Origin of the sequence: Variovorax sp. OK212 (genome assembly GCF_900112425.1) — a bacterium.
GTDB lineage: Bacteria > Pseudomonadota > Gammaproteobacteria > Burkholderiales > Burkholderiaceae_C > Variovorax.
Genome location: NZ_FOLP01000009.1, coordinates 220,329 through 269,082 on the forward strand (window position 1 = coordinate 220,329; position 48,754 = coordinate 269,082).

45 protein-coding genes and 1 pseudogene (1 of these 46 running past the window's edge) are annotated in these 48,754 nt (G+C 66.7%); 17 read left to right on the forward strand and 29 right to left on the reverse strand.

The window, feature by feature from the left end:
- On the forward strand, positions 1–226 hold the 3' portion of the coding sequence (locus BM004_RS24915) for a DUF2200 domain-containing protein (protein ID WP_093217769.1). Its footprint begins 125 nt before the window's first position; 226 of the gene's 351 nt are visible here — the last part of the coding sequence; its start codon lies off the left edge, out of view; it ends in the stop codon at positions 224–226.
- Between the two features lie 250 nt (positions 227–476).
- On the opposite strand, the gene BM004_RS24920 is transcribed toward BM004_RS24915, so the two are convergent.
- Positions 477–1,394, reverse strand: coding sequence for a LysR family transcriptional regulator (locus tag BM004_RS24920; RefSeq protein WP_093217695.1), 918 nt, complete (start codon positions 1,392–1,394; stop codon positions 477–479).
- Positions 1,395–1,490: 96 nt separating this feature from the next.
- Here BM004_RS24920 and BM004_RS24925 point away from each other — a divergent pair, with 96 nt between their 5' ends.
- The 3 genes from BM004_RS24925 to BM004_RS24935 are packed head-to-tail and all read left to right on the forward strand — an operon-like array spanning position 1,491 to position 4,476.
- Positions 1,491–2,270, forward strand: a complete 780-nt coding sequence (locus BM004_RS24925) for an enoyl-CoA hydratase-related protein (RefSeq protein ID WP_177206595.1) — start codon at positions 1,491–1,493, stop codon at positions 2,268–2,270.
- 26 nt (positions 2,271–2,296) lie between these two features.
- Positions 2,297–3,271: a tripartite tricarboxylate transporter substrate binding protein gene (locus BM004_RS24930; protein ID WP_093217698.1), complete on the forward strand. Its 975-nt coding sequence runs from the start codon at positions 2,297–2,299 to the stop codon at positions 3,269–3,271.
- The gene (locus BM004_RS24935) at positions 3,268–4,476 is read left to right on the forward strand and encodes a CaiB/BaiF CoA transferase family protein (RefSeq protein WP_093217700.1); all 1,209 of its coding nucleotides are present in this window, start codon (positions 3,268–3,270) and stop codon (positions 4,474–4,476) included. The genes BM004_RS24930 and BM004_RS24935 overlap by 4 nt, the downstream gene beginning before the upstream one ends.
- A 42-nt stretch (positions 4,477–4,518) precedes the next feature.
- On the opposite strand, the gene BM004_RS24940 is transcribed toward BM004_RS24935, so the two are convergent.
- The 8 genes from BM004_RS24940 to BM004_RS24980 form a co-directional block, all read right to left on the reverse strand.
- Positions 4,519–5,343: a YihY family inner membrane protein gene (locus tag BM004_RS24940; protein ID WP_093217701.1), complete on the reverse strand. Its 825-nt coding sequence runs from the start codon at positions 5,341–5,343 to the stop codon at positions 4,519–4,521.
- Positions 5,344–6,078: 735 nt separating this feature from the next.
- Complete coding sequence (locus BM004_RS41540) at positions 6,079–6,312, reverse strand: beta-propeller fold lactonase family protein (protein ID WP_177206596.1); 234 nt, start codon at positions 6,310–6,312, stop codon at positions 6,079–6,081.
- A 77-nt stretch (positions 6,313–6,389) separates the two neighbouring features.
- On the reverse strand, positions 6,390–6,995 hold the full coding sequence (gene gstA / locus BM004_RS24955; protein WP_093130653.1) for a glutathione transferase GstA: 606 nt from the start codon (positions 6,993–6,995) through the stop codon (positions 6,390–6,392).
- 92 nt (positions 6,996–7,087) lie between these two features.
- Complete coding sequence (gene yghU, locus BM004_RS24960; protein WP_093217706.1) at positions 7,088–7,960, reverse strand: glutathione-dependent disulfide-bond oxidoreductase; 873 nt, start codon at positions 7,958–7,960, stop codon at positions 7,088–7,090.
- 75 nt (positions 7,961–8,035) lie between these two features.
- On the reverse strand, positions 8,036–9,124 hold the full coding sequence (locus tag BM004_RS24965; RefSeq protein ID WP_093217707.1) for an NADH:flavin oxidoreductase: 1,089 nt from the start codon (positions 9,122–9,124) through the stop codon (positions 8,036–8,038).
- Positions 9,125–9,151: 27 nt separating this feature from the next.
- Positions 9,152–10,678: an efflux transporter outer membrane subunit gene (locus BM004_RS24970; protein WP_093217709.1), complete on the reverse strand. Its 1,527-nt coding sequence runs from the start codon at positions 10,676–10,678 to the stop codon at positions 9,152–9,154.
- Entirely contained in the window at positions 10,675–13,905 is a 3,231-nt protein-coding gene (locus BM004_RS24975; RefSeq protein WP_093217710.1) for an efflux RND transporter permease subunit, read from the reverse strand. Before BM004_RS24975 ends, BM004_RS24970 begins: the two co-directional genes overlap by 4 nt.
- Complete coding sequence (locus tag BM004_RS24980) at positions 13,902–15,080, reverse strand: efflux RND transporter periplasmic adaptor subunit (protein ID WP_093217712.1); 1,179 nt, start codon at positions 15,078–15,080, stop codon at positions 13,902–13,904. The genes BM004_RS24975 and BM004_RS24980 overlap by 4 nt, the downstream gene beginning before the upstream one ends.
- A 180-nt stretch (positions 15,081–15,260) precedes the next feature.
- Here BM004_RS24980 and BM004_RS24985 point away from each other — a divergent pair, with 180 nt between their 5' ends.
- Positions 15,261–16,178, forward strand: a complete 918-nt coding sequence (locus tag BM004_RS24985; protein WP_093130647.1) for a LysR family transcriptional regulator — start codon at positions 15,261–15,263, stop codon at positions 16,176–16,178.
- Positions 16,179–16,326: 148 nt separating this feature from the next.
- Here the strand turns inward: BM004_RS24985 and BM004_RS24990 are convergent, their stop codons facing one another.
- Together BM004_RS24990 and BM004_RS24995 are read right to left on the reverse strand one after the other, a co-directional pair.
- On the reverse strand, positions 16,327–17,283 hold the full coding sequence (locus tag BM004_RS24990) for an alcohol dehydrogenase catalytic domain-containing protein (protein ID WP_093217713.1): 957 nt from the start codon (positions 17,281–17,283) through the stop codon (positions 16,327–16,329).
- A 34-nt stretch (positions 17,284–17,317) separates the two neighbouring features.
- Complete coding sequence (locus BM004_RS24995; protein ID WP_093130645.1) at positions 17,318–18,082, reverse strand: SDR family NAD(P)-dependent oxidoreductase; 765 nt, start codon at positions 18,080–18,082, stop codon at positions 17,318–17,320.
- Between the two features lie 180 nt (positions 18,083–18,262).
- Between BM004_RS24995 and BM004_RS25000 the strand changes: the two genes are divergently transcribed.
- Positions 18,263–19,189 carry a LysR family transcriptional regulator gene (locus tag BM004_RS25000; RefSeq protein ID WP_093217715.1) on the forward strand — a complete coding sequence of 309 codons (927 nt, stop codon included), beginning with the start codon at positions 18,263–18,265 and terminating at the stop codon, positions 19,187–19,189.
- 335 nt (positions 19,190–19,524) lie between these two features.
- On the opposite strand, the gene BM004_RS25005 is transcribed toward BM004_RS25000, so the two are convergent.
- The 11 genes from BM004_RS25005 to BM004_RS25055 all read right to left on the reverse strand — a co-directional run bounded on the left by BM004_RS25005 (position 19,525) and on the right by BM004_RS25055 (position 26,467).
- Complete coding sequence (locus BM004_RS25005) at positions 19,525–19,890, reverse strand: TfoX/Sxy family protein (protein WP_093217716.1); 366 nt, start codon at positions 19,888–19,890, stop codon at positions 19,525–19,527.
- Positions 19,887–20,252, reverse strand: coding sequence for a nuclear transport factor 2 family protein (locus tag BM004_RS25010; protein WP_093217718.1), 366 nt, complete (start codon positions 20,250–20,252; stop codon positions 19,887–19,889). Before BM004_RS25010 ends, BM004_RS25005 begins: the two co-directional genes overlap by 4 nt.
- Positions 20,242–21,063 (reverse strand): TetR/AcrR family transcriptional regulator, encoded by an 822-nt coding sequence (locus BM004_RS25015; protein WP_218152725.1) that lies wholly within the window; start codon positions 21,061–21,063, stop codon positions 20,242–20,244. The genes BM004_RS25010 and BM004_RS25015 overlap by 11 nt, the downstream gene beginning before the upstream one ends.
- Positions 21,064–21,176: 113 nt before the next feature.
- A complete protein-coding gene (locus tag BM004_RS25020) occupies positions 21,177–21,749 on the reverse strand; it encodes a hypothetical protein (RefSeq protein ID WP_093217721.1) in 573 nt (190 codons plus the stop codon).
- Positions 21,746–22,186, reverse strand: coding sequence for a hypothetical protein (locus tag BM004_RS25025; RefSeq protein WP_093217722.1), 441 nt, complete (start codon positions 22,184–22,186; stop codon positions 21,746–21,748). Before BM004_RS25025 ends, BM004_RS25020 begins: the two co-directional genes overlap by 4 nt.
- Positions 22,187–22,195: 9 nt before the next feature.
- On the reverse strand, positions 22,196–22,705 hold the full coding sequence (locus BM004_RS25030) for an OmpA family protein (RefSeq protein ID WP_093130637.1): 510 nt from the start codon (positions 22,703–22,705) through the stop codon (positions 22,196–22,198).
- A gap of 7 nt (positions 22,706–22,712) precedes the next feature.
- Positions 22,713–23,954 (reverse strand): RCC1 domain-containing protein, encoded by a 1,242-nt coding sequence (locus tag BM004_RS25035; protein ID WP_177206597.1) that lies wholly within the window; start codon positions 23,952–23,954, stop codon positions 22,713–22,715.
- Positions 23,955–23,956: 2 nt separating this feature from the next.
- Positions 23,957–24,514 carry a hypothetical protein gene (locus BM004_RS25040; protein ID WP_143072497.1) on the reverse strand — a complete coding sequence of 186 codons (558 nt, stop codon included), beginning with the start codon at positions 24,512–24,514 and terminating at the stop codon, positions 23,957–23,959.
- A 38-nt stretch (positions 24,515–24,552) separates the two neighbouring features.
- Positions 24,553–25,485 (reverse strand): hypothetical protein, encoded by a 933-nt coding sequence (locus BM004_RS25045; RefSeq protein ID WP_143072498.1) that lies wholly within the window; start codon positions 25,483–25,485, stop codon positions 24,553–24,555.
- Positions 25,482–25,853: a hypothetical protein gene (locus tag BM004_RS25050; RefSeq protein WP_143072499.1), complete on the reverse strand. Its 372-nt coding sequence runs from the start codon at positions 25,851–25,853 to the stop codon at positions 25,482–25,484. The genes BM004_RS25045 and BM004_RS25050 overlap by 4 nt, the downstream gene beginning before the upstream one ends.
- Positions 25,832–26,467 (reverse strand): hypothetical protein, encoded by a 636-nt coding sequence (locus tag BM004_RS25055; RefSeq protein ID WP_093217730.1) that lies wholly within the window; start codon positions 26,465–26,467, stop codon positions 25,832–25,834. Before BM004_RS25055 ends, BM004_RS25050 begins: the two co-directional genes overlap by 22 nt.
- On the opposite strand from BM004_RS25055, the gene BM004_RS40800 reads away from it, so the two are divergent.
- The 6 genes and pseudogenes from BM004_RS40800 to cysC all read left to right on the forward strand — a co-directional run.
- Complete coding sequence (locus BM004_RS40800; protein WP_143072500.1) at positions 26,466–26,963, forward strand: hypothetical protein; 498 nt, start codon at positions 26,466–26,468, stop codon at positions 26,961–26,963. The genes BM004_RS25055 and BM004_RS40800 overlap by 2 nt on opposite strands.
- Before the next feature lie 88 nt (positions 26,964–27,051).
- Positions 27,052–28,869, forward strand: a complete 1,818-nt coding sequence (locus BM004_RS25060) for an ATP-binding cassette domain-containing protein (protein ID WP_143072501.1) — start codon at positions 27,052–27,054, stop codon at positions 28,867–28,869.
- Between the two features lies 1 nt (position 28,870).
- Positions 28,871–32,062: a type 2 lanthipeptide synthetase LanM gene (lanM, locus tag BM004_RS25065; RefSeq protein ID WP_093217733.1), complete on the forward strand. Its 3,192-nt coding sequence runs from the start codon at positions 28,871–28,873 to the stop codon at positions 32,060–32,062.
- Positions 32,049–32,699, forward strand: a complete 651-nt coding sequence (locus tag BM004_RS25070; protein ID WP_093217735.1) for a sulfotransferase family 2 domain-containing protein — start codon at positions 32,049–32,051, stop codon at positions 32,697–32,699. The genes lanM and BM004_RS25070 overlap by 14 nt, the downstream gene beginning before the upstream one ends.
- On the forward strand, positions 32,693–33,493 hold the full coding sequence (locus tag BM004_RS25075; RefSeq protein WP_093217736.1) for a phytanoyl-CoA dioxygenase family protein: 801 nt from the start codon (positions 32,693–32,695) through the stop codon (positions 33,491–33,493). The genes BM004_RS25070 and BM004_RS25075 overlap by 7 nt, the downstream gene beginning before the upstream one ends.
- 20 nt (positions 33,494–33,513) lie before the next feature.
- Positions 33,514–34,110, forward strand: a pseudogene (gene cysC, locus BM004_RS25080) (adenylyl-sulfate kinase); the annotation flags it as partial.
- A gap of 7 nt (positions 34,111–34,117) precedes the next feature.
- Here cysC and BM004_RS40805 read toward each other — a convergent pair.
- Positions 34,118–34,429 carry a hypothetical protein gene (locus BM004_RS40805; protein WP_143072502.1) on the reverse strand — a complete coding sequence of 104 codons (312 nt, stop codon included), beginning with the start codon at positions 34,427–34,429 and terminating at the stop codon, positions 34,118–34,120.
- Positions 34,430–34,820: 391 nt separating this feature from the next.
- Between BM004_RS40805 and BM004_RS25085 the strand changes: the two genes are divergently transcribed.
- Positions 34,821–36,524, forward strand: coding sequence for a YadA family autotransporter adhesin (locus BM004_RS25085; protein ID WP_256220036.1), 1,704 nt, complete (start codon positions 34,821–34,823; stop codon positions 36,522–36,524).
- A 75-nt stretch (positions 36,525–36,599) separates the two neighbouring features.
- Here BM004_RS25085 and BM004_RS42075 read toward each other — a convergent pair whose 3' ends face one another.
- Together BM004_RS42075 and BM004_RS25095 are read right to left on the reverse strand one after the other, a co-directional pair.
- The gene (locus BM004_RS42075; RefSeq protein ID WP_371270507.1) at positions 36,600–37,046 is read right to left on the reverse strand and encodes a transposase domain-containing protein; all 447 of its coding nucleotides are present in this window, start codon (positions 37,044–37,046) and stop codon (positions 36,600–36,602) included.
- 12 nt (positions 37,047–37,058) lie between these two features.
- A complete protein-coding gene (locus BM004_RS25095) occupies positions 37,059–37,553 on the reverse strand; it encodes an SgcJ/EcaC family oxidoreductase (protein WP_093217739.1) in 495 nt (164 codons plus the stop codon).
- Between the two features lie 561 nt (positions 37,554–38,114).
- Between BM004_RS25095 and BM004_RS40810 the strand changes: the two genes are divergently transcribed.
- Positions 38,115–38,372, forward strand: coding sequence for a hypothetical protein (locus BM004_RS40810; RefSeq protein ID WP_143072503.1), 258 nt, complete (start codon positions 38,115–38,117; stop codon positions 38,370–38,372).
- A 1,032-nt stretch (positions 38,373–39,404) separates the two neighbouring features.
- On the opposite strand, the gene BM004_RS25100 is transcribed toward BM004_RS40810, so the two are convergent.
- Positions 39,405–40,469 (reverse strand): ATP-binding protein, encoded by a 1,065-nt coding sequence (locus BM004_RS25100; RefSeq protein WP_371270516.1) that lies wholly within the window; start codon positions 40,467–40,469, stop codon positions 39,405–39,407.
- A gap of 2 nt (positions 40,470–40,471) precedes the next feature.
- Complete coding sequence (locus BM004_RS25105) at positions 40,472–41,179, reverse strand: response regulator (protein WP_256220037.1); 708 nt, start codon at positions 41,177–41,179, stop codon at positions 40,472–40,474.
- A 172-nt stretch (positions 41,180–41,351) separates the two neighbouring features.
- Between BM004_RS25105 and BM004_RS25110 the strand changes: the two genes are divergently transcribed.
- Genes BM004_RS25110 through BM004_RS25120 form a run of 3 tightly spaced genes read left to right on the forward strand, consistent with a single transcriptional unit; the run spans position 41,352 to position 47,140 of the window.
- Positions 41,352–42,515, forward strand: coding sequence for an efflux RND transporter periplasmic adaptor subunit (locus tag BM004_RS25110; RefSeq protein WP_093217742.1), 1,164 nt, complete (start codon positions 41,352–41,354; stop codon positions 42,513–42,515).
- Positions 42,516–42,535: 20 nt separating this feature from the next.
- Positions 42,536–45,679 (forward strand): efflux RND transporter permease subunit, encoded by a 3,144-nt coding sequence (locus BM004_RS25115; RefSeq protein ID WP_093217744.1) that lies wholly within the window; start codon positions 42,536–42,538, stop codon positions 45,677–45,679.
- Between the two features lie 3 nt (positions 45,680–45,682).
- The gene (locus BM004_RS25120) at positions 45,683–47,140 is read left to right on the forward strand and encodes an efflux transporter outer membrane subunit (RefSeq protein WP_093217745.1); all 1,458 of its coding nucleotides are present in this window, start codon (positions 45,683–45,685) and stop codon (positions 47,138–47,140) included.
- 65 nt (positions 47,141–47,205) lie between these two features.
- On the opposite strand, the gene BM004_RS25125 is transcribed toward BM004_RS25120, so the two are convergent.
- Positions 47,206–48,060 (reverse strand): hypothetical protein, encoded by an 855-nt coding sequence (locus BM004_RS25125; protein ID WP_093217747.1) that lies wholly within the window; start codon positions 48,058–48,060, stop codon positions 47,206–47,208.
- 18 nt (positions 48,061–48,078) lie between these two features.
- Positions 48,079–48,648, reverse strand: coding sequence for a hypothetical protein (locus BM004_RS25130; RefSeq protein WP_093217748.1), 570 nt, complete (start codon positions 48,646–48,648; stop codon positions 48,079–48,081).
- Between the last annotated feature and the right edge of the window lie 106 nt (positions 48,649–48,754).

Sequence of the window (48,754 nt, forward strand, 5' to 3'; positions counted from 1 at the left end):
CGACCTGGCGGGAATGCAGCGGCAGATCGAACAGGAGAACGACTTCCGGACCTTCTTCGCTCAGGCCCCGGCCCTGCATCCGAACGTCGGCCTGATCAAGGGCGTCGTGTGCGGCGTTCGCGTCGAGGAAGTCGACGACCCGCTGATGCGGAAGATCCGCTACATGGACAAGCTGGTGGACGAGCTTGCCAAGGGAAAGGCGCTCGAGAAGATCCTGCGGAAGTAGCACGCGCGTTGGGCCTGTCGATTCGGTCGTGCGCTGGCGCTTCCAGGCAAGGGGCAGGGGTTGCCTCATCCGTGGCCGCCTGAGCGACGGCTTCGAGAACGAGCGATTCTGCTTCGGCGTGGAAAGCGACCGAAGGACATGCGCTGGGTTGCGGAATCGGGCCTTCTTGCGGCGTCCTTCGTCAAGCAGCAAACGGCAATATCGACATGGGCGCTGAACGCCCGCGCCGCCTGCCGGCGAAGCAGGGTGCCTAAGACTGGCGGTTAGGTTGGGCGAAGTTCATGGCCGATGCCTGCAACTCGTTCAGGAACCGCCGCGCGGCGATGGACAGCGTCGCCTTCTGCCGCCGGATCACGTGGATGCGATGGACCGTGGTGCCGATGTCGGCAATGGCGCACGCCTTGAGCCCCCATTCCTGCGCGATGCGGGCCGCGTAGCCGGGCAACACGACCACGCCCGCGCCTGCACGCACCAGCCCAAGCGCGGCCGTGAGTGTGCCGACCTCGATCGCGCTGGGCAGCGCGATGCCCTGGCGGGCCACGATGTCGTCGATGGTCCGCCGCACCGTGTACACGTTGCGCAGGCTGATGTGCTCGCAGCGGGCGAGCGTTTTCCACGGGACCTTCTTCTTTCCGGCGATCGGGTGGTCGGCGCGAACCACGGCGAACATCGAATCCTCGAACGCGACCTGGGTGTCTGCGCCGGCGATCTGGTGGTCGACCGCGCCAAGGCCGAAGTCGACCCGCCCGGCCAGGACGCTCGCGACGGTCTCGTCGGTCGAGAGTTCATGCAGGTCGAACTGCACGCCGGGGTAGCGCGCGCGGTAGTCGGCAATCAACGGGGCCAGCAGGCCGTAGACCATCATGGGCGATGCTGCAATGCCGACCCGCCCGCGCTGCAGGTCGGCCAGCTCGGCCACGCTGCGCGCCGCCGAGCGCATGGTCGCGATGATCTCCTCCGCGAAGGGATGGAACTCGAAGGCCTCCGCATTGGGCTGCACGCGCCGCGTGGTGCGGTCGAACAGCGCGAACCCCAGCTGCGCCTCGAGTTCGGCGACCACCTTGCTCACGGCCGACTGCGTCATGTGGCGCTGGGTGGCGGCCGCGGTGAAGCTGCGCGTGTCGAACAGTGCCAGGAAAACCTCGAGCTGCCGAATGGTGATATTCATTCCAATAGGGACTTGGTTTATTCGAATAATTCCATTGTTGCATCAATGACCGCTGCCTACCATCGGGCGCAATCTCACAACCGACCTGCCCGTGCCATGGAAATTTCCACCGAATCCCGCCCTCGCTGCCACGTCGATGTCGATGCCGAAGGCGTCGCCAGCGTGCAGTTCGACAACGGCCGCCTCAACCTGCTGACCGCCGAGGCCGCCGCCATCTACACCGAGACGCTGCACGAGCTCCAGTGGCGCGACGACATCCGCCTGCTGATCCTGCGCGGGCGCCCCACGGCCTTCGTGGGCGGAGCAGACATCAAGTTCCTCAAGGACGCGAAGCACCGCGACATCGACGCCTACATCAAGGGCGTCTTCGCGCTGTGCGAGCAACTGCGCGCCTTGCCGTTCCCGACCATGTCCGTGGTCTCGGGCTACTGCCTGGGCGCCGGCATGGAGGTCGCGACCGTGTGCGATATCAAGATCGCGGCGAAAGACGCGCGATTCGGCATGCCCGAGGTCAAGCTCGGCGTGCCTTCGGTCATTCACGGCGCGTTGCTGCCGGGCCTTATCGGCTGGGGCCGCACGCGGGACCTGCTGCTGTCGGGCCGGATGATCGATGCCGAAAAGGCTTGCGACTGGGGCCTCATCACCGCAACCGTGCCCGCCGAATCGCTCGAGGACGAGGTTGGCACGTGGCGGCACGAACTGCTTTCGGGCGCACCGCAGGCCCTGCGCAACCAGAAGGCGCTGATCCGCAGCTGGGAACGCATGCCCACGCAGGACGCCATTGCCGTCGGCGTCGAGGCGCTGGTGCGGGCCTATGACACGAGCGAGCCCAAGGACTACATCGAGGCTTTCCTGCGCGCGAGAAAGCGCGCCTGAAGACACCGGCAAGGAGACATGCACACATGACACCGATCTCTAACTTCGTGCGCGCCGCATCCCTCGGCCTGGCACTGGCCGCGGGGCTTTCCGCAGCCGTCGCGTCCTCGTACCCCGAGCGCGCCGTGACGCTCGTCGTGCCGTTCGCCGCGGGCGGCATGACCGACGTGCTGGCCCGCCAGTTGTCGCGCAGGATGCAGGACGAACTCAGGCAGCCGGCCGTGGTGGACAACCGCGTCGGCGCGGGCGGCATCATCGGCGCCGAGCGTGTCGCCAAGTCGCGCCCCGACGGCCACACGCTGCTCATCACGACGACGGCGCACGTCGTCAATCCGGCCATCACCAAGCAACTGCCCTACGACACCGAGAAGGACTTCGTGCCCGTGGCCATGCTGGCGCGCACGCCGAACGTGCTGGTGGTGCATCCCTCGGTGCCCGCGAAGAATCTGCAGGAGCTGATCGCGTTCGCCAGGAAGAGCGGCGGCGTGTCCTACGGCTCGTCGGGCAGCGGCGGCACGACGCACCTGTCCGGGGAACTGCTGGCAGCCCGCACCGGCGCGCCGTTTCTGCATGTGCCGTACAAGGGCACGGCGCTGGCGGTGAACGACGTGCTGGGCGGCCAGATCCAGGCGGCCTTCGTCGATGCGCTCACGGCGGTGAAGTACGTCGAGAGCCAGAAGCTGCGCGCCATCGGCGTGTCGACCGCGCAGCGCAACCCCTCGCTGTCCGAGGTGCCCACCATCGCCGAGCAGGGCGTGCCCGGCTACGAGACCGAGATCTGGATCGGCCTGTATGCGCCGCGCGGCACGCCGCCCGAGATCGTGCGGCAGCTCAACCGCATCGCCGTCGGCGCGATGAACGAGCCCGCGTTCAAGGACATGCTGGCGCGCCAGGGAACGGCACCCGGAACGATGGACACGGTCGCCTTCGAGGCCTACGTGAAGCGCGAGATCGCCAAGTGGCATGCCATCGTGCGCGACGCGCGCATCGAGCCGCAATGAAGGAGAAGGGCGTGACGGCCGCATTGCCTCTTTCGGGCGTACGCATCCTCGATCTCACGAGCGTCATCATGGGGCCCTACGCCACGCAGATGCTCGCGGAGTACGGCGCCGACGTCATCAAGGTCGAACCGCCCGAAGGCGACATCATGCGCGGCATGGGACCGGTGCGCGAAGAAGGCATGGGGCCGGTGTTTCTCAACCTCAACCGCGGCAAGCGCAGCCTCTGCCTCGACCTGAAGTCACCGGGCGCGGCCGAGACGCTGTTGCGCGCGGTGGCCACGGCCGACGTGTTCATCACCAACATGCGCCAGGGCGCGCTCACGCGCCTCGGGCTGGGCTGGGAAGAACTGAAGCGGCACCACCCGACGCTGATCTACGTCTTTCTGTCGGGTTTCGCACAGGACGGCCCGTACGCGGGCCGCCCCGCATACGACGACCTGATCCAGGGCATGGTGGCGCTGCCCGCGCTCGTGGCCGCCGCAGGCGAGGGGGAGCCGCAGTACCTGCCGCTGAACATCGCCGACAAGACCATGGGCCTCTTCGCTGCGCAGACCGTGCTGGCCGCGCTGCTGCAGCGCAACCGGAACGAAGCGCAAGCGGAGGGACAGTTCATCGAAGTGCCGATGTTCGAGACCATGGCGAACTTCGTGTTGCTCGATCACATGGCCGGCGCGAGCTTCGAGCCGCCGCTCGGGCAGCCGGGCAACCCGAGGCTGCTGTCGCGCTACCGCAAGCCCTATCGCACGCAGGACGGGTGGTTGAGCACGCTGCTCTACACCGACCGGCATTGGGAGAGCTTCCTGCGCTTGGTGGGACAGGATGCGTTGTGGCACAGCGACCCGCGCTTTCGCACCATGGCCAGCCGCACGCAGCACATCGACGCGGTGTATGCGTTCGTGGAGCAGCACATCGCCCAACATCCTACGGCGCACTGGCTGGAGGTCTTGCTGCACGCCGACATTCCGGTGGCGCGCATTCCGGGCGTCGAGGCGCTCATCCGCGAACTGCGGGACAGCGGCAGCGGCCCGGTGCGGGACTATGCCGATGCGCACGGCAACACCTATGTCGGCCTGGAGCCCGCGGCACGCTGGCTGCATGCGCAGCCGGTGGCGGGGAGGGCGGCGCCTCGCCTGGGGGAGCACACCGAGGAAATCCTGCGGGAGCTGTCGGCGGCGGGCATCGACCAGGAGGATCGCGTCCGGTGAGTGCCGCTGCCTGGCGGCGGCATCCGGCACGTCCAGATGCTGCTAGGCCCGTGCGCGCTTGCCCGCCGGTTGTCGCCGGCCGATTGCCAGGTTGGCCGTCACCATGGCCGCCACCAACGTGACCAGCCAGGAGAAGTACACCCACAGCATGAACATGGGGAGCGCTGCGAAGGTCCCGTACAGCGCCTTGTAGGTCGGCACCTTGACGAGGTAGGCCGTGAAGCCGCGCTTGCCGAGCTCGAAAGCCACGCTGGCGATCACGCCGCCCACGAAAGCGTCGACAAGCCGGACCGAGGTGTTCGGCACCAGGTAGAACATGGCCGTCAGCACGGCGATGCCGAGCGCGAGCGGCCCGAGGTCGAGCACGAAGGCCAGCGGGTGTGGCAGCGCGCCGATCAGGCCCATGGAGATGCCGAGCAGATACGACGTCGCCCAGAGGCTCAGGCCGAGCACCGGCGGGCCGACGGCCAGCATCAGCAGGTACAGGCCGACCCTGCGGAAGAACGGCCGGTTCCGGTTGATCTTCCACATCTGGTTCAGCGCGTTCTCCACGGTGAGCAGCATCGCAACGGCCGTACCCAGCAGGAAGAGCGAGCCCACCCAGGTCAGGCCGCTGGCATTCGCGGCGAACTGGTTCAGGTACTTCATCACCGTGCGTGCGATGTCCATGGGAAGCAGCCTGCTCAGCAAGAGCTCCTGAAGCGCATCCCTCAACCGATGGAAGACGGGGAATCGTGTGAAGAGCGCGAAGCTCGCGGCCAGCAACGGCACGATGGACAGCAAGGTCGTGAACGCCAGGCTGCCGGCGACCTGGGGCAGGCGCTCCTTGCGGGCGCGTTCGATCGTCAGGCGGATCAGGGAGAACATGGATCGTCGGGGAGGGGAGTCGGCCGGTTTCGCGGCCGGATACAGCGCTGGTGCTGCGCAGAATTGTGATCGGCCTGCGAGAACACAAGTGCCGCAACGGGCTCGAACAGCCAGCTGATCGATTTCACTCGGCTTTCGCCTGAGGTGTCGGCGAGTTTAGTCACCGCGAGTGACGCCGAAACTCAAGGGCCCAAGGACTCAGGCGCCTCCAGCCACGGCAACCTCGCTCGCTTCATGCCGCAGCTCAGGGTGGCCGGGCTGCGCCCGGCCTGCATGGCAATGCGCCGCGGCAACCATCTTTGGCGGCGCAGAGCCTCGACGCATTCAGCCGCGCGACGAAGACGAAGAGCGTCGTTGGGCAGGTAGAGGCGCCGATGAAATTCTCTCGGGACCACGGCCCATTGGGAGCTGATGAGCATCACGATGACCTGGCCGGATGCATACCAGGCGTTTTGCATTTGCCCGACACCTCGCACAGGTTCATCGATGAAGAAGCCCCTGTCCGCGCTGCCCAAAGACCTGGACCTGCGTACCGATCGTTCAAGGCGCTGCCCGTGTAGGGATAGCGCCGTGCCTGCGACCTTCCCGCTGCGTGACGCAGGCAAAGCATCCACAGCCGGCACTACCAAGCGTCTCCTGACCACCTGCCAGTGCGACGCCGGCGCTGCCCGTTCCCTCACTGCTGCGGGCGCGGTCTTGCGAACGAGGCTCCAAGCGGAGCCCTGTGCGAACGTCTCAGCGCGACAGCACCACCACGGGTGGTCCCTGGCCGGTCGGCTGCGTGATCGCTCTGCTCGGCAGGCCCGTGATCTCATCGAGCTTGTAGGCGGCCACGTTGTTGTCGCCGTTGTTCGCGATACAGGCGAACTTGCCCTGGGGCGCGACGACGACCGACGTCGGGTTGGTGCCGATGGTCGGTCCGGTGACCGGGCCGCTCAACAGGCCGGTCGGTCCATCGACCTGGAACACCTGCAGGCCGATGTTCCCCCATCCAGCGGGATGGGGTCGCGTGAGCCATCGTCTCTTTCGAGAGACGGCAGCCCGAACTACTGAAGTTCCTCGGCTTGCAGCGAAGCACGCACGCTGGGCCGCTGCGCCATGCGCGCCATGAAACGCTGGATCCCGGGGTAGCCGGAGATGTCGAGGCCCACGCGCGGGGGCCATGAAAGCACGTTGTAGAGATAGGCATCCGCCACGGAGAACTGGCTGCCCAGCACGTAGTCATTGGCCGCCAGATGCTCTTCGATGTACGCGAACTTGCTGATCAGGTTGCCCTCGGCAAATTTCGTCTTCGACTCCTGGCTCACGAGCGGCGAGAACATCACTGCCATGCCCTTGTGCAGGTCGCTCGCCACGAAGTTCAGCCACTCGAGCGCCTTGTAGCGCTCCCTGGAGCCGAAATGCGGCAGCAGCTTGGCTTCGGGGTGCTTGTCCGCAATCCACTGCAGGATGACAGCGCCTTCCGTCAGAAGGTCCCCATCGTCGAGTCTCAAGGCCGGCACGAAGCCTTTGGGCGTGACCTGGAAGTAGTCGCCTTCCGCGGTGGTCTTGGTCTTGAAGTCCACCTTGATCAGGGTGAACTCGAGGCCGGCTTCGCGAAGCGCGATCTGCGAAGCCAGGCCGCACGAACCGGGCGAGTAATAGAGTTTCATGATGGTCTTGGGTGAGAGGCCCCCATGGAGGGGCACAAGGGAATGGCACAACGGGATCGCTCTCGCAGCGAGCGGGTTTTCGAACGCGCTCTTCAGGGCGTCAGCGTGTCGAAGTCGGAGGCATCGTGGCGTTCGCGCAGGAACTCGCCGGGAATGGCCGAGATCCGGTTGACGCGCCTGCCGCGGGCCACGGCAGGCCGGGCGCCGATGGCCCGGTACCAGCGCAGCAGGTGCGGGTACTCCTCGACGGCCAGGAACTCGTGCGTGTTGTAGACGCCATAAAGACTGCCGGGATGCCAGGGCCAGACCGCCATGTCGGCGATCGTGTACTGGTCGCCTGCCAGGTACTCACGGGAGGCCAGGTGCGTGTCGAGCACATGCAGCTGGCGCTTGGTTTCCATGGCGTAGCGATCGATCGCGTACTCGATCTTCAGCGGGGCATAGGCATAGAAGTGGCCCAGGCCACCCCCCACGAAGGGGGCGGAGCCCATCTGCCACATCAGCCAGTTCAGCGTCTGCGTGCGCGCCCGGCGCTCTGTCGGCAAGAAGGCGCCGAAGCGCTCGGCCAGGTAAAGGAGGATCGAGCCGCTCTCGAAGACAGGCAGCGGCGGATCGGTGGCGCGGTCGACCAGCGCGGGAATCTTGGAATTGGGATTGATCTCGACGAAGCCGCTGCCGAATTGGTCGCCCTTGAAGATGTCGATCAACCAGGCGTCGTATTCGGCGTCGGCGTGCCCCGCGGCGAGCAACTCCTCCAGCAGGATGGTGATCTTCTGGCCGTTGGGTGTGCCTTGCGAGTAGAGCTGCAGAGGGTGCTTGCCCACGGGCAGTTCGCGCTCGAACCGGGCACCCGACACCGGGCGGTTGATGCTGCCGAACTGGCCGCCATATTCGTTCTTCGGGCGCCATACCTTGGAGGGCACGTAGCCCGACGGCAGGTTATCGAGAGCAGATGATTCGTTCATGATGACTCCTGGTTTCCGGGTTGTTTTCGGGTGGGTTCGCGGGTGGTTTGGCGATGAGATGCGTCGCGCCTGGGGTCAGGCGCTGCCTGGCTCGACAAAGTACGGCCAGCCCCGCATGTGATTGATGAAGCGCTCGCTCAGCCCGCCTGCGCGCAGGTACTGCGCGGGCACGGGAAGCTTCGGGCTGTCGTACATCGGGTCGGCCTGGACCCGCAGCGGAAAGTCCCGCACGAGAATGCCGGCCCTGCCGATCAACACGAAGTCGCAACCCTCGTCCAGCAACTGGCTGGCGCGCTGGGCGCTCATGATCTTTCCGGCCGCTCCGACACGCACACCCTTGCGCGGCAGGTCCGTGAAGACACTGAGCATGGTCTTGCCCTGGAAGGGGCCCTCGCGCACGCGCTGGGCTGAATCCCAAAGGGCCAGGTCCAGGTAGTCGATCAGTTCCCGGTCCAGGATTTCCGCAGTGACCTCGCGCAACTCTTCCAGGCGCAGGCCGTAGCGCTCGATCGACAGGCGCCAGCCGATCTGGAAGTCGGGCCCGCAGGCGCGCCGGATGCCCTCGATCACCTCGAGCGTGAGGCGGGCCCGGTTCGCGACGCTGCCGCCGTACTTGTCGGTGCGGTCATTCAGATGCGGCGACATGAACTCCGACAGGATCCAGCCGAAGGCACCGTGCACGGCCACGCCATCGAAGCCCGCGAGTTCGGCCCTGCGGGCAGCGGCAATGAAGCTGTCCCGGATGCGCTCGACCTGTTGCGTCGACAAGGCGTGCACGCCGGGCAAGGTGTCGCCGGACGCTGGCGCGGGAACGCCCCCGAGCAGAGGGTTGGCGCGGTGGCCCGCATGATGCAGCTGGACCGCCGAGAGCCCGCCTCCCTGGCGGATTGCGGCAGCCATCCTCGACAGGCCTGGCAGGTGGCCCTCGCAATGGATGCCCATCTGGCGGTCTAAGGCGATTCCGCCGGCCTCGACCGTGGTCGCGCAGGTCTGGATCAACGCATAGCCTCCTTGCGAGAGTTGCCCGATCCACGCCTGGTCGAACTCGGAGGCCGTGCCATCGCGTTCGCTCTGCTGGTTGGTCAACGGAGCCAGCATGAAGCGGTTCCTCATGGCGGGGCCATGCAGGAGCGTCAGCGGCTTGAAAAGATCGGAAATCGACATCGAAGTCTTTCAAAAGTGGTGAAGGCGTCAGCTCTTCTTTGCGGACGCCGTGGCGCCGGATGCGTCCCAGCCGCCACCCAGCGCCCGCACCAGGTCCACGGTTGCGCGAACCCGTTCGCCTTCGGCCTGGATGAGGGACTGACGACTGCGCAGCAGCGTTCGCTCGGCATCGACGACGCCCAGGTAGTCGACGTCGCCCTCGTCGAAGCGGGCCTTCGCGGACTGGTCCACCCGCGCCGCGGCCTGCGCCGCGCCTTGCTGGTGGGCGAGGCGTTCGTCGAGCGTGCGCATGGACACCAGCGCGTCCTCGACCTCCCGGAACGCCTGGAGCACGGTTTTCCGATACTCGGCCACCCGCTCCTCATAGGCCGCGCGCGCCTTGGCTTCGTCGGCGCGGCGCCGGCCGCCGTCGAAGATCGGCAGGCTCAGGGCCGTTCCCACCAGCGGACCGAGCAGGAAGGTCCGCTGGGACCAGTTGGCCAGGTTGCCGAGGTCGGCCGACTCGTAACCCAGCGATCCGGTCAAGGACAGCGAGGGGAAGAACGCGGCCTTGGCGACGCCGATGCGGGCGTTTTCCGCCGCCATCGCCAGCGCCGCGGCCGCGATGTCCGGCCGGCGTTCCAGCAGCGTGGACGGCAGCCCCGCTGGAATCCGGATGACGGGCAGCACCAGAGGCTGGGCGTTCAGCGCCAAGGTGCCGGGCGCCTTGCCCAGCAGGACGGCCAGCGCATGGGAAGTCAAGGCCTGCTGCTGACGGATCGCTTGCTGCTCCGCCTTTGCCGTGAACAGCTCGGCTCGCGCCTGCTCCGCCACGAACGGTGCCACCGCGCCTGCTTCGCGCTTGCGCTCCAGCAGTTGCAATGCGCCCTCCCGGAGTTGAACGGTCCGGCCCAGGAGTTGTTGTTCGCCTTCGAGCTGGCGAAGGCTGAAGTAGGTTCGGGCCACGTCCGCCTGGACGAGCAGCAGCATCTGGTGGGCCAACGCCCGTGCCTGGGCGGCGTCTGCCTGTGCGGCAGCCACGCCGGATGCGACGCGCCCGAACAGGTCCACTTCATAGGCGACGCTGGCTTGCGCGCGCCAGAGCGTCTGGACGGCGCCCGGCGCGCCATCTCCCAGGCCTGCCGCAGCGCCGCTGGTGCGCTGCCGGTTCGGCCCGAAGCCTGCGTCGATGCTGGGCAGGCGCTGCGATTCGCTGCGCGAGGCCAGGGCCCGTGCCTGCTTGAGCCTCGCCATGGCGATGCCAACGTCAGGGTTGGCTTGCAGCGCCTGCTCTTCGAGCTGCATCAGCACCGGGTCTTGAAAGACCTGCCACCAGGGGGACGGCGCCTGCGTCTGTGCGGGCTCGGCCGGTTGCCAGCGCCCCGGCTCCTCCGAGGGCGCCAACGGCGGCGCCGAGCGATCGTCGGAGGCGGCGAAGCTGGCGGGAATTTCCAGGTCGGGACGATGCTCCTGTGGGGTGAGCGAGCATGCGGCCAGGAAGACGATGGCGGCCAACGCCAGGGCGGTTTTCGAGAGGCGAGCCAGACGGACGCTCGCTGGGGTTGCGCGGTTCATGCTTTCTCCTCTTGGGGCTTCAGTTCCGGGTGACGGAGAACAGGCGCAGGCGCCTGGTGAGGCACTGGCACAGGCGCCTCGTGGCGGCTGGCGGTGCGCAGCGGTTTGCCATGGCCGAGCGAACGCGCGATCACGTAGAACACCGGGGTGAGGAACAAGCCGAAGAGCGTGACGCCGATCATTCCGAAGAAGACCGAGATGCCCATGGCCTGACGCATCTCCGCGCCCGAGCCGCTCGACAAGACCAGCGGGATGACCCCCATGATGAAAGCGAGCGACGTCATCAGGATCGGGCGCAGCCGCAAGCGGCTGGCCTCGACCACGGCCTTGAGCGTGGACATCCCGGCGATCTCCAGTTCGCGGGCGAACTCGACGATGAGGATGGCGTTCTTCGACGCCAGCCCCACCAGGACGATCAAGCCGATCTGGGTGAAGATGTTGTTGTCGCCTCGCGTCAGCCATACGCCGAGCAGCGCCGAGAAGATGCTCATCGGGATGATCCCGATGATCGCCAGGGGCAGCGTCAGGCTTTCGTATTGCGCGGCCAGGACGAAGAAGACCAGCAGCACGCACAGCGGAAGGATCCACACAGCGCTGTTGCCCGCGATGATCTGCTGGTACGTCAGGTCGGTCCACTCGTACGTCATGCCCGGCGGCAGCGTTTCGGCGGCCACCCTCGCGATGGCAGCCATGGCCTGGTCCGACGAGTAGCCGGGCGCCGGGCTGCCGCTCACGTCCGCCGACGTGAAGCCGTTGTACCGGAGCACCTGGTCCGGGCCGTAGGTCTGGCTGACCTGGGCCACCGAAGCCAGGGGAATCATCTGGCCGGTTTCGCTGCGCAGGTGCAGCTGTCCGATGTCGTCGGGCTTGGAGCGGAACTGGCTGTCGGCCTGCATGCGCACCTGGTAGACACGCCCCAGGAAGTTGAAGTCGTTGACGTAGTACGAGCCAAGAAAGGACTGCAGCGTGCTCAGGATCGCGGGCGTGTCCACGCCCAACTGCTGCGCCTTGGCCCGGTCGATGTCCACCTTCAGCTGGGGCACGTTCACGGTGTAGGTCGAGAACAACGGGGCCAGCTCGGGCGCCTCGGCGGCCTTCTTGATGAACGCCTGCGTGGCGGTGTAGAGCGCCTCGTAGCCGAGGTCTGACCGGTCTTCGATCTGCAGCTTGAAGCCGCCGAGCGTGCCCAGGCCGTAGACCGGCGGCGGCGGAAAGATGCCGGTGAAGGCATGGCCGATGCCGCTGTATTCCCGGGTGAGGTCGGCCGCGACCTGGTCGGCGCTGATGCCCTTGCGTTCCTTGAAAGGCTTGAGCAGCACGAAGGTCAGCGCGGTGCTCGAACTCTTCGTGACGCCGTTGATCGACAGGCCGCTGTAGCCGGACGTGCCCAGGACAGCGGGATGCTTGAGCGCGATCTCGTTCATCTTGCTCATCGTGGCGTCGGTGCGGTCGAGGGTCGAGCCTTCGGGCAGTTGTGCCAGGCTCACCAGGTACTCCTTGTCCTGCGCGGGCACGAAGCCGCCGGGCACATGGCCGGTCAGCCACCAGGTGCCGCCCAGCAGGCCGGCGTAGACGACGAGCATGGCGCCCTTGCGCTTCAGAAGCCGGCCGACGCCGCCGCCGTAGCTTTCCGAGGTGCGATCGAAGGCGCGGTTGAAGCGGGCGAAGAAGCGGCCCAGCACCCGCTGTGTCACACGGGTCACCACATCGGGCGCTTCGCCGTGGCCTTTCAGCAGCAGGGCCGCCAGCGCCGGGGACAGGGTCAGCGAATTGACCGCCGAGATCAGCGTCGAGATGGCGATGGTGACCGCGAACTGCTTGTAGAACTCTCCGGTCAGGCCGCTGAGGAAGGCCAGCGGCAGGAAGACCGCGGACAAGGTCAGCGCGATGGCCACGATGGGGCCGCTGACCTCGCGCATGGCCTGGTACGTGGCCTCCCGGGGCGCCATGCCTCGGGCGATGTTGCGCTCCACGTTCTCGACCACCACGATGGCGTCGTCGACCACGATGCCGATGGCCACCACCAGCCCGAACAGCGACAGCGTGTTGATGGAATAGCCCGCCAGCAGCAGGAAGCTGAAGGTGCCGACGATCGAGATGGGAACGGCGATCAGCGGGATGATCGATGCGCGCCAGGTCTGCAGGAAGAGGAACACGACCAGCACGACCAGGGCCACGGCCTCCAGCAGCGTCTTGACCACGGCATCGATGCCGGACTGGACCGCACGGCTGGGCTCATAGACAACGCGGTAGGTGACGTCTTCCGGGAATTTTTTCTCGAGCTCCTTCATGGCGCGATGCACGTCCCGGGAAATCTGCAGCGAGTTCGCGCCGGGTGCTTCCTGTACGGACACGGCGACGGCCGGCGCGTTGTCCAGCGTGGCCCGGATGCCGTAGTCCTCGGCGCCCAGTTCCACGCGGGCCACATCGCCCAGGCGCGTGATGGCACCGGCCGCATCGGACTTGATGACGATGTTCCTGAATTCCTCGGGCGTCTTGAGCCGTCCGTCGGCATTGACGTTGAGCTGGAAGGCCGTGTCCGGACTGGCCGGCGCGCTGCCGATGGTTCCCACCGCCGCCTGCATGTTCTGGCGCCGGATGGCGCTGGCCACATCGCCCGCGCTCAGGCCGCGCTGGGCCAGCGCGGCGGGATCCAGCCAGATCCGCATGGCATAGCCGCCGGGGCCCCAGATCACGACGTCGCCCACGCCCTGGATGCGGGCCAGGCGGTCCTTCACATGAAGGAGCGCGTAGTTGCTGATGTAGTTGTTGTCGTAGGTGCCCTTGGGCGACACCATGTGCACGGCGATGGTGATCATCGGCAGGTTCTTGACGGCCGTGACGCCCAGGCGCTGCACGTCCTCCGGCAGCCGCGGCGACGCCTGCGACACGCGGGTCTGGACCAGCTGCTGGGCCCGGTCCGGATCGGTGCCCAGCTTGAACGTGACCGTCAGGTACAGGTGGCCGTCGCCGCTGGCCTTCGAGTCCATGTAGAGCATGTCCTCGACGCCGTTGACCGACTGCTCCAGCGGCGCGGCGACGGTCTCGGCGATCGTCTTGGCGTTGGCGCCCGGGTATTGCGCGTGGATCACCACCGAAGGCGGGATGACCTGCGGGTATTCCGACACCGGCATCTGGAAGGCCGCCACGATGCCCGCGAGCATGATCAATGCAGACAGGACGCCCGCGAAGATGGGTCGGTCGATGAAGAACTTGGAAATGTTCATGACCGCGCCCCTGAAGTCATCGGGGCGGATGCGGCCGGCGCGCCAGCCTCTACCGCTGACACCGCGGCGCCCGGGGCGGCACGGTAGGCACCATCCACGATGACCCTGGCGCCCGGCTCGATGCCGCTGCGCAGCACGCGCTGGCTCCCCTGGAGCACGCCGAGCTCCACGAAGCGCCGCTCCACCTTGTTCTGGGCGTTCACGACGAGGACGTACTTGCGGTCCTGGTCGGTGCCGACCACGGCATCGTCGACCACCACGGCCTGGTAGGGCACGGCGCCCTGCAGGCGCACGCGCGCCTGCAGGCCCGGGAGCATCTCGGGACTCACACGGTCCACGCGCGCCCGCACGCGCACGGTTCCGGAGCGGGTGTCCATCCGGTTGTCGAGGGCCTCGAGCGACGCCGCGTGCGGGAAGTCGGCATCGACCGCCAGCCCCACCTTCACCGCCGGTTGCGCGCCGCTGCGCAACGACGGCGCGATGAGCCGCAGGTAGCTCTGCTCATCGACGTTGAACGAGGCATACAGCTTGTTCTCCGAAACGATGCGGGTCAGCGGGGCCGAATCCCCGCCGGAACCCACCACGTTGCCGGCAGTGATTTCCGCCCTGGAAATGCGCCCGGCAATGGGCGCGCGGACTTGCGTGTAGCTCAGGTCGAGCTGTGCCTGGGCCACCGCCGCCTGTGCGCCCTTGAGGGCCGCCAGGGCCTCGCTGGCCGCGTTGTCGAGGGCCTCGAACTCACGCTGCGAGATCGACTGCGACTCGACGAGCCGGCGAGCGCGTTGTTGCTCCATGTCGGCATGCCGCAGGCGCGCCTGCGCGCCCACCAGGCCGGCCTGGACCTGCTGCAGCCTGGCCGTGAAAGGCGCAGTGTCGATGCTGAACAGCAGGTCGTTCTGCTGGACGCGCTGGCCATCCTTGAAGTGCACCTTCAGGAGCGTGCCGGGCACCTTCGGGCGCACGTCGACGAGGTCGACGGCCTCGAGGCGGCCGGTGTAGTCCTGGGCATCGAACACCTGGCTCTGCAATGCCGTTTTGTACTTGACCTGGGGGAGCACGGCGGCCGCGGCGGCATGCGCCTGCGGCCCCTTGTCCCAGAAGATTCCCATGCCTGCGCCCGCAACGGCGATTGCAGCCGCGAGGGCCGCCAGATGCTGCTTTCTGAATGAGTTCATGCGACGTCCTTAACGAGTTGGTGAGGCTCAGTTTGGGCGCGAGGGTCGCAAAGATCGAGACGGCAAGCTGGAATTGGTTATTGCATCGGTTGCAACAATCAGCCCGAAAATTGGCAAAACTGGCGCGCAATCTCTAAACTTGTTCTTGTTTGGACAACAAATTTTCGAAGGAACGACACCGTGGACCGTCTTCAATCGATGCAGATCTTTGCCCGCGTGGTGGACATGCACAGCTTCAACCGTGCCGCCGACAGCCTTCTGATGTCCAAGTCGCTGGTCACGCGTGCGATCAAGGATCTGGAGCAATTCCTGGGCGTGCGCTTGCTGCAGAGAACCACGCGCCACCTGAGCCTGACGCCCGAAGGCACGACCTACTACGACCATTGCAGGCGTCTCCTGGCCGAAATCGAGGCGGTGGAATCCAGCTTCCCGGCAAGAGCCGGCAAGCCGCGCGGCCGGATACGGGTGGACATGACGCTGTCGCTGGCCCGGCTGGTCGTCATACCGGCCCTCAAGGACTTCCGGGATCGCTTTCCGGACGTCGACCTCACCTTGACCATGAGCGACCGGAAGGTCGACCTGATCCAGGAGGGCGTGGACTGCGTGGTCCGCACCGGAACGCCGGAGAACTCGGGCACGCTCGTCGCCCGCCGCGTAGGCGCGTTCGATTGGGTCACCTGTGCGTCGCCAACCTACCTCGCCCGTCATGGCGAGCCCACGACCCTGGAGGAGCTGGCGCAGCATCATTCGGTGGGCTACCTGTCGAACCAGACGGCGCGCCCGTGGGACTGGCACTTCGTGGTGAACGGGGAAGACCGGTTCATCACGATGCGCGAGCACCTCGTGGTCGATGACATCGATGCCTATGTGGCCTGCGGCGCCGAAGGCCTGGGACTGATTCGGGCCGGGAGCTACATGGTGCTGCCGTATCTGATCAGCGGGCGCCTGCGCCGCGTGTTGAGTGATTTTTCGGCGCCGGCCATACCGCTTTCCGTGCTCTATCCCCAAAACCGCCACCTCTCGCCAACCGTGCGGGCCTTCGTCGACTGGGTCAGCGAAGTCGTCAAGGAAGCAGAGGCAGGTTGGCGTGTCAACTGAGCCGCTCCTGCAGCCACTTCCAGAGCGTGGGCCAGAGCGCTTTGCCGCATCGGGCTGGCTTTCCGACCGGTGCCGGCAAAGGTCCTAGAACCGGCTACGGCTACGGCTACGGCTACGGTTACGGCTACGGCTACGGCTACGGCTACGGCTACGGCAACAGCACGGTCAGCCCCGGCAGTCGACGTGCATCCATGAGCCGATGAACGTCGGCCGCTTCGTCGAGCCGTCTTTGCGTGATCACAAGATCCGCGAACACACCGGCTTCGATGAGGCCGAAGAGTTCCGCCGCGGCTGCAAGCTGGTTGCCTGCATTCACGATCTGCGGCGTGCTGCCGCCACGCATCTCTATGGCCCGCCGCGTCAGTTCGGTCTTGCCCGGCGTGGCCGGACCTGAAGCGGCGCCAAGAGCCAGGATCTTCCCCCCGTCGCGCACCGCGGCGACCGAGCTTGCAAACGTGGCGTCGCCCACGAAGTCGTAGACGGCATCCACCCCTTTCGGGGCAAGTGCCCGCACCTTGGCCAGCAACTCGGGGTCGCCGGCAGTCAGCGCGAGCGTGGAGCCCGCTGCGACCAGGGGCAGCTTCTGCGCAGAACCGGCCACCCCGATGACGGTTGCGCCCAGCGCCCTGGCCCAACGGGTGAGTATCGAGCCGACATTCCCGGAGGCGCCTTGCACGAGGATCACCTCCGAGGCCTTGATCTCATGCAGCACCCGCAACCCCATCCAGGCGGTGAGGCCCTTGGCCAGGAATGCGGCGGCCAGCTGTGCGCTGATGTGATCCGGCAATGCCACCAGAGACGACGCCTTGACCACGTTCAAGTCGGCATAGGCGCCTTCCGCGAAGAAGTAGCCGACGCGATCGCCGATCTTCAGTCGTGACTGGGCAGCGTCGATCTCGGTCACCACGCCCGCCGCCTCGAAGCCGGGCACTGCTGGCAGGGCCACGCGGTATCGGCCGGTGCGAACCATGGTGTCGACGAAGTTGATGCCCACGGCCTCGTGGCGAACCACGGCTTCGCCCGGACCGGCACTCGGCGTTTGCGTTTGCTCGTAGCGCAGCACCGAAGGGCCGCCGGTTTCGCGGAGGACGACAGCGTGGTTCATGGCGGTTCCCGGTTGATGGTTGATGGTTGATGGTTCAGGCTGTCTGGCCGCCATCCACGTTCAACGTGGCGCCGGTGATGTATGCCGCGTCCGGCCCCACCAGAAACGCGACCGCGGCGGCCACTTCATCTGGCTGGCCATAACGGCCGAGCGAGGTCATGGCGCGCAGCGTGTCGGCGAACGCCGTGTTCTCCGGATTCATTTCGGTATGGATGGCGCCCGGTTGAACCACATTGACCGTGATGCCGCGCGGGCCGAGGTCCCTGGACCATCCGCGGGTATAGGCAGCGACCGCGGCCTTGGAGGCAACGTAGTCGGCCGCGCCCGGAAATGGAATGCGCGTGGCACCCGTCGTCCCGATGGACACGACCCGCCCGCCGTCGCTCAGCAGCGGCGCGGCGGTGCGCACAGCGGTCACCACGCCCTTGATGTTGATGTCGATCTGCCGGTCGAACGACGGGAGGTCCGCACCCGGGTCACCCACGACGCCGGTGACGAACACGCCGGCGGAGTTCACCAGGATGTCGAGCCGGCCGAAGGTCTCATGGGCGGTCCTGACCAGACGTTCGACGTCCTGCGTCCGGGCCTGGTCGGCCTGGACGGCCAGGGCCTGGCGGCCAAGCGCTTTCACCTCGTCGCGCACCTGTTCGGCGCGGCCGGGGGAATTCGAATAGCTGAACACGACGTCCGCGCCATCGCGGGCGAGCCGGCGCACGATTGCGGCGCCGATGCCGCGCGAGCCGCCGGTGACCAGTGCGACCTGGCCGGCGAGGGGGAGGGGAGTGGGGATGGTTCCCATGATGGTTCTTTCTTCAGATGCGATCAGCACGTTGCGATGAAGGAACTATCGAGCTTCACGGCGTTCACTGGTAGCCACTTGATGCTTGAATCTGCTTCAAGCAATGCTTGAAATAGCGAGGCCGCTGTGCGAGGCTTGGTGCTGCGTCGGTTGCATGGGCAACCATCTGAAAGGAGTGCAATGGAGACTTTGGCCAACCTGGAATCCTTCGTGAGAAGCGCTGAGGCACGCAGCTTCTCGGGCGCCGCCAGGAGGCTGGGGCTGACGCCCGCGGGTGTGAGCCGGAACGTGGCCCGGCTCGAAACGAACCTGGGCGTTCGCCTCTTCGTGCGCAGCACGCGCAAGCTTTCTCTGACCGAGGCGGGCGAGCGGCTGCTGGATGGTCTGTCCGTTGGCCTGGAAACCATCCAGTCGGCGCTTGCCGCGGTCGGCCACGCGGCAACGGAACCCAGCGGCACGCTTCGCGTCACGATGCCGCCAGGCTTCGGCACCGACTATGTACTCCCGTTGCTCCCGGGATTCACCAAGCTCTACCCCAAGGTACTGTCGGACTGGCACCTGGACAACCGACGCGTCGACCTCATCTCCGAAGGCTTCGATGTCGCCATCGGCGGTGGATTCGATTTGTCGCCGGGCGTGGTCGCGCGTGAACTGGCGCGAATCCATCTCGTCGCAGTTGCATCACCGGCCTACGTCGGCGGCCGCAGCGAGCCGAAGGATCCGCTGGACCTGCAGGACTGGGACTGGATCGGCATGACGTCGATCCAGCTGGGTCGCGTTCGCAGTCGGCGCCTGCGCAATCGCTCCGGCAGGGAGGTGACCTTCGAAACCAGCCCACGAATGTCGTTCAACGACCCGGAGGCAGTCGCTCGAGCCGTCGCCATGGGGCTCGGGGTCACCCTGATGGCGATGCCGCATGCGGCGCCGCTGCTGCGAACGGGCGTGATCAAGCGGGTGTTGCCCAACTGGTATTGGGACGACGGGCCCATTGCGATGTACTACCCAGGCCAGAAGAAACATCTTCCGGCGAAAACCAGGGCGTTCATCGACTACGTCACCGAGCAATTCAAGCAAAAGCGGCTGGCGGAAATGTTGTCGGCGCATTGAGGCCAAGCCGACCCTTCAGCTCCGCATGGAACGCCGCGGCATCGTCCAACGTCCGCTGCGCGGTGAACACGGCCTCCGCGGTGCGTGCCGCTCGCCATGGCACTCACCAGCACCGCGGGGTCGTTGATCGGCAGCTGGATGACATCGCGCGGCGCGACGTCGTACTGCGGCTCGATGTTTTGACGGTGAGGCCGCGGTCCGCTTTCGATGCTGGCCCGCTGCTTCGGCCGGTGGGCCGGGGCATCTGATGGTTCGTTCAACGACAGGTTCAGCCCCGGCAACAGCGCGAGCCATGCTCCGGCGCGGAGGCCACGCGCCTCACTTGCGATCGAGGTCTACTTTGGCGTCGTTGCCTTGCGGGACGATTTCATGGCGAGCGCGGCGCGGTGTGCATCGACAACCCATTGGCCCAGCGTGTCCGGATCCTCCACGACCTCGCTGGGCGCCTCATAGTAGGCCGTGACCGTGACCGTCTTCGCTGATCCCGCGTAGGTAAAAGGCGCAGCGCCCAAGGCCTCGAAGGTCGGGCGGGTCTTTTTGTCCACGCGCAGGTAGAGCGTGCCCTTGATGACAAACCCGAACTGAACACTGGCCGCCACAAGGCCTGCACCACCGAAGAAGCGAGAAACGCTGATCGGCCCAACCGTTCTGATCCGTCCGGCAATATCAAGCGCCAGGTCGCGGGCCGAAGCAGCGCTCATGCCGGTGATCCCTTGCTCGCGGCATCGAAGAAGCCGCTGATCGCCTGAAGGCGACCGTCCTTGGACAGCACTGCGTGACTGGTGCCTGTCTGCAACGGCGTGCCATCGGGCCCTTGCAGCGCCCAATGTGCGAGGGAGCGATCGTGGTGGTGCAGCACAGATTGGATGACAAAGCGTCCACCGGGTACGTTCTGTTGGAAATCGTCCATGTAATTGGACAATGCCGAACACCCTTCGACTGTGCCGTTTGGATCGCAGTAGGTAATTTCGTTGCCAAGACACATGGCAAATTCGGCGGCGCGCGCGTCAGCGCCGAGAGACCAGGTCGCCGCGTATCGTTGCCACAAAGCTTCAGGTGTCATGGGAAATCTCCAGGTTGTCGAATTCGTTGAGGATGAGTCGCTCGAGGCCAGCCTTGTCGCAACCAGCGCGAACCAGGACCAGGATGCCTTGATAGAGCGCGAGGAGCTTCAGCGCTCCTTCCCTGGGGTCTGAAGTACCGCGCAGGAAGCCAGCTCGGCGGGCAGCATCAAGCCTCTCGGCAAACGCCGCTGCCAGGATGCGCATGCCCTCGCCGACGCCGGTATGGGGGCCATCCTCGCTGCCGAGTTCTACCGCCGAATTTGTGATGAGGCAGCCGTACGACTCGTCATTCGGCTCCTTCAGCAGAGAAAGAAAGAGTTCGCGCAAGCCCTGAAGACTTGCTTCGGCAGGCGCGTGGTGGCTGAGCCGGTGTTGCAGCACGGTGCGGTTGTAGTGTGCAAATGCCGCATTGAAAACACCGGCTTTGTCGCCGAAGCTGTTGTAGAGGCTGCCAGCCTTGAGTCCTGTTGCGGCTTCAAGATCGCGGATCGACACGGCCTGATAGCCCTTGCGTCTAAAGGCATGCATCGCCTTGTCGAGGACGGCGTTTTCATCGTAGGCGCGAAGGCGTCCCATATACAGCCCATTATTTTTTAGCAGTCGTTTTAGTATGGCCGATAAAAAACAGCTGTCAAGCACTTCAGGAGAAGTGCCGTGGTGTGCGTTGAGCTGGCGCCCGAGGAACGTAGCAAGGCCCGAGCGCGCTAGAAATTGATGGCGATGATGGGACTGGCACGTCTGCAAACAGGCTGAGGGTGCCGGATCACGCGCAGGCCTCGCCGATTCGACGTATCTGGCGACGCGATTCATCACCATGCGCCTCATTGGCCCTCATCGAAGGCCGATGGGTGACCTGTTCGGACCTTCCCTGGCGGTGGTCGACGCGAAAGCCTTTGCGCAGAAGGTCGTTCGAACGCCGCGCTTCACTGCCCCTTGCGCAGCACCCGGTCGAGCTCGGCCTGCCCGAGCGGCACAGGCGTGCCGCCGAACTCCCGCCGAAGCTGAAATGTGGCGGCGCCGCCGCGCGGCTCGACCGCGATCGTGGGAAAGCGCAGCAGGCGTGCGGAGAACGCCAGCAGCACCGCGCCGCTGGCAAACGCCTGGCCGTCGATCGCCAGCACGAAGCAACGGTCGGTGATGCCGATGGCACCGCCGAGTTCGTCGAGCTTGCGCGCGTCGAGCGTCCAGCTGGCGCGCGACGCGTCCCACGAGGCGATGTCGTCTTCGGTGATCAGCGGTGCGCGCCCGTCGGTGGGGCTCCACGCGCGCAGCGCCGCCGCGTCGAGCTGGCAGTGCGCCGCGTTGGTCGCGCCGATGGGGCCCGTCAGCCAGAGTGCGAAGCGGGGTGTCTGCACCTGCGCCTGCACCTGCGCTTGCGCTTGCGCTTGCGCTTGCGCTTGCGCTTGCGCTTGCGCCTGCGCCTGCGCGCCGAGCGCGGCGAACGCGAGCAGCGCCGGCGCAAGTGAGCGCAACACGGTGCGAAGTCGCGCGTTCATCGCCGGTCCATCCGGAAGCCGAGCACCTGATCGCCGTCGGCGGACATGCTCAGGATCGGGTTGACGTGCATCGGCGTGTCGAAGTACCAGTGGTAGACGCGCTGCGACGCGTTGGCGCCGCCTTCCTCGCGGCTGGGCGGCCCCAGCAGGCAGACCACCTCGGCCACCGGCTGGCCGGCCTGCAGCGCGCGCCGGTCGAGCAGGGCCTGCACGGCCGCCGCCCAGCGCCGGCCCGCGCCGCCGTAGTCCGGCAACTTCTGCTCGGCGACCTCGGCACGCAGCCGCTCGCGCTGCAGCGACAGCTCGGCGTCGGGCACCCTCGGGCCGGGGCACTCGGTGGCTGCGGCCGCTGTTGCGGCCGCGCCCAGCACCAGCCCGCCCAGCACCAGCCCGCTCAACGCGAGCACCGCAACGGCACGCACAGGCCTGTGGTTCACCGCGCGCCGTCAGTTGGCGTAGACGAAGTCGACGCGGCGGTTCTTCGCGCGCGCGTCCGCGCTGTCGCCGCTGGCCGCCGGCCGTTCCTCGCCGAAGGACACGGTCTCGATGCGTTGCACCGAGACGCCCTGCAACGCCAGTTGGCGCAGCACGGCCTCGGCGCGCTTCTGGCCGAGCGCCAGATTGTATTCGCGTCCGCCGCGCTCGTCGGTGTTGCCTTCGAGCCGCAGCGTGACCTCGGCCTTGTCGCGCATGAAGCGCTGGTTGGCCTCGATCACCTTCGCGCCTTCGGCGTCCACGGTGAACTGGTCGAAACCGAAATAGATGGTGCTCGCCGACGGCGCGAACACCGGTCGCTTGGGTTGCGGGCCGGCGCAGCAGGTGGGCTGGCCTTCGTCGCGCCGGGCGTCGCGCTGGGCGTCGGACGCACCGCCGCCGGTGGTCGGCGTGGTGCAGGCGCTGGCAAGCAGGAGCGCGAGCGCGGCGAAGCTGAGTCGGGTGGTTTGTTGCACGGTCATGGGAGGTTCAGGGTGGGGGTTTGCGCGCAGCGAGCGGAAATGCGATGCGCTGGGGTTCGTGCACGAACATCTCGGTGCGGTCGAACACGTCGGGGTAGCGGCCGAGGTCGGCCAGGCGCTGCCAGTTGCGACCGCCCCAGAGCCACAGCGTCTGGTCGTTCTTGATGCCGGCGCTGCCGTAGTCCTGCACCGCGATGCGCTTGAAGTCGCCGCCCATCGGCGCGGGCATGAGGTGGCGTTCGCCCTGGGTGCGCCAGCCCCATTCGAGCACGGTGCCGTCGCGCTGCAGGCCGAGGGCGTGCGAGTTGTCGGTGACCACGTTCACGAAGCCGTCGCCGATCTTCACCGGCGTGTTGCTGCGGTCTTCTTCCACGCCGCGGCCGAAGCCGTGCCGGCTGCTGCCCCAGGCCATGAGTTCGCCTGCGGCCGTGACCGCGACCGAATAGCCCGCGCCGACCGACACCTCGGCATAGTCCGGCCCCACGCGCAGCGGCACGTCGGACCCGGGCGCGGTGGGCTCGCCCACGCCGAGCTGCCCGACCCGGTTGTTGCCCCAGGTCCACAGCGAGCCGTCGTCGCGGATCGCCGCCGCGTGGTTGTAGCCGGCGCTGATGCGGCGATAGCCGTCGCCGATCTTCACGGGCAGCGCGCGCGCCTGCCGGGTGCCGTCGCCGAGCTGGCCGGACGCGTTGTTGCCCCAGGCCCAGAGGCTGCCGTCGGTCTTGATCGCGAGCGTGAAGTCTTCGCCCAGCGACACGCGCGCAAAGCCCTTGCCGATGCGCGCAGGGCGATGCTGCGCGCCGAGCAGCTCGGCATTGCCGTTGCCGATGAGCCCCTGGCCCCACGCCCAGAGTTCGCCGTCGGGCGTGAGGGCCGCCGCGCGCTTGGGCCCGCAGGCAACGGACGCAAAGCCGCTGGCGATGCGGGTTGCCGCAAAGTGCGAGAAGACGCCGCTGGTGCCCGCCAGGAAGTCGAGTTCGTTGTCGTCGCCCAGGCCGAGCTGGCCGTCCGAATTGCCGAGGCTGCCGCCCCAGCTCCACAGCGTGCCGCGGTCGTCGAGCACCAGCGCGAAGTCGGCGCCCAGGCAGACGTCGACCGGTTTGCCGGTGGGGTCCGGCGTGGCCTTGGCTGGTGCCGTCCTGGTCTTGGTTTGGGCCCATGCATTGCCGCCTGGCGCACCCAGCAGCAGCGACACCAGCCACAGGCTCGCGGCCACGGCGCGCCGGCCTTGCCGGGGGAGTGTGATCATGTTCAGCATGTGACAGCGGGGCCATCGCTTGGGGAACGCGCGGCGGCGGGCGGGCGCTCCCGCGGGGTCACCGCCTCGACCTTGAAGTTCATGGTGAAGACGTCGGCCTTGCCTTTGCTTTTTCGCGGCACAAGGCGCAGCGTGGCCTCGCCGGGACGCAGCGCGCCGATGCGCAACGACGGCGTGGGGATCAGCGCGGCGCGGTCGGCCCCCGGCAGCACGAGCATGATCGACAGCGCGCGCGGCGATTGGAGCACGGCCGAGAACTCTTCCTCGGTCAGCACGCGCAGCACGCCCTGGCGGCTTTCGCTCAGTTCGACCTGCCAGTCGTCGGGCGTGCCGGAGGGCAGGGCGAGGCTGACCAGGTCGCGCTGGTCGAGCGTGCGCGAGGCCGGCGTCTCGGTCCAGGGGTTCTTCGCCGCCAGGGCGATGTAGTGGTGGCGATCGACCGGCGGGCCGTTCATCACGCAGGCGCCGGCGGACTGCAACAGGGCGAGTGCCAGACCGGCGCCAGCCAGCCACGGCTGCAAGCGTGTGGCGAGGGGTGTTCTTCTTTTCATGGTGGCGTGGGTGGCCTGTGTTGGAGGTCGGTGGAATGTCATGGTGCGCGCGGCACCGCGGGCAGCACGGCCTTGGCGGCGCCCATCAGCGCAAGCAATATCAGCGGCCATTCAGTCCAGGCATGAAGGCCCGCCGCAATGGCGTACAGGCCCTTCGCCTGTGCGAAGTCGAGCCAGAAGCCCAGCAGGATCGCCGCGCACGCGGCCAGTGCCGCCGTGCGCCACGGCAACCCTTTCCATGCCGGCCCCAAGGCCCGGGGCACCAGGTACAGCACCGCCAGGTAGTGAAGGCATTGCGCCCAGACCAGCGCCGGCAGCAAGGCCGCACCGAAGGCGGCCGAGCCGGTGTTGGAGGCCCAGCCCAGTTCGGCGGGCCGCCACGCGGTGGCCGGCGCGCCGGTGCCGAACAGCCAGAGCAGCAGAAAGAGCGCCAGCGGCGCCGCAAACACCAGCCCCAGCACCGCGCGCGCCGGCCAGGCGCCGATGCGGGCCGCAGCGGGCACCAGCCCGATGGGCGTGAAGTTGTGCGCGATGGCCAGCGCCGCCAGCACGCCCATCACATGCACGGTATCGGCCACCGCCACGAGCAAGGCCGCCAGCCCGGTGGCCGCCGGCACCAGCAGCCAGCGCCGTCGGGGGCCGGCGCCTTGCAGCAGCGTGAGGGCGCACAGCAGTGCCAGCGCCAGCGTGGTGGCGTCGCAAAGGGCGGCGGTCTCGGCGTCGATGCGGTCCAGCCACAGCATGGTGCGCGCGCAGGCCTGCAGCGCGAGCGTCCCGCCCAGGCACAGCCAGAAGGCGCGGGGCAGCACCGGCGCCCAGGTTTTGCGCACCCATGCCATTTCCCACAGGACGTGCGGCAGGCCGAACACCGCCAGCGCCACGACGTACAGGCCCGCGGGTTGCCACAGCGCCAGCGCGCCAAGGCCGAGCGCCGCGGGGGCCCAGCCGTGCGCGGCCAGCTGCGACTTCACCACAGGATCCATCCCACGCAGACCGACGCCGCATTGGCGAGCAAGGACAGCAGCAGCGCCATGCCGAACGAGCCGCCCAGCAACCAGCGCAGGCACACCGCCTCGGCCAGCACCACGGCCGACTCGACCAGCCACAGCCCCGCCACGTAGTCGTGCGTGCCGTAGTTGCCGATGGCCCGATAGGCCAGCGGGTGGGTGAGGCAGCTGGGCACGAAAGCCGCGGCGATCCGGCGAAGGGGCGCCAGCTCGTGAAAGTGGGTGAGCCTTCGGCGTGCCGTCGCCAGCAGCACGATGGGCGCCTCGACCGCCAGCGTGAGGGCCAGTGCCAGCAGCTGGCCGCCGGCCATCACTGGAACAGCTTGCGCCATGCACCGACCGGCGTGAGCACGGCGGGCACGGGGTCGGTCTCCGGCCGGCACAGCACCACCGGCCGCGTCAGCTGCTGGCGCCCGCGGCGGTAGATGCTCGAGGTCTCGGTCTCGCTCTTGCAAATGCCGTTCGACGGCACGACGGCGTCGCCGACCCGCACCTGCGCCACGCAGCTGTCGCCGGGCGCCTGGCCCTTGCAGAAGCGGTCGCTCACGGGCGCGGGCGTCTCGCACACCAGGCCCATGGCGGCCAGCGTGCGCCGGCCGTCGGGCTCGCGCAGGATGTCGGCGCACATGTAGCTGTCGGCCTGGTAGGGCTGCGAGGCCATCTGGCGATCGATCTGCGGCGGGTTGTCCGGCGTGCAGCGCAGGTCGATGAAGCGGTACTCGTTGCGGTTGATGCCGCGCTCGCACTTGCCGGGGCCGCCGCCTTCGAACGCGGTGCCGGGAACCGTGCAGGCGTTGCCGACGCCCTGGCCCTCGCACGGCGCGTCGGTGCGGTCGAACGCGCCGGGGTTGCTCTGGAACCGTTCGGACAGCCTGGCGGCCTGTGGCGGCAGCACGTCGGCGGCCGCGAAGCCGGTGGCAAGGACGGCGGCGAGGCAAAAAGCCATGGCCGGCCCGATCCGCCGGCGCCTGGCGGCACTTGCACGAAGAACCACGGTTTGCAGGGATGGATTCAAGCAGCGATCTATTCAGGCAAATGGTTGTCGGGGTGCCGCGCCGCGCGCCAAGGGCCGGGAACGGGGGCGGGGGTGGGCCGGCGGCGTGGCTGGGCATTCTCCCTGCGGCGGGGCCGCAAGCACCTCCTATGAATTGGGGATGCGGAAATCCGATACTTACCTCGATAGTTCTCCTTGGCGGTTGCGGGTTTTTCAAACGCCGTCCGGCGTTTCCGGCAACCGGCGTCGGGTAGTTTTTCCACTAGGAGTTTTTCAGATGATCGATTTGGACGCATGCATCGACGACGAAATGAAGTTGATCGAGGAAATCGACGACAAGGTCGAGTTCGCCCTGCATGACAAGGTGATGGAGACCGTCTTCAAGCCTTTCATGGGAAGCAAGGAACTGGTCTGCGCCCAGCAGTCGCGCTACAACCATTGCAAGTGAGGCGTGCGGGCCGCCAGCCGGCGCCCTTCACCGCCTCAGCGCGACAGAACGCCACGACACGTGGCGTTTTTTTGTGGGAGCTTCCTTCTTGAGCGATACCTTCGCGGCCTCGCCCGCCAGGCTGCGGGGCACGGCGCTGGGCGCCATCTTTGCCTCGGTCGCGCTGCGCCGGGGCATCGCGGTGGCTTGCACGGCGCTGCTGGTGCTCGAAAAGCTCGTCGCCGTGCTGCTGCCGTTGATCTTCGTGAAGCTGCTGGCGCAAGGAACGCAGGGCGCGCAGGGTGAGCTCGCCCCGTCGATGCTGCTGCTCGCGCTGTTCTGCGCCGCCGGCGTGGCGGTGGTCTGCCTGAGCGAGTACCGCGAGGTCCGCTTCCTGTCGATCCTGCAGAACGCCCAGAAGGCGCTGGTGCAGCAGGCGCTTGCCGCCTTCCACCGCAAGCCGCAGGCCTTCTTCGCGGCGCATGCCTCGCCGGAGCTCACCCGCGCGGTCAACCGCGCGGCCTGGAGCGTGGACGCGATCTTTTCGATCGGCTTCTTCAACATCCTGCCGACCGTGCTGCAGGTGCTGTTCGCCTGCGGCGTGCTGTGGGTGCACCTGTCGGCGCTGCACGCCGCGCTGCTGCTGCTGATGGTGGGCCTGCTGGTCAGCATGACCTACCGGTCGGTGAACACCCAGCAGGCCCTCTACCGCGAGCGCATCCGCGAAGACAACAGGATCAACGCCGTGCTGGCCGACAGCCTGGTCAACGCCGAGACCGTCAGGGCCTTCGGCGGCATCGGCTTCGAGCTGGAGCGACTGTCGGCGCGCCAGGCGCGGCTCGACGTGGCCTGGCGGCGCCAGCAGACCCAGCTGAGCGCCGGCAAGTGCGCGCAGGCCTCGCTGATCCAGCTGAGCCAGTTCGTGCTGCTGGGCGCGACGGTGCTGGCCTCGACCGGCACGGGCATCGGCACCGCCGAACTCGGCGTCGGCCTCGTGATGGTCAGCATGTACGTCGCGCAGGTGTTCGGTCCGCTGGAGTCGGTCGGGCTGCTGTACAGCAGCTTCACCCATGCCTTCATCGACCTGCGCGAGCTCGACGCGCTGACGCGCGACGCGCCGCCGGCGCCCGAGGCCAAGGCTGCCGCCGACGCGCCAGAAGCGCCAGAGGCGCCTGCCCCCGCGCCGCTGCAGGCCCAGTGCGTCTCGGTCGCCGTCGACGGCAAGACCCTGCTGGACGCGGTGAGCCTGCGGTTGCCGGCCCGGGGCAAGATCGCGCTGGTGGGGCCCACCGGCTCCGGCAAGACCACCCTGGCGCGGGCGTTGACCGGCATGGGCCCGCTCAGCGCGGGCCGGCTGCTGCTGAACGACGTGCCCGCCACGCCCGAAACGATGCTGCGCCACGCGCTCTACGTGTCGCAGACCACCGGCCTGTTCGACGACACGCTCGAATACAACATCGGCTACGGCAATCGCGAAGTGCAGGCCGCCCAGCTCGGCGCGGCCGTCGAGCGGGCGCAGCTTGCCTCCATGCTGAAGGAGCGCGAGGCGGGGCTGGCGTCGCCGTGTGGCGAACTGGGCGCGCGGCTGTCGGGCGGGGAGCGCCAGCGCATCGCCGTGGCGCGCGCGTTGCTCAACGCACGGCCGGTGATGGTGTTCGACGAGATCACCGCACAGCTCGACGCCGTCACCGAGACGGCCATCTTCGCGGCGCTCGACCGGCTCGCGCAGGACGCGCTGGTGGTGCACGTCACCCACCATCTCGAGATGGTCGCGGACGCCGAGCGCATCTTCTGCTTTGCCGGCGGGCGCCTGGCCGAGCAAGGCACGCACGACGAACTCATGCGCAACCGCGGCGGCTACGCCGCGCTGTGGGACGCGCGCATGCAGGCGCTGGGCGTGCGGCCCCTGCTCGGCAAGGCGGCCTGAGATGGACGCGCAACGGTTTCTCGAACTGTTCGCGCCGCGTGCCGCCACGCTGGACGAGCACCTCGGCGCGCCCTGGCTCGCGGCCCACGACGGCACGGGCGCGCAGGCCGTGGCCGAGCGCCGCATCGCCCGCTGGCAGCAGGCCTGCAACCGCTTCGAGCCCGAGGGCTTCGCCAAGCGCGTGAACTGGAAGTTTCCCTCGGGCGCACCCGCGCTCGCGCAGCGGCTGGGGCCCAAGACACTGGTGTCGCCGCAAGGCGTGCCGGCGTGGATGGCGCAGGCCTGGCACTTCGTGTCGGAACTCTGCGCGCAGCCGCCGCGCGATGCGGAGGTGGCGCGCGAGCCGCTGCCGTTCGAAGACCTGTTCACCGGCTTCGCCGCGCGCGAGTCGCACCGGCTGCGCGAAACGCTCAGCGCCGCGCAGGCCGGCTGCTTTGCCGACGGGTGCTTCCGCGCACTCGAGCGTCAGCTGGTCGCCGACCTGGCGGAGGTCTTCGGCTACGCGCTGGAGCACGAGTTCTCGCTGTTCCGAGTGAACCATCCGCAGCGCGAGGCCACGGGCGCGCCCGAGCGGCTGTACCGCGAGTTCATCGCGCGGCTGCGCGCGGGCGAGCTCTTTGCCTTCGCCATCAAGTACGCGGCATTGACCCGGCTCGCCTGCCAGGCGCGCGGCCAGTGGCGCGACCATGCCGCCAAGCTGTTGACGCGCTTCGCGCAGGACCGCGAGGCACTGGCCGGCTGGCTGGGCGTGGCGCCGCAGGGGTTGCGCGTGGAGGCGCTGCACTGCGCCCTGTCGGACCGCCACCAGGGCGGCCAGAGCGTGGTCCGGCTGCAGCTGTCGCAGGGCGGCGGCATCTACTACAAGTGCCGCGCCATGGCGCTCGAACACGCGATGGGCGAGCTGCTCGAGCACGTGTCGGGCCCGGCCGGCGCTGACGTGCCCGGGTTGGCCGCCTTGCTGCCGCGCGTGCTGCCGCGCGGCGACCACGGCTGGGCACAGGGCGTCACTGCCGCCGCGCCCGAGCTGTCGCGCTACTACGCCGCGGCCGGCGGCGGCCTGGCCGCGTCGTGGGTGCTGGGCGCCACCGACCTGCATGACGAGAACGTCCTCATGGCCGCGGCCGGCCCCGCCATCGTCGATGCGGAAATGTTCGCCTCGCCCAAGCCGCGGCGCTTCGGCGGGTCGGCCGTGTCCGACCTGAACGTGGCCGAGCTCGACACCGTGCTGCGCTGCGGCCTGCTGCCGCATTGGCAGACCTTCGGCGACGGGCGCCGGCTGCAGGTCAACGGGCTCGGCGGCACCCGCGTCGCGGCCTTGGGCGTGAAGGCGGTGGCCTGGGAACACGTCAACACCGACCGCATGGCGCGCCGCATGCTGGAGGTGGAGGCGCACGACATCCCGGTGACGGATGTGCCCGCCCACGAACCGGCCGACTTCGAGGCCGAGATCATCGCGGGCTTCGAGCGGGGCTGCGCCGCGCTGGCGCGCGCGCTCGGTGGCGAGGGCGACTGGCCTCGTTGGCGCGAGCGGCTCTCCGGGCTTCCCGTGCGCTTTCTGTTTCGCGACACGCGCGTCTACGCCATGTTGAGGCAGCGCTTGCTGGACCCGCGCCATGCGCAGCATGTGCTGGACTTCGAGCTGGAGATCGAACAGCTGGTTTCCACGCTGGTGATCGACGACGCTTTTCCGCAGCTGCAGGCGCTGTTCGAGGCGGAGAAGAAGGCCATCCTGCAAGGCGACGTTCCGTACTTTCTGGCCCGCACCGACAGCGGCCACTGGCAGCCTGGCGCGGACACCGGCGATGCGCAGGGCGCGCTCGCGCTGTTCTCGGTGTCCGGCGTGGACGTCATTGCGCAGAACATCGCGGGCCTCACGAGCGAGCGGCTGGCGTTCCAGGCGTCGCTCATCCGCGCGACGCTGTTCGCGTCGCGTCCTCCGGGTGGGCCGGACAACCCTGCGGGCGAGGCTCGCGGCATGGCCGCGCCGGCCGTGCACGGCACGGGCGGCACCGACCCGATGGCCGCGGCGCAGCGCATCGGCGAACAGCTGCTGGCATCGGCCATCCGGGGGCGCACCGGCAGCATCGACGACCTGAGCTGGATCGCGCCGCAGATGGCCGGGCGCGACGGCTGCATGAACGTGCGCTCGCTGGGCTGCAGCCTGTACGACGGCCGCGCCGGCGTGGGGCTCTTTCTGGCCGCGCTGGCCAGGTACGGCGCGCAGCCGCGCTTCGAGGCGGCGGCCCGCGCCGTGTTCGAGCCCATCCTGCAAGGCACCTACCTGGCGCGCCGCACCGAGGACCTCGATGGCGTGCGCGGCGGGCAGGTGGGCCGAGCCTCGCTGCTGTACGGCCTGCACGCCGCGGGCGTGCTGCTGCGCGAGCCGCGCTGGGTCGAAGTGGCGCGGCGCGAGGCCCGCCGTTGCAGCGCCGCCGACATCGCGGAGAACCCCTGCGCGGATTGGATCAGCGGCCTTTCGGGCGAGCTGGCGGCGCTGCAGTCAGTGCTGGGCGCGCTGCCCCGCGACCGGCTCGATGCGGGCCTGCTGCGCCTGGTCGAACTGCGCCGCGACGCCGGCGCACCGGGCGGCGGCTGGTGGGCCGCGCCAGACATGCCCGAGGGCCTCGCGGGCGCGGGTCATGGCGTGGCCGGCATCGCGCAGGCCCTGGTCCGGCTCTACCCGGGCAACGAGGCGGCCGGCGCCTGCCTGGACGCCGCGCTGCGGTGGTTGCACGCGCGCTGGCAGCCGCGGCGCGCGGGGTGGTTGCCCTCGGCCGGCAACGAGGCCGGTGGCGCGCTGCCCGACACCTGGGCCCATGGCAGCGTCGGCATCGTCATGATGACGCAGGGCATCGACGCCGGCCGCGAAGCACACCGTGTGCAGGGCCGCAGCGAGGCGCTCGCACGGCTGCGCACCGCGCCGTTGTCCGACTGGGACACGTTGGCCACCGGCAACTGCGGCGCGATCGACATGTTCCTCTCCCTGGGCGAGCACGACCTGGCGCTGCAACGCGCCCACGCCATGCTGGCGCGCGCCGGTGCCGACGGCGACTTCCACATTCCGGGCCACCGCCTGCTGCGCCCCGGCCTGTGCGACGGCCTGGCCGGCGTGGGCTATACCCTGTTGCGGCTGCTTCACCCCGAGGCCTTGCCGTGCGTTCTTCTGCTGGAGCCGATCGATGAGGGCCTTTGACCCGCAAGAGCTGCTGGTGTCCGTCCACATTCCCAAGTGCGCGGGAACCTCGTTCATCGGCTGGCTGCGCGCGGCCTTCGACGGCCGGCTGCACCTGCACTACCCCGACCTCGCGCCGCCCGAAAAACTCTCGCACCGTGCCGGGTGGTGTGTGCACGGGCACTTTTTTCACCATGCCTGGCCCATCGGCGTGAACGACTACTACCCCGACGCGCGCCAGTACATCACCGTGCTGCGCGACCCGCTGCAGATGGTGATCTCGAGCTACTTCTTCATGGCGCACAAGGGCGAGAGGCTCGCGCCCACGCTGCAGGCCTACCTCGACGAAGTGCTCACGCAGTGGCCGCGGCTCACGCAGTTCGCCGGCATGCCCGCCGCGCCTGACGCCGACGACACCTGGGGCTGGATGAACGAGCGCTTCGTCTGGGTCGGCGTGGTGGAGGCGCTCGACACCTGCCTGCCGGTGCTGGCCGGCCGGCTGGGCGTGCGCGCCGCGCCCATGCCCCTGGAGAACACCGCGCCGCGCGACCAGGTGCTGGCCGACCCGCGTGACTGGGAGGCGCGCTTTCGCGACAAGTTCGCGTGGGAGTACGGGCTCTACGACAAGGCGCTGGCGGGCGCTCGCTCGCCATGCTGAGCGCCGATGCCGCGCAGGCCGTGCCCGACATGCACGAAGTGCACGACGTGCCCCCGATGCCGCAGGCCCGCATGCTGCAAGCGCTGCGCAGCGACGGCGTGCTGGTGTTCGAAGGCCTGCTGGCGCATCGCATCGCATCGGCGGCCGACGAGCACCGACGCGTCACCGCCGGCCACTTCGCCGGCATCCGGGTCTCGATGGAACTCGACGGCGAGAAGATCTTCGTGCTCGGCGACGACCTGCTGCGCGCCCAGGGCCTGCGGCACTTGGCCGACATGCTCGCCGCGCCCTGGTTCGTGGCGCTCGCCAACGACTACCTGGGCACCGCCGAGCCGGCGCCGCACGTGTATTCGATCGCGCTCGACGGCGCCAAGCAAGCGGCGGACGGCCCCGGCAACCACCACCTGCACTGGGACCCGACACTGTCGCTGCGCATGATGGTCTACGTGGGCGACACGGACCGGCGCAACGGCGCGCTCGAGGTCATCGCGGGAACCCACCTGCTCAACCACCGGCGCCGGCTCGACGAGTGGGCCGGCGGCATCGCGTACCAGCCGCGCCCGGTCTGCGCGGGCCGCCTGGAAGACACCGAGGTCGTCGAGGGGCGCGCGGGCACGGTGATCGTCTTCGACACCTCGGTCAGCCATCGCCGCGGGCTGGTGGCGCCCGGGCACACGCGCCGCGTGGCCTTCGCGCACATGCATTCGGCGCTGGCGGCCGCGCAGATGGCGGGCATGCCCCACGCCCAGGCCGCCGACCACTTGCTGTGGCCGCACGCCACCGCCTTGCCATGAAGCGCGAGCCGTTGTGTCCCGCCTTCGACCTGGACAAGGCCGCGCGCGCCGGCCTGCTGGGGCAGCGGCCGGCCGTGCTGTGGTTCACGGGGCTGTCAGGCTCGGGCAAGAGCACCATCGCCAACGCGGCGTGCAACGAACTGCACGCGCGCGGCAAGCACACCTACCTGCTCGACGGCGACATCGTGCGCACAGGCCTGTGCCGCGACCTCGGCTTCTCGGCGGCGCAGCGGGTGGAAAACATCCGCCGCGCCGCCGAGGTCGCCCGGTTGATGGTGGACGCCGGCCTCGTGACGCTCACCGCCTTCATCTCGCCGTTCCGCTCGGAGCGCGAGATGGCCCGGCGGCTGTTCGCGCCCGGCGAATTCCTGGAGGTGTTCGTCGACGTGCCGCTGGCCGTGGCCGAGCAGCGCGACCCCAAGGGCCTTTACCGCAAGGCGCGGCGCGCAGAGCTGCCGGATTTCACCGGCATCGACTCGCCCTACGAGGCGCCCGCGAGTCCCGACCTGCGGCTTGATGCGGCGGGCCGGAGCGTGGCGTTCAACGTGGGTCGAATCATCGACGCGATGGAGGTGGCGGGGCTGTTGTCGCCGCCGGACGGGCCGCGGCGTCCCTGACGCCGCGTCAGGGCTTGGCGCGTTCGCGCTGTGCGCGCTCGGCCGCCTCGCGCATCGCCTGGGTCCGCGGGTTGTGCCGGTCGTGTGATGCACGCACCTCGGCGTAGCAACGGTCTCGCGCACGCCGGCTTTCCGGCCAGCACGGCGTGCCTTCAGCGCCGGGGCTGGCGTCGAGGCACGACTGCAGCGTGCGCGCGGCAAGCGCGTGGCATGGCAGGTATTCGTTGGACGTGGGGGAGGCGAGGGCGCTCGCGCAGACGAAAGCAGCAGCAACTGCCGCTGTCGGCATGCGCCAATGGCTGGAATGAATACGACGCACGGTGGGTCTCCCTCGGTGTGCTGCCGATGGTAGCCAGCCGCGCGGGCTGGCGAACCCCATGAAAGCAGGAGGCGTGCGATCGAACGATCGCCACTGCCGGCTTGCCGTCAGCGCTCAATGAACAACGCCCTTGCACGTGGTTGATCGAGCGCTTGCAGGAAGTCTGTTGGCGGCAGAACGCAAGCCCCTGCAGCAAGCCTCCGATTTACTTGTTTTCGGGTATGGCTCCACTGGAAACCAAACGATACGCTCGCCCGCGTCCGGATTGCTCGCCGTCCTCCTTTTCTCGTTCTTCATCACAGGAAACCCCATGCTCATTCAGGCCGATGCCAGCGGCGCCCCACCCAAAGTCACCGGAGGGCGGCGGCGGTTGCGGCGCACGCTCCGGTGCTTGTCCGCCATCGCCCTGCTCGCTGCGGGCAGCGCCTTTGCCGATGGCTTCGCTGGCGGAACGAGCGGAAGCGCGGGGGTGCCGCAACTCGGGGGCACGGGCAATGCTGGTGGCGCCGCGGCGACCGTCACCGCCGATGGCGCGACCGCGGTGGGCGCCGGCGGCAATGGCGGCACCGGCGACGCTGGCGGAACCGGCGGCGTGGGCGGCGCTGGCGCCAGCGCCACAGCGAGCGGCGCAACCGCCATCGGCGGTGGTGGAACCGCCGCCCAGGGAATTGCCGGCGGCACCGGAGGCACAGGCGGCAGCGGAGCCAGCGCCTCGGCCAGCGGTGCCGTCGCCGTCGGCGCGGGCGCCAGCGGCAGCGACGGCTGCTGCAGCTTCGGTGGGCAGGCCGGCGGCAGCGGCGCCCAGGCGTCGGGCACTTCGGCCATCGCCATCGGCAGCGCCTCGGGCACCACTCGGGGCGCGGTGGCGTCGGGCAACGGCAGCACCGCGATCGGCGGCGCGTACAACGGATCGGCCGGCGCATCGGCGCTGGCCACGGGCGGCGTGGCCGTTGGCTCCGGCAGCCAGGTCGCGAGCGGCGCGACCAACAGCGTGGCCATTGGCGCCAACGCGGTCGCAACGGCGGCGAACACCGTTTCCTTCGGCTCGGCGGGCCAGACGCGCATGCTCGTCAACGTCAGCGCAGGCGCAGTGAACGCCACTAGCACCGATGCCGTCAACGGCAGCCAGCTCTACACGGTGCAGCAGACGTCCAACACGGCCCTGGGCCTTGCCCAGAACTCGGCGCAGTACGGCGTAGGCGGCACCTCGCTGCAGCTCAACGCCAACGGCGGCGCGGGCACCACCATCAGCAACGTGGCCGCCGGACAGGCAAGCACCGACGCGGCCAACGTCGGCCAGGTACAGCAGGCACAGCAGACGGCCGTCACCACCGCGAACAACTTCACCGTGCAGCAGGTCAACGCGCTGCAGGCGCTGATGAACCAGGCCCTGTCCAGCGGCGTGTGCGCGGTGAACGCGGGCGGCTCCGTGGCCTGCGGCCCGGGCGCTGGCGCGAGCGGCGCGGGCAGCACCTCGATGGGCACCAATGCACAGGCCAACGCAGACAACACCGTGGCCGTCGGTAACGGCGCGCGGGCCGATCACGCGGGCTCGGTCGCCATCGGCGCGGGCGCGAAGGCGCTGGCCGATCCCACCACCGCCGTAGGCAACAACGCCATCGCCAGCGGCAACAACGCCGTCGCGCTGGGCGCCAACACGCTGGCCAGCGGCAACAACGCGGTGGCGCTGGGCCAGGGCTCGGTGGCCGATCGCGACAACACCGTGTCGGTGGGCAGTGCCGTCACCAACCAGTTGCGCGGCATCACGAATGTTGCCCCCGGCGTGCTGGGCACTGACGCCGTCAACGTCAACCAGCTGCAGCAGGTCGTGGCCAACGCGACCAGCCAGGCCAATGCTTTCGCGGCACAGGGCGTCGCGGCGGCGCTGGCCATGCCGTCGATGCCGATGCTGCCAACAGGCAGGAAGTGGGTGGGCGCGGCCGTCGGCAACTACGCGGGCGCGTCTGGCGTGGGCATCGCCTTCGGCTATCAGGTCAACGACAACCTGAACCTGGGAGCAGGACTGTCGACGGCGACGAGCAGCGGGAACGGGAGCCGGGTGGCGGCGCGGGTGCAGGCGGGGTATGCGTGGTGAGGGGGGGGGAACCTCGGTCTCGGCACCCTTGCTGCGGAACCCATGGGCGGCGCACCCCCTGCAGCCCGAGTTCGATCACGCACGCTGCAGCGGTCCTTCGCGCAGGCGCCCGCTCTTCACTGCGCCGCTTTTTCCCGTGGCCGCGCGGATCTTGAAAATCGTCGATGCATCGGTCGTGGCTCCGCCCGGTTTGCTGGCGGCAGGTTCCCGACTGCGCGCTCCTCGCCGTAAAGGCGTTGAGCACGCAGGCGCGTGCGGCGGATGACGGTAAGCGCTCAATGAACCACGCCCTTGCGCGTGGTGTCGGAGCCGATGCGCGCAGGGAGAGGCCTGCGCGCCGTCGAGCCCGATGTTCCAGGGCAGCAGCAGTGCCTCGTCGTCGTCGACGGTCTGCGCCAGCGGCAGCTTCTTGAACGAGGCGACCCGGTACCGATAGGGTTCGACGTTGTTGGCCTTGGCTGTCTCGATCAGCGAGTACAGGTTGGCGCTGGCATTCGCGCCGCCCACGGTATCAGCGAACAACCAACCGGAGCGTCAAGACGAAATGCCCGATTGTTTGCGTACTTCGGGCATCGCCGACGAGTGGTGATGCGCGATCAGCCACTGGCCATTCACCCATTCGTAGACATAGGTGTAGCGCGCGTGCACCGTGCCTCCGTCCTTGAAGCGGAAGGTGTAGGTGCCAACGTCCTGTGCCACGTTGCAGCCGATCTTGATGATGCGCTGGTCGATCTTTCCCTGCGGCTTGCTCTTGAGAAACTTGACGAAGTACTCGCGAATCTCGGCCGGGTTGGTGCGGGGCTTGTTCGACACGGTCGGCAGCAGAACGCCGTCGGGCGCGTAGTTGGCGACCACCTTGTCGGGGTCCAACGTACGCAGCGAACTGTTCCAGCGGTCGAAGAGCGCGCTGACCTGCGCTGCATCGGTCTGTGCGCAAGCGACGGCGCCAGACCCCTGGGCCAACGCCCCGGCGGAAAGAGTGAGGGAGAGAACGCCGAGGGCGGCGCTGAGGACGAGACTTTTCTTCACGGAGACTCCTTGTTATGAAAGTAGTTGAAGCACCGGTGCCGGCCGGAGCTGCACCGCATTCGCGAAGCAGGAATCAAGTCTCTGGCGCACGGGCGAACACTACGCCTTCCGGGCGATGAACGCCAGTTGAAGTTCAAAAGATAACCCGCTCAAAGCGGGTTGAGGCGGCGACTTCGTTTTCCTCGTCGTCGGACTTCGACGCGCTGGGACCCCTCTACTTGTTTTCGGGAATGGCTTCGGAAATCGGCCTCGACAGCCTCCAGGCTCGCCGCAAAGCGTTTCCCCGCCGAGCTTCTCGATGTCCCTCTTTCCCTCTTTCCCGCTTCTTCGCGCGGCGCGTCGGCACCGGCCGTCCCCTCACTGCGATCCCGCGTGCATCGCGCCGGCTACGTCTTCGCTCTAACCGTCGCACTTGCGCTTGGTGCGTGCAGCGGAGGGGGCGGCGGTGACTCTTGCTTCTTCCCCAGTTTCCCCGCATCTCCTGCGCCCTCATCCGTACCGACTGCCGAGACCTCGCCGCCTGCTGAAGCCTCACCGCCTCTGACGGCACCCACTTATTCTGTGACCGGCACGGTCGGTGGCCTCCTGGGGACGGGCTTGGTATTGCAAAACAACGCCGGCGACGATCCGCCCATCGCTGCCGATGGCCGCTTCAGCTTTGCGACGCCGCTTGCGGCTGGCGCGAGCGATGCGGTTTCGATCAAATCCCAGTCGAAGATCCTGACGCGCGTGTGCACCCTCAACAATGCCAGCGGAACGATCGCGACGGCAGAGGTGAGCGATGTGCATGTCTTGCGAGGAAGTAGGCCGGCCAGATGATGCACCGACCAGTGCGTCCGTTCACATCGGGAAGCGAACTGACAACTGGCTAATCAAAGGACTGTGCGCAGCGCGAAGCGTGCCGGGACCAAAGGCACTTCTTTCTGTAGAAGTTCTCGTTGGGGGCATACCTCTTGGCGAAACGCAGCCATGTCGGGCCTTTGCGAACCGATCTCGCGTGTGCGAAGAACACGAATGACGCGGCGCTTGTGCATGAGTTGGGCGATCTCCTTGCATACCCCATCGTTTCGCCTGACGGTGTCACATTCAAAGACGTCATTGAGCTCACGTAGTCGTTCCGGGTTTGCGATAACCGATTTGATGGAGGCGGTTGGGGCCGGCTGTCCACATGCGGTCAATAAGCAGACGATTGCAAGTTGAGACAGCAACAAATTTTGATTGCCTTTGCGTTGCTTCGGGTCTGCTGGGTGATGCAGGTCCCTGTCCGGGTTCGGTGGCTCGTTGTGTGCATGCCTCGCCGAGAGTTGGTGCGCCTCTATGCTCGGCTCTAACAGGTCTTTCGTGCGTATGAACATCGTCCTCAATCATCTGAATGTGATTGATTGATGGTGCGACGCACGTGTTCACGGTCGGTCGCGAGTCGATGGAGAATCGATGGATCGAACGAACATTCGCCATGGCGGCGCAAAACTGTTTCTTTTCGGCTCCATCCTGCGTCGCTGTATGAACGCGGGGATTGTTCAAGATGATGGCGTTGCTGTCGATAGCGATACCATCAAGGCCGATGCTCGCAGAGCGCGCCGCTTGCACTTCTCCGGCTCTCGCCATGGCGTCAAGGTACCCAGCACAGGCGTTGCGCGAGCGGTGAAGGAGCCTGCCAGTCGGGCAGAGGATCTGAGAGTCGGCCGCGACCGATGCCCGGGCTCGTTGCACGCACTCAGCAGCCGTGCTGCTGCCCAGACTTCACGGGCGTACGCGACGGGTCAAGCCGACTCGAGGGCGTTGCGAGTTGGACGATCGGGGAGCAGATCATGCGAGACCTGGATAGTCTTGCAGACCATTTCTGTCTTCTCACTGCGAGTGAGCAGGCCAACTGAGCTCGAAGATCGAACCCCCTTTGGGAGAGCGGCGGCATGCTGCTTCTCCTGCGTGCGACTGCGCGATTGCCCGCACGACTGCAAGTCCCAATCCGCTTCCCGCACCGTCCTGGGAGCGTGAGAAGTTGCCTCTCTGGAACGCATCAAACACATGAGCTACGAGATCATCAGCGATGCCGGGGCCGTCGTCTTCCACACTCAATCGGTACCAACCATCCCGCTCACAGCCTCGAATACGGATACAACCGGGTACGGCATGGCGTCGCGCGTTCTCCAACAAGGCCAACAAGGCTTGCCGGATCCTGGCCGGGTCACAGCGCACCTGCTCAGAATCGAGTTCAACGACAGGAATCAAGCCAGCGGACGCCAGGCGGGGCCGTAGCAGCTGTAGCAATGAGTCGATCTCCAGGGAAATATCGGCGTCGGTCAAGTGAAGCTGGAGATGGCCGCTGTCCGCCAGCCCCACAACGCGCAAATCCTCAATCAGCCGGGCCAGGTTCTTGACTTGAGAGAGCAGATTGAGAAACTGCTGTTCATTCGCTTCGAAGACTCCGTCTGCGAGCCCTTGGAGCCGGCCCTGAAGAATGGTGACGGGGGTGCGAAGTTCATGGGCGATCGCAGCGTTCCAGAACAGTTGTTCCTTCGTCATGCGCTGCAGGCGCTCTGCCATGACGTTGAAGTCGTCCACGAGCAGTGCAGCCTCCCCAAGCGAACGATCGCCGGCGACCGCCCTGACTCCCAGGTTTCCGCGTGCGAGATCGCGCAGGCTGTCGGCCACGGATGTCAGCGGCTCGAGAATTCGCCGAGAGAGTTTGATGGCCACGGCCACGGCGAGCGCCAGCGCCGCAAAGGTTGTCAGCACCATCCACAGCCATTCCACTTTCGAAGGCAGCCATTCGCCGACGACGGGAGCCTGGGAGGGCCACAAGTTGAACAGCGCCGCATAGAACGCATAGGAGCCCAGGATGACCAGCAGGATGACCCCGAGTACCACGGCCCCCATGGACAAGACAATTTGCCGGCTGAGCCCCGTGGGCATCTTCACGATGTGCTTCCAAACTTGTAGCCGACTCCCCGCACGCTGGCTGGAACGCCGTTCACGTCGAGGTCTTCCAGCTTCTTGCGCAGCTTGCTGATGTGGCTGTCCACGGTCCGCTCGAGTGTGTCTCCCTCAGGAAGGCAATGAGTCAGCAATTCGATTCGACTGAACACCTGCCGGGGCGATCGTGCGAGGTGTGCCAAGAGTTTGAATTCGGTCAGCGTCAGCGAAAGCGAATGTGCGCGGCGCTCGAGCTGAACTGTCACCTCGTGGTGATCCAGATCTATCTTGAAGATGTCCACGCGCATCACCTTGCGGATCTGACTCGGCTGCTCGTTGGATGTTCGCCGCAACACTGCCTGTGCGCGCGCCACGACTTCAGCGGGATTGAACGGCTTGACGACATAGTCGTCAGCGCCGATGCGCAGGCCCATTAGTTTGTCGATGTCCTGATCCAGCGCGGTCAGCATGATCACGGGCGTACCACCGCGGTGCCGAATCTCGGAGAGGACTTGCCAGCCGTCTACGTGTGGCATCTGCACATCCAGCAAGACGAGGTCAGGCTTGAGCGTCATGTGCATTTCCAATGCCCGGCGCCCGTCTGCTGCATGAACGACTTGCAATCCACTGCGCGTGAGATAGGCGGTCAGTATGTCGGCAATCTCGGGTTCATCTTCAGCGACGAGGACGAGCGCCTGAGGCTGTCTCATGCGGGCCGTTCCGGGCACTTCATGACTCGGAGAGTCAGCCATATTGGTGTATTTCCATCAATTCAATCGCGTCCATCATATCTACACAATTCGTTGACGGTTTCCCCATTCCTCGTCCGCAGAATTCCCCGACTTTCAGCACTATTGCTGCGCCACAGGGTTTCTGACGGACATGAAAATCGATTGGGTTCAAAAAAAATGGGGCGTGAAGTCTCTCGCGGCTTTGGCGTCTCTCGCGCTCGTAGGGTGCGAGAACTCAGCGCCGGAGGCGGCCGCACCACCTGCCCAGGTGTCGGTCATCACGCTGTCGCAGACCCGTGTGGACGCGGTGGATGAATTGCCTGGGCGCGTTGCCGCGGTGCGTACGGCAGAGATCCGTGCTCAGGTAAGCGGTATCGTCCAACGGCGTCTCTTTGAACAGGGGGCAGAGATCAGGGCGGGCCAACCGCTTTTCCAGATCAACCCAGCTCCCTTCAGAGCGGATGTGCAGAGTGCCGCGGCGGCGCTGAAGCGTGCGGAAGCCGCGCGCAACCGGGCGCAGGTGCAAGCTGATCGGCTGCACCCTTTGCTGGATGCCGAGGCCGTAAGCCGACAGGTATACGACGACGCGGTCACGCAGCGCGACCAGGCTCTCGCCGACGTCGCGCAGGCGAAGGCCACGCTTTCGCGCAAACGACTCGATCTGCAGTTTTCCACCGTCGATGCGCCAATTGCCGGTCGAATCGATCAGGCCCTTGTCACGGAGGGTGCGCTGGTCGGCGCGAGCGACACGAACCCCATGGCTCGTGTCCAGCAGATTGACCAGGTCTACGTCGATGTGAGGCAGCCGGCCTCGACGCTGGATGCCATGCGCGACGTACTTTCAAAGAGGTCGGCCGACAACCAGGGACTTCCGGCGGCCATTCTCCGCAGCGACGGAGTGGCTTACCCCGTCAAGGGGCGCATTCTCTTTTCCGGCGTCAATGTGGATGCCGGGACGGGTGACGTGCTGGTGCGTGTTCTCGTGGACAACGCGAAGCGTGATCTGTTGCCCGGCATGTTCGTACGCGCGCGTGTACCGCGGGGTAGTTACCCAGACGCGTTGATGGTTCCGCAGCAAGCAGTGGTGCGCAACGGCAACGAGGTCAAAGTCTGGGTCCTCGATCAGGGAAACAAAGCACATCTGACATCCATTCAGCTGGGTGAACTGATTGGCCGGCAGTACCGCGTCCGCGACGGATTGCGTGCGGGCCAGAAGATCGTGACGGAGGGAATGGAGCGGCTGACCGATGGCGCGCTGGCCACACCGAGCGCGCTGCCGAAGGCGGCACCGGCTCTCGGCGACGAAGCGCGCTGAGCCAGAGGAAATTAGAGACCATGCCTCAGTTTTTCATCAACCGCCCGGTGTTTGCCTGGGTCGTCGCTGCGTTCATCATCCTGTTCGGATTGATCGCCATCCCCAAGCTACCGATCGAACGGTATCCCTCCGTCGCGCCCCCGACGGTCAATGTCTCCGCGTCCTATCCCGGTGCTTCACCTCAGACAATGAACGACGCGGTGGTCGGGCTGATCGAGCGCGAACTCTCCAGTGTCAAGAACCTGCTCTATTTCGAGTCGTCTGCCGATACTTCCGGGGCCGCTCAGATCGTGGCGACGTTCAAGCCGGGCACCGAGCCCGACATGGCGCAGGTGGACGTACAGAACCGACTCAAAGCGATCGAGCCGCGCTTGCCGCAGGTCGTGCGGCAGAACGGCGTGAACGTCGAGTCCGCGTCCTCAGGCTTCCTGATGATCGTCGGCCTGACTTCTTCAGACGGTCGCTTCGACGAGATCGCGTTGAGCGATTACATGTCGCGCAACATCACCGAAGAGTTGCGGCGCATCGAGGGGGTGGGGAAGGTGCAGTTGTTTGGCGCAGAGCGTGCCCTGCGCATTTGGGTCGACCCGGCCAAACTGACCGCCTATAACCTCTCGATGAGCGACTTGTCCAGTGCGGTCAGCCGCCAGAATGCGCAGATTGCGCCAGGCCGGGTGGGCGACTCTCCTTCGTTGCCGGGCCAACGTGTGACTATTCCGCTGACGGTGCAGGGACAGCTTCAGAACCCCGAGCAGTTCGCCGGGATTGTGCTGCGCGCCAACGCTGACGGGTCGAAAGTCGTGATGAGCGACGTGGCGCGTGTTGAGTTGGGTGCGCAGTCCTACAACTTCGTGAATCGCCAGAACGGCAAGACTGCCACGGCGGCCGCGGTGCAACTGTCGCCCGGTGCCAATGCGGTCAAGACGGCGGAGGGTGTGCGCAAGCGACTGGACGAGCTGAGTCAAAGCCTCCCCCAGGGCATGGAGTACTCCGTTCCGTTCGAGACCGCGCCCTTCGTGAAGATCTCCATCGAAAAGGTTGTCCATACTTTGCTGGAGGCCATGGTGCTCGTGTTTCTGGTGATGTTCCTGTTCCTGCAGAACATCCGCTACACGTTGATCCCAGCCATCGTGGCACCCATCGCGCTGCTCGGAACTTTCGCCGTGATGCTGGTGGCCGGTTTCTCGATCAACGTCCTCACGATGTTCGGCATGGTGCTGGCGATCGGCATCATCGTGGATGACGCAATCGTGGTTGTTGAGAACGTCGAGCGCCTGATGGCCTCCGAAGGCTTGTCACCCAAGGAAGCCACATCCAAGGCCATGCGGGAGATCACGGGTGCCGTCGTGGGCATCACCTTGGTGTTGACGGCGGTCTTCATTCCCATGGCCTTCGCCAGCGGTTCCGTGGGCGTGATTTACAAGCAGTTCACGCTGTCCATGGCCGTGTCCATCCTGTTTTCCGCGTTTCTCGCGCTCAGCCTGACGCCCGCACTGTGCGCCACGCTACTCAAGCCAGTGGCGCCAGGCCATCACGAGGGGCGTGGCTTGTTCGGTTGGTTCAACCGCTCTTTCGATCGTTTGACGCAGAAGTATGAATCGGGGGTGGTCTTGCTGGTCAAACGCGCCGGCCGGGTGATGATTGCGTTTACGGTGATCGCGGCGGTGCTGGTGTTCGCATTCCGCCAGTTGCCATCGGCTTTCCTTCCTGAGGAAGACCAAGGCTACTTCATGACGTCGTTTCAGTTGCCGTCGGACGCAACGACCGAACGCACGCTCGATGTGGTCAAGAAGTTCGAGCAGCATGCAGCCGCACGTGCAGGCATCGGCGACAGCCTATCCATCCTGGGCTTCGGCTTCTCCGGCTCGGGGCCGAATGCAGCCCTGGCCTTCACCATGCTCAAGGACTGGAAGTATCGCGACGGCGCGACCGCCCAGGAGGAGGTCGCTCAGGCGCAGCAGGCGATGTCGCAGTCAGCCGAAGGCACGGTGATGAGCCTGATGCCCCCGGCGATCGAGGGCCTCGGCAACTCGTCGGGATTTGCCCTGCGATTGCAGGACCGGGCCAACCAGGGCCATGAGGCGCTGAAGGCGGCTGAGGCCAAGCTGTTGCAGCTCGCGGCACAGAGCAAGCTCGTGACGGCGGTCTATCCGGACGGTTTGCCTGCGGGCACCAGCATCCAGCTGGACATTGACCGGCAGAAGGCTCAGGCACTGGGCGTGTCCTTCGGCGATATCAGCGACACCCTGTCTGCGGCCATGGGTTCGCTCTACGTCAACGATTTCCCCAACGCAGGGCGCATGCAGCAGGTCATCATCCAGGCCGATGCGCCAGCGCGCATGCAACTCGATGACGTGCTCAAGCTCTATGTTCGCAACGCAAGCGGCGCCATGGTGCCGTTGCGCGAAGTTGTCACGCCGATCTGGAGCGAGACACCGCTGCAACTGGTGCGCTACCAGGGCTACCCCACGTCGCGGTTGTCGGGCAACGCGGCGCCCGGCGTATCCAGTGGTGACGCCATGGCCGAGATGGAGCGGCTGGCCGCACAGCTTCCGAAGGGCTTCGCCGTGGAGTGGACGGGGCAATCGCTGCAAGAGCGCGAGTCGGCCTCGCAGGCACCGATGCTCATGGCCTTGTCCATGCTGGTCGTCTTTCTGGTGCTGGCCGCCTTGTATGAAAGCTGGTCCATCCCTGTGTCGGTCATGCTCGTCGTGCCACTGGGGCTGATCGGCGCGGTGGTCGCAGTGCTGCTGCGAGGCCTGCCCAATGACGTGTTCTTCAAGGTGGGAATGATCACCGTCATAGGCTTGTCGGCCAAGAATGCGATCTTGATCGTCGAGTTTGCCAAGCAGCTGCGCGAGCAGGGCAAGGGGTTGGTCGAGTCGGCTGTGATGGCGGCGCGCCTGCGGCTGAGGCCGATCCTGATGACGTCGCTGGCGTTCGCCTTGGGTGTCGTGCCTTTGATGATTGCCATGGGGGCGAGCGCCGCGACCCAGCACGCCATCGGCACCGGTGTGTTCGGCGGCATGGTGAGCGCCACATTGCTCGCGGTGTTCTTCGTGCCGGTGTTCTTCGTCTCGGTATTGGGACTCCAGGAACGCATCGAAAAGCGGCGCGCCACGCGCCACGCACAGCGGGCGCTGCCCCAGATTGCAGAGGATTGATTCATGCGGTTTCTTCTACTTCCCCTGGTGCTGGCACTTTCGGGATGCTCCTTGGCGCCGAAACTCGTAACGCCCGACACACCGGTCCCCGCAATGTTTCCGATGCAGGCCCATGATGCCGCGCCCGGCGTTCATGCCGCCGACCTTGGCTGGCGGACGATGTTCAAGGATTCACGGCTGCAGCGGCTGATCGAGCTGTCCTTGGCCAACAACCGCGACCTGCGAATTGCCGCGCTCAACGTCGAGGCCGCGCACGCCCAGTTTCGCGTTCAGCGCGCAAGCAGGCTGCCGGCTTTGGAGGTCAATGGCTCGGCATCGCGCGAGCGTGCACTGGGCGCCGGCAATCCAGGCAGCACGGCCGCGCCGCGCTCCAGCATCCAGGAGCAAACAAGCCTGGCCCTGGGTCTGAGCGCCTTCGAGATCGACCTTTTCGGTCGTGTCCGATCGCTGTCGGACGCTGCATTTGCGCGTTACCTGGCCAGCGACGAAGGGCGGCGCAGCGTCCAGCTATCGCTGGTCTCCGCGGTGGCCGATGCCTGCTTTTCCGAACGGCTGGCGCACAGCCAGTTGCAGCTGTCGCAGCGAACCTTCGCCGGCTGGCAACAATCGCTGGACCTCGCGCGGCGGCTCAAGCAGGCTGACCAGAACAGCGGGCTGGAGGTAGCGCAGGCCGAAGGCCAGGTTGCGACGGCTGAAGCCGATCTCGAGGCTCGCGAACGCGCGCTGGCGCAGTCCCGCAATGCATTGCAACTGTTGATTGGCGGAGAGATCCCCGAGGACCTGCTAGGGATCGGGATGCAGGAAGATCCCCCGGTCGTCACCCGCCTGCCTGCCGGATTGCCATCGGATCTCTTGAGCCGGCGACCTGACATTCGGCAAGCCGAGCAAAACCTCGCGGCCGCCAACGCGAGCATCGGTGCCGCGCGCGCGGCATTCTTTCCCCGACTGTCACTCACTGCGTCCTTGGGGTACGCAAGCCCCGCCTTGAGCGGATTGGTGGGCGCCGACCATCGTACGTGGCGATTTGCGCCACAGATCACCCAACCGCTATTCCAGGGCGGCAGCTTGCGAGCCGAGTTGCGGCTCGCGGAGATACGCAAATCGACCGCCATCCTGGAGTACGAGCGGGCCGTCCAGACGGCTTTCCGTGAAGTGGCCGACGGCCCCGCCGGCACCGCGACCTATGGTCGCCAGATCGACGCCCAGACCCGGGTAGTCGCGAGCGCGCAAAAGCGTCTCGATCTCTCCACATTGCGTCACCGATACGGTCTTGAGGGGCGACGGGAGTTGCTCGATGCCCAGCGCCAGCTTTATGCCGCCAGCCAAGCCTTGCTCGACCTGCGTCGTAACGAGATCGGCAATGCGGTCTTGCTCTACAAAGCCCTTGGAGGCGGGCTGCTTGAGAAAACTGTTGAGCCAACGGCCAGCCCGGTTGAACCGCATAGCGCGTGGGCAAGCTGAATGTCACTGCGAGCAGACGCCAGCCTGACCAGTGGCGGTATCTCCGCTGCGCAAGGAGCAGAGCGCTACAACACGCTGAGGCGACGAAGATAGGCGCGATCCTTCGCGATCTTGGCCGCTGTCAGGCCTTGGGATTGCAGTGATTTCGGATCGGAATCGAGCAACTTCGCAATCGCGTCGATCGCGACACGGGCGCCTTCGAAATTCTTGGCCGCGATGGCTTCCTTGAAATTGCTGTAAGGGATGCCGACTTCGTGAGATGCGAGGTCGGCGAGTGCTTGCTGAATCAGGACATCGTTGACGTGTACGCTTCCGTAGATTTTTCGATCTCTCGAGGATGACTGCAAAGAAGTGAGAATTTCCTGGAGGATCTGCTTCGCATCGTCACAGGTATCGAAACCCAACTTGAAGCAAGTCTGTTGAAGCGCTCGGCCATAGTTGTACCGCAGGGTTGCTTCATACGCATTGGTGTCGGACTCTTGCTGGATGCCACCCTTGTACGCATTGTCGAACAACGCAAGGGCGGCGTCCGGATCGCGCGCCCGGTCCAGTCGGTTGAGTCCTTCAGACAAATAGTCGCGGGTGTATTCATCGCGCCTTTTCTCGATGATGAAGACGTACTCTCGTTCGGGCTGGACGGCCGATGAAAACATCGCGATGGTTCGTTCTCGATAGCCTTGGCCTGCGTTTGCACTGATGGCAAGGCGCTTCGCGCCTGCGGGCATGAAGATCGTTACCTGCGAACTTTCGAGCTTGGTGACCGCCGCCTGACCATCAATCGTGGCTTTGAAGGATGTGGGTGTGACACTGCTGCTCGCGCCGTACTCTCTCAAACTCACGGCGATCGACGCGGGGTCTGCCTGGGCGGCGCTGGCGGCGATCAGAGCGATCAACAACGCGTTCAGTTTCGGGTAGGCCATGAATCACCTCCTTGTTGATTACTTCTTGAGGCTGATGCCAAGGACGATGGCGATGTACGCAAGCAGTTCCTTCGCGTACGTCGTGGTTGCTGCGCGGAAGAACACGGGTAGCGAGACCTGTTTTCCGTCCACGGTTGTGTCGTAGTGAGCCAGACGTTCTCGATTGACATCCACCACGCCGTACATCACGACCGTGAGGACAAAGAAAGAAAGGAGGATGTAGAACAGGGCAGCCGTCGAAATTGGAATTCGAGCTTCGGCGGACACGATTTTCACGGCGTATGCCGTCAGGAATGGAACAAAAATGACTCCGATTGTCTGGCGCAGAGCGCCGTAGAAGTCGCTCGCCATCACTTGTGCAAAGGATAGCGAGACATTGTCTGCGGCAAACCCGTCCGTGATGATCGCCGCCCAGGCGATGGCCAGAATGGGAAGGAAGTAGACAACCAGAATGGGATAAAGAATCCAAGTGATACCAAGATCGGGCAGGCGGAAGCCCCGGGATTGAAGTGGCGCCAGCGCAATGGCCTTGACGGGCGGCAGCGGCACCCTTGCGCCGACGCCTTCTTCTTTCGTGCCAGTGGCCATCGTTCGTCTCCTAGTCTTACTGTGTCACAAGAGTAGCTTTACGCCCGCCCTTCCGCAGCAGGGGCACTGCCCGAGACGAGCGATCAGCTGGTAGCTCAGTCGATGG

Excerpts from the sequence above, each read along its gene's own strand:
- BM004_RS24920 (WP_093217695.1), bottom strand. The coding sequence starts at position 1,394 with ATGAATATCACCATTCGGCAGCTCGAGGTTTTCCTGGCACTGTTCGAC.
- BM004_RS24925 (WP_177206595.1), top strand. The coding sequence starts at position 1,491 with ATGGAAATTTCCACCGAATCCCGCCCTCGCTGCCACGTCGATGTCGAT.
- BM004_RS24930 (WP_093217698.1), top strand. The coding sequence starts at position 2,297 with ATGACACCGATCTCTAACTTCGTGCGCGCCGCATCCCTCGGCCTGGCA.
- BM004_RS24935 (WP_093217700.1), top strand. The coding sequence starts at position 3,268 with ATGAAGGAGAAGGGCGTGACGGCCGCATTGCCTCTTTCGGGCGTACGC.
- BM004_RS24940 (WP_093217701.1), bottom strand. The coding sequence starts at position 5,343 with ATGTTCTCCCTGATCCGCCTGACGATCGAACGCGCCCGCAAGGAGCGC.
- gstA (WP_093130653.1), bottom strand. The coding sequence starts at position 6,995 with ATGAAACTCTATTACTCGCCCGGTTCGTGCGGCCTGGCTTCGCAGATC.
- yghU (WP_093217706.1), bottom strand. The coding sequence starts at position 7,960 with ATGAACGAATCATCTGCTCTCGATAACCTGCCGTCGGGCTACGTGCCC.
- BM004_RS24965 (WP_093217707.1), bottom strand. The coding sequence starts at position 9,124 with ATGTCGATTTCCGATCTTTTCAAGCCGCTGACGCTCCTGCATGGCCCC.
- BM004_RS24970 (WP_093217709.1), bottom strand. The coding sequence starts at position 10,678 with ATGAACCGCGCAACCCCAGCGAGCGTCCGTCTGGCTCGCCTCTCGAAA.
- BM004_RS24975 (WP_093217710.1), bottom strand. The coding sequence starts at position 13,905 with ATGAACATTTCCAAGTTCTTCATCGACCGACCCATCTTCGCGGGCGTC.
- BM004_RS24980 (WP_093217712.1), bottom strand. The coding sequence starts at position 15,080 with ATGAACTCATTCAGAAAGCAGCATCTGGCGGCCCTCGCGGCTGCAATC.
- BM004_RS24990 (WP_093217713.1), bottom strand. The coding sequence starts at position 17,283 with ATGAACCACGCTGTCGTCCTCCGCGAAACCGGCGGCCCTTCGGTGCTG.
- BM004_RS24995 (WP_093130645.1), bottom strand. The coding sequence starts at position 18,082 with ATGGGAACCATCCCCACTCCCCTCCCCCTCGCCGGCCAGGTCGCACTG.
- BM004_RS25000 (WP_093217715.1), top strand. The coding sequence starts at position 18,263 with ATGGAGACTTTGGCCAACCTGGAATCCTTCGTGAGAAGCGCTGAGGCA.
- BM004_RS25005 (WP_093217716.1), bottom strand. The coding sequence starts at position 19,890 with ATGAGCGCTGCTTCGGCCCGCGACCTGGCGCTTGATATTGCCGGACGG.
- BM004_RS25010 (WP_093217718.1), bottom strand. The coding sequence starts at position 20,252 with ATGACACCTGAAGCTTTGTGGCAACGATACGCGGCGACCTGGTCTCTC.
- BM004_RS25015 (WP_218152725.1), bottom strand. The coding sequence starts at position 21,063 with ATGAATCGCGTCGCCAGATACGTCGAATCGGCGAGGCCTGCGCGTGAT.
- BM004_RS25020 (WP_093217721.1), bottom strand. The coding sequence starts at position 21,749 with ATGAACGCGCGACTTCGCACCGTGTTGCGCTCACTTGCGCCGGCGCTG.
- BM004_RS25030 (WP_093130637.1), bottom strand. The coding sequence starts at position 22,705 with ATGACCGTGCAACAAACCACCCGACTCAGCTTCGCCGCGCTCGCGCTC.
- BM004_RS25035 (WP_177206597.1), bottom strand. The coding sequence starts at position 23,954 with ATGATCACACTCCCCCGGCAAGGCCGGCGCGCCGTGGCCGCGAGCCTG.
- BM004_RS25040 (WP_143072497.1), bottom strand. The coding sequence starts at position 24,514 with ATGAAAAGAAGAACACCCCTCGCCACACGCTTGCAGCCGTGGCTGGCT.
- BM004_RS25050 (WP_143072499.1), bottom strand. The coding sequence starts at position 25,853 with ATGGCGCAAGCTGTTCCAGTGATGGCCGGCGGCCAGCTGCTGGCACTG.
- BM004_RS40800 (WP_143072500.1), top strand. The coding sequence starts at position 26,466 with ATGGCCGGCCCGATCCGCCGGCGCCTGGCGGCACTTGCACGAAGAACC.
- BM004_RS25055 (WP_093217730.1), bottom strand. The coding sequence starts at position 26,467 with ATGGCTTTTTGCCTCGCCGCCGTCCTTGCCACCGGCTTCGCGGCCGCC.
- lanM (WP_093217733.1), top strand. The coding sequence starts at position 28,871 with ATGGACGCGCAACGGTTTCTCGAACTGTTCGCGCCGCGTGCCGCCACG.
- BM004_RS25070 (WP_093217735.1), top strand. The coding sequence starts at position 32,049 with ATGAGGGCCTTTGACCCGCAAGAGCTGCTGGTGTCCGTCCACATTCCC.
- BM004_RS25075 (WP_093217736.1), top strand. The coding sequence starts at position 32,693 with ATGCTGAGCGCCGATGCCGCGCAGGCCGTGCCCGACATGCACGAAGTG.
- BM004_RS25100 (WP_371270516.1), bottom strand. The coding sequence starts at position 40,469 with ATGCCCACGGGGCTCAGCCGGCAAATTGTCTTGTCCATGGGGGCCGTG.
- BM004_RS25105 (WP_256220037.1), bottom strand. The coding sequence starts at position 41,179 with ATGAGACAGCCTCAGGCGCTCGTCCTCGTCGCTGAAGATGAACCCGAG.
- BM004_RS25110 (WP_093217742.1), top strand. The coding sequence starts at position 41,352 with ATGAAAATCGATTGGGTTCAAAAAAAATGGGGCGTGAAGTCTCTCGCG.
- BM004_RS25115 (WP_093217744.1), top strand. The coding sequence starts at position 42,536 with ATGCCTCAGTTTTTCATCAACCGCCCGGTGTTTGCCTGGGTCGTCGCT.
- BM004_RS25120 (WP_093217745.1), top strand. The coding sequence starts at position 45,683 with ATGCGGTTTCTTCTACTTCCCCTGGTGCTGGCACTTTCGGGATGCTCC.
- BM004_RS25125 (WP_093217747.1), bottom strand. The coding sequence starts at position 48,060 with ATGGCCTACCCGAAACTGAACGCGTTGTTGATCGCTCTGATCGCCGCC.
- BM004_RS25130 (WP_093217748.1), bottom strand. The coding sequence starts at position 48,648 with ATGGCCACTGGCACGAAAGAAGAAGGCGTCGGCGCAAGGGTGCCGCTG.